General features: G+C 64.1%; 57 protein-coding genes (1 of these 57 cut by a window edge). 31 read left to right on the top strand and 26 right to left on the bottom strand.

The window, feature by feature from the left end; all coding sequences use genetic code 11:
* From ACVINW_RS23935 to ACVINW_RS23925, 3 genes are all read left to right on the top strand, one after another.
* A protein-coding gene (locus tag ACVINW_RS23935; protein WP_456753567.1) for a LexA family transcriptional regulator crosses the window boundary here: on the top strand, nucleotides 1–541 show its 3' portion. The gene continues 95 nt to the left of window position 1, outside the view; the window shows 541 of its 636 coding nt (coding positions 96–636); its start codon lies beyond the left edge, outside the window; its stop codon occupies nucleotides 539–541.
* 159 nt (nucleotides 542–700) lie between these two features.
* Complete coding sequence (locus ACVINW_RS23930; RefSeq protein ID WP_456753566.1) at nucleotides 701–1,006, top strand: hypothetical protein; 306 nt, start codon at nucleotides 701–703, stop codon at nucleotides 1,004–1,006.
* A 134-nt stretch (nucleotides 1,007–1,140) separates the two neighbouring features.
* Entirely contained in the window at nucleotides 1,141–2,295 is a 1,155-nt protein-coding gene (locus ACVINW_RS23925) for an OpgC domain-containing protein (protein ID WP_456753565.1), read from the top strand.
* A 10-nt stretch (nucleotides 2,296–2,305) separates the two neighbouring features.
* Here ACVINW_RS23925 and ACVINW_RS23920 read toward each other — a convergent pair whose 3' ends face one another.
* A complete protein-coding gene (locus ACVINW_RS23920) occupies nucleotides 2,306–3,952 on the bottom strand; it encodes a glycoside hydrolase family 3 N-terminal domain-containing protein (RefSeq protein ID WP_456753564.1) in 1,647 nt (548 codons plus the stop codon).
* On the opposite strand from ACVINW_RS23920, the gene ACVINW_RS23915 reads away from it, so the two are divergent.
* A complete protein-coding gene (locus ACVINW_RS23915; protein WP_456753563.1) occupies nucleotides 3,939–4,643 on the top strand; it encodes a response regulator transcription factor in 705 nt (234 codons plus the stop codon). The genes ACVINW_RS23920 and ACVINW_RS23915 overlap by 14 nt on opposite strands.
* Complete coding sequence (locus ACVINW_RS23910; protein WP_456753562.1) at nucleotides 4,640–6,232, top strand: ATP-binding protein; 1,593 nt, start codon at nucleotides 4,640–4,642, stop codon at nucleotides 6,230–6,232. The genes ACVINW_RS23915 and ACVINW_RS23910 overlap by 4 nt, the downstream gene beginning before the upstream one ends.
* A gap of 39 nt (nucleotides 6,233–6,271) precedes the next feature.
* Here the strand turns inward: ACVINW_RS23910 and ACVINW_RS23905 are convergent, their stop codons facing one another.
* From ACVINW_RS23905 to ACVINW_RS23865, 9 genes are all read right to left on the bottom strand, one after another.
* A complete protein-coding gene (locus ACVINW_RS23905) occupies nucleotides 6,272–7,126 on the bottom strand; it encodes an HpcH/HpaI aldolase/citrate lyase family protein (RefSeq protein ID WP_456753561.1) in 855 nt (284 codons plus the stop codon).
* A 3-nt stretch (nucleotides 7,127–7,129) separates the two neighbouring features.
* Nucleotides 7,130–7,585 (bottom strand): MaoC family dehydratase, encoded by a 456-nt coding sequence (locus ACVINW_RS23900; RefSeq protein ID WP_456753560.1) that lies wholly within the window; start codon nucleotides 7,583–7,585, stop codon nucleotides 7,130–7,132.
* Complete coding sequence (locus tag ACVINW_RS23895; protein ID WP_456753559.1) at nucleotides 7,586–8,362, bottom strand: enoyl-CoA hydratase/isomerase family protein; 777 nt, start codon at nucleotides 8,360–8,362, stop codon at nucleotides 7,586–7,588.
* A 13-nt stretch (nucleotides 8,363–8,375) separates the two neighbouring features.
* Nucleotides 8,376–9,581 (bottom strand): CaiB/BaiF CoA transferase family protein, encoded by a 1,206-nt coding sequence (locus ACVINW_RS23890; RefSeq protein ID WP_456753558.1) that lies wholly within the window; start codon nucleotides 9,579–9,581, stop codon nucleotides 8,376–8,378.
* A gap of 27 nt (nucleotides 9,582–9,608) precedes the next feature.
* Nucleotides 9,609–10,325: an ABC transporter ATP-binding protein gene (locus tag ACVINW_RS23885; RefSeq protein ID WP_456753557.1), complete on the bottom strand. Its 717-nt coding sequence runs from the start codon at nucleotides 10,323–10,325 to the stop codon at nucleotides 9,609–9,611.
* Nucleotides 10,322–11,080 (bottom strand): ABC transporter ATP-binding protein, encoded by a 759-nt coding sequence (locus ACVINW_RS23880; RefSeq protein ID WP_456753556.1) that lies wholly within the window; start codon nucleotides 11,078–11,080, stop codon nucleotides 10,322–10,324. Before ACVINW_RS23880 ends, ACVINW_RS23885 begins: the two co-directional genes overlap by 4 nt.
* Nucleotides 11,081–11,082: 2 nt before the next feature.
* Nucleotides 11,083–12,102 carry a branched-chain amino acid ABC transporter permease gene (locus ACVINW_RS23875; protein WP_456753555.1) on the bottom strand — a complete coding sequence of 340 codons (1,020 nt, stop codon included), beginning with the start codon at nucleotides 12,100–12,102 and terminating at the stop codon, nucleotides 11,083–11,085.
* Nucleotides 12,099–13,001, bottom strand: coding sequence for a branched-chain amino acid ABC transporter permease (locus ACVINW_RS23870; RefSeq protein ID WP_456753554.1), 903 nt, complete (start codon nucleotides 12,999–13,001; stop codon nucleotides 12,099–12,101). The genes ACVINW_RS23875 and ACVINW_RS23870 overlap by 4 nt, the downstream gene beginning before the upstream one ends.
* Before the next feature lie 94 nt (nucleotides 13,002–13,095).
* Complete coding sequence (locus tag ACVINW_RS23865; RefSeq protein WP_456753553.1) at nucleotides 13,096–14,355, bottom strand: ABC transporter substrate-binding protein; 1,260 nt, start codon at nucleotides 14,353–14,355, stop codon at nucleotides 13,096–13,098.
* Between the two features lie 171 nt (nucleotides 14,356–14,526).
* Here ACVINW_RS23865 and ACVINW_RS23860 point away from each other — a divergent pair, with 171 nt between their 5' ends.
* The 6 genes from ACVINW_RS23860 to ACVINW_RS23835 all read left to right on the top strand — a co-directional run bounded on the left by ACVINW_RS23860 (nucleotide 14,527) and on the right by ACVINW_RS23835 (nucleotide 21,726).
* Nucleotides 14,527–16,023: an AMP-binding protein gene (locus ACVINW_RS23860; RefSeq protein WP_456753552.1), complete on the top strand. Its 1,497-nt coding sequence runs from the start codon at nucleotides 14,527–14,529 to the stop codon at nucleotides 16,021–16,023.
* Nucleotides 16,020–16,664, top strand: coding sequence for a TetR/AcrR family transcriptional regulator (locus ACVINW_RS23855; RefSeq protein WP_456753551.1), 645 nt, complete (start codon nucleotides 16,020–16,022; stop codon nucleotides 16,662–16,664). The genes ACVINW_RS23860 and ACVINW_RS23855 overlap by 4 nt, the downstream gene beginning before the upstream one ends.
* On the top strand, nucleotides 16,661–17,434 hold the full coding sequence (locus ACVINW_RS23850; RefSeq protein ID WP_456753550.1) for an SDR family NAD(P)-dependent oxidoreductase: 774 nt from the start codon (nucleotides 16,661–16,663) through the stop codon (nucleotides 17,432–17,434). Before ACVINW_RS23855 ends, ACVINW_RS23850 begins: the two co-directional genes overlap by 4 nt.
* A gap of 9 nt (nucleotides 17,435–17,443) precedes the next feature.
* The gene (locus tag ACVINW_RS23845) at nucleotides 17,444–19,366 is read left to right on the top strand and encodes a flavin-containing monooxygenase (RefSeq protein WP_456753549.1); all 1,923 of its coding nucleotides are present in this window, start codon (nucleotides 17,444–17,446) and stop codon (nucleotides 19,364–19,366) included.
* A gap of 506 nt (nucleotides 19,367–19,872) precedes the next feature.
* A complete protein-coding gene (locus ACVINW_RS23840) occupies nucleotides 19,873–20,502 on the top strand; it encodes a DsbA family protein (RefSeq protein ID WP_456753548.1) in 630 nt (209 codons plus the stop codon).
* A gap of 285 nt (nucleotides 20,503–20,787) precedes the next feature.
* Nucleotides 20,788–21,726 carry a GAF domain-containing protein gene (locus tag ACVINW_RS23835; protein ID WP_456753547.1) on the top strand — a complete coding sequence of 313 codons (939 nt, stop codon included), beginning with the start codon at nucleotides 20,788–20,790 and terminating at the stop codon, nucleotides 21,724–21,726.
* A 979-nt stretch (nucleotides 21,727–22,705) separates the two neighbouring features.
* Here the strand turns inward: ACVINW_RS23835 and ACVINW_RS23830 are convergent.
* Nucleotides 22,706–23,800: a hypothetical protein gene (locus ACVINW_RS23830; protein ID WP_456753546.1), complete on the bottom strand. Its 1,095-nt coding sequence runs from the start codon at nucleotides 23,798–23,800 to the stop codon at nucleotides 22,706–22,708.
* Between the two features lie 110 nt (nucleotides 23,801–23,910).
* Nucleotides 23,911–24,486 (bottom strand): invasion associated locus B family protein, encoded by a 576-nt coding sequence (locus tag ACVINW_RS23825; protein ID WP_456753545.1) that lies wholly within the window; start codon nucleotides 24,484–24,486, stop codon nucleotides 23,911–23,913.
* A 161-nt stretch (nucleotides 24,487–24,647) separates the two neighbouring features.
* On the opposite strand from ACVINW_RS23825, the gene ACVINW_RS23820 reads away from it, so the two are divergent.
* Nucleotides 24,648–24,776, top strand: a complete 129-nt coding sequence (locus tag ACVINW_RS23820; protein WP_456753544.1) for a hypothetical protein — start codon at nucleotides 24,648–24,650, stop codon at nucleotides 24,774–24,776.
* A gap of 64 nt (nucleotides 24,777–24,840) precedes the next feature.
* Complete coding sequence (locus ACVINW_RS23815) at nucleotides 24,841–25,305, top strand: GNAT family N-acetyltransferase (protein ID WP_456753543.1); 465 nt, start codon at nucleotides 24,841–24,843, stop codon at nucleotides 25,303–25,305.
* A 235-nt stretch (nucleotides 25,306–25,540) separates the two neighbouring features.
* Here ACVINW_RS23815 and ACVINW_RS23810 read toward each other — a convergent pair whose 3' ends face one another.
* The 6 genes from ACVINW_RS23810 to xoxF5 all read right to left on the bottom strand — a co-directional run bounded on the left by ACVINW_RS23810 (nucleotide 25,541) and on the right by xoxF5 (nucleotide 32,056).
* Nucleotides 25,541–26,683 carry an epoxide hydrolase family protein gene (locus ACVINW_RS23810; protein WP_456753542.1) on the bottom strand — a complete coding sequence of 381 codons (1,143 nt, stop codon included), beginning with the start codon at nucleotides 26,681–26,683 and terminating at the stop codon, nucleotides 25,541–25,543.
* Between the two features lie 74 nt (nucleotides 26,684–26,757).
* Complete coding sequence (locus ACVINW_RS23805; protein WP_456753541.1) at nucleotides 26,758–27,711, bottom strand: hypothetical protein; 954 nt, start codon at nucleotides 27,709–27,711, stop codon at nucleotides 26,758–26,760.
* 183 nt (nucleotides 27,712–27,894) lie between these two features.
* Nucleotides 27,895–28,458, bottom strand: a complete 564-nt coding sequence (gfa, locus tag ACVINW_RS23800; protein ID WP_456753540.1) for an S-(hydroxymethyl)glutathione synthase — start codon at nucleotides 28,456–28,458, stop codon at nucleotides 27,895–27,897.
* A 33-nt stretch (nucleotides 28,459–28,491) separates the two neighbouring features.
* Nucleotides 28,492–29,601 (bottom strand): S-(hydroxymethyl)glutathione dehydrogenase/class III alcohol dehydrogenase, encoded by a 1,110-nt coding sequence (locus ACVINW_RS23795; RefSeq protein WP_456753539.1) that lies wholly within the window; start codon nucleotides 29,599–29,601, stop codon nucleotides 28,492–28,494.
* 49 nt (nucleotides 29,602–29,650) lie between these two features.
* The gene (locus ACVINW_RS23790) at nucleotides 29,651–30,127 is read right to left on the bottom strand and encodes a c-type cytochrome, methanol metabolism-related (RefSeq protein ID WP_456756482.1); all 477 of its coding nucleotides are present in this window, start codon (nucleotides 30,125–30,127) and stop codon (nucleotides 29,651–29,653) included.
* Between the two features lie 123 nt (nucleotides 30,128–30,250).
* Entirely contained in the window at nucleotides 30,251–32,056 is a 1,806-nt protein-coding gene (xoxF5, locus tag ACVINW_RS23785; RefSeq protein ID WP_456753538.1) for a lanthanide-dependent methanol dehydrogenase XoxF5, read from the bottom strand.
* Nucleotides 32,057–32,477: 421 nt separating this feature from the next.
* Between xoxF5 and ACVINW_RS23780 the strand changes: the two genes are divergently transcribed.
* Complete coding sequence (locus ACVINW_RS23780) at nucleotides 32,478–33,452, top strand: helix-turn-helix domain-containing protein (RefSeq protein ID WP_456753537.1); 975 nt, start codon at nucleotides 32,478–32,480, stop codon at nucleotides 33,450–33,452.
* A gap of 25 nt (nucleotides 33,453–33,477) precedes the next feature.
* Nucleotides 33,478–33,897: a YkvA family protein gene (locus tag ACVINW_RS23775; RefSeq protein ID WP_456753536.1), complete on the top strand. Its 420-nt coding sequence runs from the start codon at nucleotides 33,478–33,480 to the stop codon at nucleotides 33,895–33,897.
* Here ACVINW_RS23775 and ACVINW_RS23770 read toward each other — a convergent pair.
* A complete protein-coding gene (locus ACVINW_RS23770; RefSeq protein WP_456753535.1) occupies nucleotides 33,894–35,258 on the bottom strand; it encodes a histidine kinase in 1,365 nt (454 codons plus the stop codon). The two genes, ACVINW_RS23775 and ACVINW_RS23770, sit on opposite strands and share 4 nt — an antisense overlap.
* A gap of 181 nt (nucleotides 35,259–35,439) precedes the next feature.
* On the opposite strand from ACVINW_RS23770, the gene ACVINW_RS23765 reads away from it, so the two are divergent.
* Entirely contained in the window at nucleotides 35,440–36,060 is a 621-nt protein-coding gene (locus ACVINW_RS23765; protein ID WP_456753534.1) for a response regulator, read from the top strand.
* A 24-nt stretch (nucleotides 36,061–36,084) separates the two neighbouring features.
* On the top strand, nucleotides 36,085–36,930 hold the full coding sequence (gene fghA / locus ACVINW_RS23760) for an S-formylglutathione hydrolase (protein WP_456753533.1): 846 nt from the start codon (nucleotides 36,085–36,087) through the stop codon (nucleotides 36,928–36,930).
* A 182-nt stretch (nucleotides 36,931–37,112) separates the two neighbouring features.
* Here the strand turns inward: fghA and ACVINW_RS23755 are convergent, their stop codons facing one another.
* Complete coding sequence (locus tag ACVINW_RS23755) at nucleotides 37,113–37,625, bottom strand: DUF3280 domain-containing protein (protein ID WP_456753532.1); 513 nt, start codon at nucleotides 37,623–37,625, stop codon at nucleotides 37,113–37,115.
* Nucleotides 37,626–37,812: 187 nt separating this feature from the next.
* On the opposite strand from ACVINW_RS23755, the gene ACVINW_RS23750 reads away from it, so the two are divergent.
* The 6 genes from ACVINW_RS23750 (at nucleotide 37,813) to ACVINW_RS23725 (ending at nucleotide 42,665) form a co-directional block, all read left to right on the top strand.
* A complete protein-coding gene (locus tag ACVINW_RS23750; RefSeq protein WP_456753531.1) occupies nucleotides 37,813–38,994 on the top strand; it encodes an ABC transporter substrate-binding protein in 1,182 nt (393 codons plus the stop codon).
* A 5-nt stretch (nucleotides 38,995–38,999) separates the two neighbouring features.
* Nucleotides 39,000–39,977: a YVTN family beta-propeller repeat protein gene (locus ACVINW_RS23745; RefSeq protein ID WP_456753530.1), complete on the top strand. Its 978-nt coding sequence runs from the start codon at nucleotides 39,000–39,002 to the stop codon at nucleotides 39,975–39,977.
* The gene (locus tag ACVINW_RS23740) at nucleotides 39,974–40,789 is read left to right on the top strand and encodes an ABC transporter ATP-binding protein (RefSeq protein WP_456753529.1); all 816 of its coding nucleotides are present in this window, start codon (nucleotides 39,974–39,976) and stop codon (nucleotides 40,787–40,789) included. Before ACVINW_RS23745 ends, ACVINW_RS23740 begins: the two co-directional genes overlap by 4 nt.
* Nucleotides 40,786–41,634, top strand: a complete 849-nt coding sequence (locus ACVINW_RS23735; RefSeq protein WP_456753528.1) for an ABC transporter permease — start codon at nucleotides 40,786–40,788, stop codon at nucleotides 41,632–41,634. Before ACVINW_RS23740 ends, ACVINW_RS23735 begins: the two co-directional genes overlap by 4 nt.
* A complete protein-coding gene (locus ACVINW_RS23730) occupies nucleotides 41,631–42,248 on the top strand; it encodes a hypothetical protein (protein WP_456753527.1) in 618 nt (205 codons plus the stop codon). The genes ACVINW_RS23735 and ACVINW_RS23730 overlap by 4 nt, the downstream gene beginning before the upstream one ends.
* A 141-nt stretch (nucleotides 42,249–42,389) precedes the next feature.
* Nucleotides 42,390–42,665, top strand: a complete 276-nt coding sequence (locus ACVINW_RS23725; protein ID WP_456753526.1) for a copper-binding protein — start codon at nucleotides 42,390–42,392, stop codon at nucleotides 42,663–42,665.
* A gap of 24 nt (nucleotides 42,666–42,689) precedes the next feature.
* Here ACVINW_RS23725 and ACVINW_RS23720 read toward each other — a convergent pair whose 3' ends face one another.
* The gene (locus ACVINW_RS23720; RefSeq protein ID WP_456753525.1) at nucleotides 42,690–43,244 is read right to left on the bottom strand and encodes a PQQ-dependent catabolism-associated CXXCW motif protein; all 555 of its coding nucleotides are present in this window, start codon (nucleotides 43,242–43,244) and stop codon (nucleotides 42,690–42,692) included.
* Complete coding sequence (locus tag ACVINW_RS23715; RefSeq protein WP_456753524.1) at nucleotides 43,241–44,122, bottom strand: substrate-binding domain-containing protein; 882 nt, start codon at nucleotides 44,120–44,122, stop codon at nucleotides 43,241–43,243. The genes ACVINW_RS23720 and ACVINW_RS23715 overlap by 4 nt, the downstream gene beginning before the upstream one ends.
* Nucleotides 44,123–44,289: 167 nt before the next feature.
* Between ACVINW_RS23715 and ACVINW_RS23710 the strand changes: the two genes are divergently transcribed.
* The gene (locus tag ACVINW_RS23710; protein WP_456753523.1) at nucleotides 44,290–45,216 is read left to right on the top strand and encodes a quinoprotein relay system zinc metallohydrolase 2; all 927 of its coding nucleotides are present in this window, start codon (nucleotides 44,290–44,292) and stop codon (nucleotides 45,214–45,216) included.
* A gap of 44 nt (nucleotides 45,217–45,260) precedes the next feature.
* Nucleotides 45,261–46,085 carry a quinoprotein dehydrogenase-associated SoxYZ-like carrier gene (locus ACVINW_RS23705; RefSeq protein ID WP_456753522.1) on the top strand — a complete coding sequence of 275 codons (825 nt, stop codon included), beginning with the start codon at nucleotides 45,261–45,263 and terminating at the stop codon, nucleotides 46,083–46,085.
* A 41-nt stretch (nucleotides 46,086–46,126) separates the two neighbouring features.
* On the opposite strand, the gene ACVINW_RS23700 is transcribed toward ACVINW_RS23705, so the two are convergent.
* Nucleotides 46,127–46,468 carry a hypothetical protein gene (locus ACVINW_RS23700; RefSeq protein ID WP_456753521.1) on the bottom strand — a complete coding sequence of 114 codons (342 nt, stop codon included), beginning with the start codon at nucleotides 46,466–46,468 and terminating at the stop codon, nucleotides 46,127–46,129.
* Between the two features lie 149 nt (nucleotides 46,469–46,617).
* Between ACVINW_RS23700 and ACVINW_RS23695 the strand changes: the two genes are divergently transcribed.
* From ACVINW_RS23695 to ACVINW_RS23680, 4 genes are read left to right on the top strand one after another with little or no spacing between them, the layout of a single operon-like run.
* Nucleotides 46,618–47,550 carry an ABC transporter substrate-binding protein gene (locus ACVINW_RS23695; RefSeq protein WP_456756481.1) on the top strand — a complete coding sequence of 311 codons (933 nt, stop codon included), beginning with the start codon at nucleotides 46,618–46,620 and terminating at the stop codon, nucleotides 47,548–47,550.
* Nucleotides 47,551–47,552: 2 nt separating this feature from the next.
* Nucleotides 47,553–48,290 carry an ABC transporter permease gene (locus ACVINW_RS23690; RefSeq protein ID WP_456753520.1) on the top strand — a complete coding sequence of 246 codons (738 nt, stop codon included), beginning with the start codon at nucleotides 47,553–47,555 and terminating at the stop codon, nucleotides 48,288–48,290.
* Entirely contained in the window at nucleotides 48,280–48,990 is a 711-nt protein-coding gene (locus ACVINW_RS23685; RefSeq protein ID WP_456753519.1) for an ABC transporter ATP-binding protein, read from the top strand. The genes ACVINW_RS23690 and ACVINW_RS23685 overlap by 11 nt, the downstream gene beginning before the upstream one ends.
* A 41-nt stretch (nucleotides 48,991–49,031) precedes the next feature.
* Nucleotides 49,032–49,385 carry a hypothetical protein gene (locus ACVINW_RS23680; RefSeq protein ID WP_456753518.1) on the top strand — a complete coding sequence of 118 codons (354 nt, stop codon included), beginning with the start codon at nucleotides 49,032–49,034 and terminating at the stop codon, nucleotides 49,383–49,385.
* 4 nt (nucleotides 49,386–49,389) lie between these two features.
* Here ACVINW_RS23680 and ACVINW_RS23675 read toward each other — a convergent pair whose 3' ends face one another.
* On the bottom strand, nucleotides 49,390–49,626 hold the full coding sequence (locus ACVINW_RS23675) for a hypothetical protein (RefSeq protein WP_456753517.1): 237 nt from the start codon (nucleotides 49,624–49,626) through the stop codon (nucleotides 49,390–49,392).
* 211 nt (nucleotides 49,627–49,837) lie between these two features.
* On the opposite strand from ACVINW_RS23675, the gene ACVINW_RS23670 reads away from it, so the two are divergent.
* Together ACVINW_RS23670 and ACVINW_RS23665 are read left to right on the top strand one after the other, a co-directional pair.
* The gene (locus ACVINW_RS23670) at nucleotides 49,838–50,905 is read left to right on the top strand and encodes an efflux RND transporter periplasmic adaptor subunit (RefSeq protein WP_456753516.1); all 1,068 of its coding nucleotides are present in this window, start codon (nucleotides 49,838–49,840) and stop codon (nucleotides 50,903–50,905) included.
* On the top strand, nucleotides 50,898–54,026 hold the full coding sequence (locus ACVINW_RS23665) for an efflux RND transporter permease subunit (protein ID WP_456753515.1): 3,129 nt from the start codon (nucleotides 50,898–50,900) through the stop codon (nucleotides 54,024–54,026). The genes ACVINW_RS23670 and ACVINW_RS23665 overlap by 8 nt, the downstream gene beginning before the upstream one ends.
* A gap of 258 nt (nucleotides 54,027–54,284) precedes the next feature.
* Here ACVINW_RS23665 and pqqA read toward each other — a convergent pair whose 3' ends face one another.
* Nucleotides 54,285–54,365: a pyrroloquinoline quinone precursor peptide PqqA gene (gene pqqA / locus ACVINW_RS23660; protein WP_009031067.1), complete on the bottom strand. Its 81-nt coding sequence runs from the start codon at nucleotides 54,363–54,365 to the stop codon at nucleotides 54,285–54,287.
* A 342-nt stretch (nucleotides 54,366–54,707) separates the two neighbouring features.
* On the bottom strand, nucleotides 54,708–55,106 hold the full coding sequence (locus ACVINW_RS23655; RefSeq protein ID WP_456756480.1) for a calcium-binding protein: 399 nt from the start codon (nucleotides 55,104–55,106) through the stop codon (nucleotides 54,708–54,710).
* Nucleotides 55,107–55,140 lie beyond the last annotated feature (34 nt).

Below are 55,140 nucleotides of genomic sequence, written 5' to 3'. Positions count from 1 at the left end.
GTCCGAAATCCTGTCGGGAATACGCCTGATCAAGGCATCGGAGATCGCTCCGATCATGGAATATCTGGAGCTGAACTCGGTGCCGATCGTGGGCCGGGTCGGCGCCGGCGCCTCGATCCAGCCGGAGCTCGAGCAGGTCCCGCCGGAGGGGCTCGGCGAGATCGAGCTTCCATTCCCGATGACCGAGGAGACCGTCGCTTTCGAGGTTTCGGGCGATTCGATGCTGCCCAAATACGAGAACGGCGACGTGATCGTGGTATACCGCGAACAGCGCTATCCGCTGTCGAGCTTCTACGGAGAGGAAGCTGCGGTCCGGCTGAAGAGCGGCGAGCGCTATCTGAAGACGATCGAACGCGGCAGCTCGTCCGGCACCGTCAACCTCAAGAGCTTCAACGCCAAGCCGATCAACGGCGTAAAGCTCGAATGGATCGGCGAAATCTGCGTCACCCTGCCCCGTGGCCAAATCGAGCGGCTGCGCGGCAAGACGGCGGCCAAGGGCCGCAAATCGGCCTCCAAGGGTGGCCGATCGTCCGAGAAATAGGCGCCGTTTTGGGACCGGGCTGATCGATTCGGGCGCCTCGCCGCCGAATCGGTCAGCGCCCCGCCACCTGAATTCCGATTATCGGCATTTTTCCTTGACAATATTCCGATTATCGGAAATAATGGTCGGTGCAAGTGAACGCATCGAACTTCCAGGCAAATGCAGTATTTTGTCGTGATGATCGACTATGGCCGCCGTGGCCGCGAAGCGATCGTCGATCCCGAACTGACGCGGCGAGAGATCGTTTCCCGGGTCGCGTCGCGGGAATACACAAACATTAGCTTCATCCACGAGATTGCCGAGCGCTCGGTCGAGGACGTCACGGACGACATCCTTGCGGAGGCCGCCCTGCCGAGCATCCCCCCGACCGGCGCGGACCTGCAAGCCAATGCGTTGGATCACGCGCGCGACCGGCGCAAGCACGAGCCGTGTGAGACCGCTCAGTTGGTGATTGCGAAAACGTGATCTTTCTTGAACCGACCACTTGGCCGGAACCCGAAACGGATTAGATAGGGTTCACGCAGAGTCTACTCGGACCGGGCACGGGTTCCCTTTAGATTGCCGCTTCGTTTTCTCGCGCCAGCAGATTTCAGCTTCAGATGACCTCGACATTAAATCCCGAGATCGCGCGAGCCGATGGCGATCTCAGGATCGCGCTGCTGCTTGGCATTGCGAACTGGTTTCTGTTCCTCGACCATGTTCCGCACAACGTCGTCAGCACACTGACCATGCGCAATTTCGGCTTCAGCGGTGCGACCGACCTGTTTGTCTTCGTCGGCGGCTACGCCGTGACGCTCTTCTATGCCAGGATGGCGCACGAGCGCGGCTTCCTGGTGGCCGCAACCCGCATCTTCAAGCGCGTATGGCAGCTCTATGCGGCCTATGTCGTGCTGTTCGTGATCTATGTCGAGTTGATCAGTTACGTCGCCGCACGAACCGCAGCGCCCGAGATCATCAGCGAATTCAACATCACCGGCTTTATCGATCACCCGATCCGGACTCTGATCTACGGCTTGTTCCTGCAGGCCAAGCCGCTCAATCTCGACGTGCTGCAACTGACCATTGCCCTGATGGCCTTTCAGCCGGTCGTCGTGTTCGGGCTGCTGTACGTCCCCAACGCGACGCTTCTCGGATCCGTTGCCCTCTACGCAACCGCCCGTGTCCTCGACTGGAACCTGACATCATCGACGTATGGAGCCTGGTATCTCAATCCGTTCTGCTGGCAATTGTTGTTCGTGATGGGCGGCTGGCTCGCGCTCATCGGTACGCGCCACGCGCCGACGATCCGCGCGATGCAGGCCATTCCGGCGCTGCGCGCCACGGCGTTGCTGTATCTGCTGTTTGCGCTGACGATCGTCTCCAGCAGCGAGATCCCGGCGCTCGCGCAGATGATGCCGAGCGGGCTGAGCGACGTGCTCCTGCAGAACGATCGGGAGGAAGTCGCGCCGCACCGCATCCTGCATTTCCTGGCCCTGACCTTCCTGTTCACCTGGATGGTGCCGCGCGACTGTGAATACCTGCGATCCTATGCCCTGCAGCCGGTGATCAAATGCGGCGAGGAATGGTTGGCCGTGTTCTGCGCAGGCGTGTTCCTCTCCTTTGCTGCACACCTGATCCTGATCACCGGCCCCTACTCGCTGACGAGGCAGGTCGCGGTCAGCATCGCCGGTATCGCAGCGATGACCGCCGTCGCCTACTATGTCTCCTGGTCGAAGCAGCAGGACAACAAATCGGCCGTCGGCGCGCATTCCTGACATCCGTCTCCTAGTCGATCAGCATCGCGCGCCTGAGCCGCGTCTCGCTGTCGCGCAACATCGCGGCATCGAGGCCGCCGCGTGCAGCGGCATCGGTGGCGCAGGCGAACAGCCGGTAAAATTGCAGCCCATCATAGGCGACCAGCAGCAGATCGACGCCGGCGTTCAACGCCTCCACGACCGCGGTGCAGACATCGTGCTGATAGATCGCGCCCATCACCAGATCATCCGTCATGACGATCCCCTGATAGTTCCAGGTCTTTCGGATCAGCCCATCGACGACGGCCTTCGAATGCGACGCAGGCCGTCCGGGATCGAGCGCAGTCACCGCCACGTGCCCGACCATCAGGCGCGCGCCGGTCGTTGCCAACACGTCACGGAACGGACGCCAGTCGGTCGTCTCGAGCTCGCCGAGCGGCGTATCGAGATCGGCCGTGAAATGATGCGTGTCCGCGCGCACCCGGCCTAATCCGGGAAAGTGCTTCACGGTGGCGTTCACACCCGCGGACTCGAGGCCATCAATGTACGCCCTTGCGATCGCGCTCACCTTGGCCGGATCGTCGGAGATCGCCCGCTGATCGATCAGCGTATTGAAATCGAACCGGTTGTGCTTGGCCTCCGGACGCAGGTCGAGCACCGGCGCAAAGTTCAGGTTGATGCCGAGCGACGCCAGGTCGCGGCCATGGATGCGGCCGAACTCCTCGGCTTTTGCTTTTTGTTGATCCGGCGGCAGGTCGGCGAGCGAGGCCAGCGCGGGCAGCCTCGTCAATGGCGGCGCGAGGTGCGAAACGATGCCACCCTCCTGATCGGTCGCGACCGTCAACGGCGGCAGTCCCGCCGCACGCCGCTTGGCCTGCAGGGTAGCGATCTCCGCCTTCAAGGCGTTAGCCGTCCTGCCCACAATGTTGCGCCGCGTTACATAGATCCCCGCAACGAACCCGTTCTCGGCCAGCGGCGCGACTTCGTCAAACGATCGGTAACCAACGATGAAGTGCCGCCCAAGCGACCGCGCGAGCACCGGTTCGGTCTGGAGAACGCACAGCTTGCGCAGCTCGAACACACCGTACGCGGCCAGCATCGCGAGCGGTGGCAGGCACCATAGCATCACCAGAAGCCGGCCCATCCACGCCCGCCAGCGCCAAGCGCCGCAGCGAACCAGCAGGAGCACGACGGCACCGCTGATGGCCACGAGGAGGAGATTGCCTGCCCCACGCAGCGGGACCAGATACGGGTCGTTGGTGTTGACGCCCGCGAAGACGAGAACGAGGCCTGCGATCCAGAGCAGGGTAATGCCGACGCATTTGCTGATTTGCATGGGGACCACGATGGACTGAAGAGCTCGATCGGGTTCGTCCGTATCAGACGAGATTCGCCGACGCGAGCCGGCAACCCCCACCCTGCACGCAATCTGCATAAAAATCCTGAACTCCTGCTGATCGCGCTCTCGCCCGCTGCACACACACAGCTCACCTTCGCCAGGCTGCGGGCCGGATATCATCTGCTCGCGACCAATGAACCCGCGCGGACCTTCACCCGACCACCATGACGCCGATCCGTTCTTGTCTCTCGCGGCAGTTGCCTTGTAGAACAATTGCATCAAGCGAGGGTAAGGCGTGGCCAGAACGCCGCATTCGGAGATCCCATTGACCCACCGCATTCTCGTTGTCGACGATGACCCACATATCCGCGAGGTGATCCGTGTCGCCCTCAGGAAAGCCGGCATGAGCGTAACCGAAGCGCGCGACGGCAAGGACGCGTTGGCCCGGTTTGCCGGCGAGCGGCCGGACCTGATCGTGCTTGACATCGGTATGCCGGAGTTCGACGGCCTCGACGTCTGCCGCGAGATCCGCAAATCGTCCGACGTGCCGATCCTGTTCCTCTCCGCCCGCGACGAGGAGATCGACCGTGTACTCGGCCTCGAGATCGGCGGCGACGACTATGTGACCAAGCCGTTCAGCCCGCGCGAGCTGGTCGCGCGGATCAACGTGATCCTGCGGCGGCTGACGCCGCGCGCGGGGAGCGTGACGTCGGAGGCGACCGTGCTCTCCCGGGGACGGCTTTCGATCGATCCCGAGCAGCACGTCGCGACGTTCGCCGGCACCGCGCTTCATCTCACCGCGATCGAATTCGGGATCCTGCGCGCCTTCCTGACGCGGCCAGTGGCGGTGTTCAACCGCGACCAGATCATGAGCGCTGCATACCAGCTCAATATCCAGGTCTCCGACCGCACGATCGACAGCCATATCCGCAACATCAGGGCGAAACTCGCCGCCGCGAAGTGCGACAATGTCATCGAAACCGTGCACGGCGTCGGCTTCAGGCTCGGGCGCTGCGAGCCGCAGGCATGACATCCTTCCGCGCCGACCGGAAATGGCGACCGTCGCTCAGCTTCGTGATCTTCACCGTGCTCGCGCTGGTCGCCGTGCTGCCGCTGATGGGGCTGTTCTTCTTTCGCCTCTACGACAACCAGCTGATTCACCAAACCCAGGCCGAGCTGATTGCCCAGAGCCGCGTGCTGGCTGCGATCTATGCGCGGGACGTGCAGGCCCGGCTCGACAAGGGCATACCGCTCGGCGCTGCGGTGCCGCCGGAAGCACTGCCGGATCCCGGCGACCAGGTCACCCCGATCCGGCCGGCGCTCGACCTCGCCGGCAACGATCTGCTGCGGCGACGGCCCGATGCGCAGCCGGCGGCAAAACCCGCGGATCCGGCCTACGTCGAGATCGGTGCCCGGTTGATGCCCATCATCCTCGAGACCCAGAAGGTGACGCTGGCGGGTTTCCGGATCCTCGATCCGCAAGGCGTGGTGATCGCCGGCCGCCAGGAGGTCGGACAGTCGCTTGCCCACATCGAGGAGGTGACCGCCGCGCTGGGCGGCCAGTACAGCGCCGCTTTGCGCATCCGCATGCCCGACAAGCCTCCGCCGCCGATCTATTCGATCAGCCGCGGCGTCGGCGTTCACGTCTTCTCCGCGATGCCGGTGATCGTCAACGACCACGTTGCCGGCGTGATCTACACCTCGCGGACGCCGAGCAACATCTTCGAGCATCTCTATCAGGAGCGCGGCAAGTTTCTGCTCGCCACGCTGGCCGTGCTGCTGGCCACGGTTGCGATCGGGCTGATGTTCTCACGCACTGTGACGCGTCCGATGCGCGAGCTCGTCGATCGCGCCGTGCGGATCGGCCGCGGCGACCGCAACGCCTTCCAGCCGTTACAGCACTATGGCACCCGTGAGCTCGCTCAGCTCTCCGACAGCTTTCTCGACATGGCCCAGCAGCTGTCGCGCCGCTCCGACTACATCGCCACCTTCTCGACTCACCTGACGCACGAATTGAAATCGCCGCTGACGTCGATCCGGGGCGCAGCCGAACTGCTGCAGGATTCGCTGCAAGGCAAGTCGGATACGCTGACACGATCCGAGCAACAAAGCTTCATCTCGAACATCCTTGGCGACGTCGAGCGGCTCGATGCGATGAGCCAGCGGCTGCGCGAGCTGGCGCGTGCGGAGAGCGTACCGCAGAACGAGCAGGCCCTGCTCTCCACCGTCATCGAAACCTTGAGGCGCCGCTTTCCCGGCCGCACCATCGCGGCCAGCGGTTGCCTCGAGCGCTCGATCGGGATGTCCGGCGAGAAGGCCCTGATCGTGCTGGCGCATCTGGCCGACAACGCATTCCGCCACCATGCGACAGCCGTCCAGATCGAAGCCAGCGGCGACGCTTCCCGTATCCGGATGACGGTGCGCAATGACGGCACCCCGATCTCCGACGCCAACCGCGACAAGATCTTCGAGGCGTTCTTCACCACTCGTCGCGACAGCGGCGGCACCGGCATGGGGCTCGCGATCGCGCAAGCCGTGATGGAGACCCATGGCGGCTCGATCCGTCTCTTGCCCTTAAGCCACGGCGTCGCCTTCGAGCTGGAGTTTCCCGCGGTCTGACCGGCTCGCCGTCGCCTTGCGAGGGTGCCTGACCGCGGACTATGTCCGCCGCGACGCCAGGATCTTCTGGGCGGCGCGCAGATGCGGCTTGTCCAGCATCTTGCCGTCCATCTTGGCGACCCCGGTTGGATTGTCGGCGAATGCGGCAATCACCCGCTCCGACCAGGCGATCTCCTCGTCGGTCGGCATGAAGGCCGCGTTGACGACATCGACATGCTTGGGATGGATCACGGCCTTGGCGAGGAAGCCGTCCTGCCGCGCTGCGATCGCCTCCGCCTTCAGCGCGTCGAGATCATTGATGTCGGTGGCGATGGTGTCGATCGCGACCACGCCGGCAGCGGCCGCGCCGATCAAACAGAGATCGCGAGCCAGGATGAAGGGTGAGTGATAGCGGCCGCCGGTGCGGTTGCGGGTTGCGCCGAGCGACGCCGCAAGATCTTCCGCGCCCCACATCATGCCCCACAGTCGCGGGCTCATGTTCTCGAAGTCGAGGATCTTCAGGACCGCGCGCGCCGTCTCGGTTGCGACCGTGACGATCCGCGTGGTGCCCTGCGCGATCCCGGAGGCGGCCTCGAACGCGTCGAGATAGAGCGCCAGCTTGTTGACGTCGGCGGCACCTGCGCATTTCGGCAGCACGATTCCGTCAGGCTTCCCTGGCATCACGGCGGCCAGATCCCCCAGTGTCAGATCCGTGTCAAACGCATTGACGCGGACATACATCGTCTGGCCCGGATTGCGCGCATCGAGCATCTCGCGCGTGATCGCGCGCGCGGCCACCTTCTGGTCCGGCGCGATGGAGTCCTCGAGGTCGAGGATCAGCGCGTCGGCCGCGGTCTTCTTGGCGCTCTCATATTTCCGGGTGCTGTCGCCGGGAACGAACAGGAACGATCGCATCGTCTATGCCTTTGGCTTGCAGTGCATCAGCCCGGTACGGCGGCAGCTCGCCACCACCTCGCCGCGCTGATTGGTCATGGTGTGCTCGAACTCGACGATGCCCTGGGTGGGCCGCGACTTGCTGGCGCGCTTGCCGATGATCTTCGTGTGCGCCTTCAAAGTATCGCCGTGGAACACCGGCCTTGGAAACTTGACGTCGGTCATGCCGAGATTGCCGACCGTGGTTCCCAACGTCGTGTCGTAGACGCTCATGCCGATCATGATGCCGAGCGTATAGAGGCTGTTGAACAGCCGCTGGCCGAACTCGGTCTTCTCGGCGAAATGCGCATCGAGGTGCAGCGGCTGCGGGTTCATGGTCAGCAAACTGAACATGGTGTTGTCCATTTCCGTCACGGTCCGGCTGAACGCGTGATGGAATTCCTGCCCGATCTCGAACTCCTCGAAATACAATCCAGCCATTTACCGTCCCTTGTAGTTGGGCGTCCGCTTCTCGACGAACGCATTCAGCCCTTCCTGGCAGTCCTCCGTCGAGGCGACCACCACGAAGCTTTCCGCCGTGTTCTCGACCGAACGACGGAAATCGGCATCGACCGCGCGCATGAAGGCGTCGCGGCCGATCTTCATCACGATTGGTGACTTGGCTGCGAGCTTGCGCGCGATCTCGCGGGCGCGCGCGAGCGCGGTGCCTTTCGGAACAACTTCGCTGAGCAAGCCCATGCGAAAAGCGGTTGCCGCATCGAAGGGCTCGCCGAGGAACAACGGGCCGAACGCCTGGTGCTTGCCGACCAGCCGCGGCAGCTGCACGAAATGGATCGCGGGGATCAGGCCGACGTCGATCTCGGGATAGCCGAAGGTCGAGCTGTCGCCCGCGATGATCATGTCGCAAGAGATTGCGATCGTCATGCCGCCGGCCCGCACCGCACCGTCGATCGCGGCAAGCGTCGGCTTGCCGATGCGGTACTGCGTATCGTTCAGCGCGAAATAGAGCCGCTCCAGGAATTTTTTGGTCTCGATCGCGGGCTTGCCCCTGACGATGTCGAGGTCGAGGCCGGCGCAAAACACCTTGTGGGCGCTGCTGATGATGACAGCGCGCACGGCATCATCATCGCGCGCCTTCGCCAAAGCCGCCAGCAATACGTCGATCAGAGGGATACTGAGCGCATTGACCGGCGCGCGATCCAGCACGATCTCCGCGATCTGGCCGGTGACCGAGTAACGGACGAGTTCCTTGCTCATGATCTGCCTCCCGTCAGCTCCTGGCTTGCCGCACAGCGCCGGACAGCAGCAGGACATCGATCTCGGCCGGGCCAAATCCGGCCTCGATCAGCACGGCTCGGCTATCCTGCCCGATGTCTGGCGCCGGACAAAGATGATCCTCGGACAGGCTCGCGATCCCCGGCGTGCGCGGCGAGTACACCGCGCCGATGCCCGGCGTATCCTGGCGCACCGACGCCCTGGTCGCCTCGACATGGGCGTTGCGCAGCCATTCGCCAGGATTAAGAATCCGCTCCGCGATGATATCGGCGGCGTGCAGCCGGGTCAGCCACGTCTCCGTCGCCTCGGTCAGGAACACCTCGCGTAATAGCGGGATCAGCGTGTCGGCGGCATCGGCACGCCGGGCGAAATCGGCGAAGCGCGGATCACTGGCGAGATCCTCGCGGCCGACCGCACCGCACAGCCGCTTGTACTGCGGCTCGTTCACCAGCGTCACCATCATCCAGCCGTCCTTCGTCTGGTAGGTGCCGGCCGGCACATTGAGCGCCCTCGGCGCACCGCCTTCAAGAATAAACTCCGCGACCTTGTGGCCGAGCAGCGCGGACGTCGACTGGCAGAGATTGACATCGATCCAGCGGCCGGTGCCGACCGTCGCTCGCGCGAACAGCGTCGTGGCGATGGCCTGGAATGCATAGACGCCGGTGACGACGTCGGAGATCGTGGTGCCGACCCGATGCGGCACCCCGTCGGTACCGACATTGATCGAGACCAGCCCCGAAAACGCCTGCGCCACCGAATCCGAGCCGGGCCGCTTTGAATAAGGTCCGCTCTGCCCGAAGCCGCTGACCGAGAGATAGACAAGGCCCGGATTGTCGCGAGACAGGCGCTCATAGCCGAGCCCCAGCCGCTCCGCGACCCCAGGCCGAAATCCTTCGATCAGCACGTCCGCCTCGCGCGCCAGCTTCTGCGCGATCGCAATGCCGTCCTTGTGCTTCATGTCGAGACACAGGCTGCGTTTGCCGCGATTGTAGACCGCCGATAGCGTGGTGTGATTACCGTAGGTCGTGCCGAGATAACGCGACCAGTCGCCCTCCGGCGGCTCGACCTTGATGACGTCGGCGCCATACACCCCGAGCAGCATCGCACAATAGGGCGAGGCGATGCCCTGCCCGAAATCGAGCACCTTCAGCCCGCGATAGGGCGCCTCATGCGTCGGCGCCTGCTTGCGTTCGCTCGCCATTTGTCCTCCCGTTAGCTTCGAAGGCCCCTACAGCGCGAGATAGCGCTGCCGGATGTTGTCGTTGGCCTTCAGCTCTTCGATGGAGGATGTGTAGACGATCTGTCCCTTGTCGATAACCGTCGCGTGGCTCGCAAGGCCAAGGCAAAAATGCATGTTCTGCTCGGCGATCAAGACTGTGGCGCCGGTGCCGCGAAGCTGCCGCAGCAGCTCGCCAATACGCTGCACGATGATCGGCGCCAGTCCCTCGCTCGGCTCGTCCAGCAGCAGCAGCACCGGATTGCCCATCAGCGTGCGGGCGATCGCCAGCATCTGCTGCTCGCCGCCGGACAGTCGTCCGGCGATCCGGGACCGCAACGGCTCCAGCAGCGGAAACACGTCATAGACCCGGCGGATCGACCACTCGTCCTCGCCATCAGGCCCCTTCTTCTGGCCGATCACGAGGTTGTCCTCGACGGTATGCTCGGGGAAGATCTGGCGGTCTTCCGGCACGAAACCGAGACCGGCCCGTGCGATGTGATGCGGGCGCATCCCGGATACCACTAGGCCGCGCAAGGTGACTTTGCCGCGGCGTGCCGGCGCCAGCCCCATGATCGCTTTCATGGTGGTCGACTTGCCGGCGCCGTTGCGGCCGAGCAGCGCCATGGTCTCGCCTTTCCGCACGGAGAGGCCGACGCCGAACAGAATCTGGCTGGTGCCATAGTAAACATCGAGGTCTTCGACCTGCACCACGGGCTGCGCGCTCATGCCACCGCTCCCGCGTGATCGTCGCTGCCGAGATAGGCTTCGATGACGGCCTCGTTCCTGCGGATCGCGTCCGGCGTTCCGGTGGCCAGGATCCGGCCGTAGCAGAGCACGACGATCCGCGGCGCGATTTTGAACACGATATCCATGTCGTGCTCGATGAATACGACGGTGATCTTCTGCGTCTCCCAGAGCTCGCGCACCTTGTCGATCATGCGCCAGCGCTCTTCGGTCCCCATGCCCGCGGTCGGCTCGTCGAGCAGCAGCACCTTGGGATCGAGCACCAGTGCGAGCGCGATATCGAGCAGCTTCTGGTCGCCATGCGACAGCGTCGCTGCGGTCCTGTTGCGCTTGCCGGCGAGGCCGAGCAGCTCCATGGCATGTTCGGCGCGGTCGCGCGTCTCGGCCAACGGGAAGCGGCGATGCATCACGCCGGCGCGGCGCTGATCGGCACAGACCGCAGCCAGCATCGTCTCCTCGACCGTCAGCGACGGGAAGATGCTCGCCACCTGGAAGGCGCGGCCGATGCCGTGGCGCACGATCTCCGGCGGGGACTTGCCCGCCAAGTCGACACCGTCGAGCAGGATCTGGCCGGCATCGGGCCGCAGCGCGCCGGTGATCAGGTTGAAGAAGGTGCTCTTGCCGGCTCCGTTGGGGCCGATCACGGCGGTAAGCGAACCATCGGCAAAGTCGAGCGAGACGTTGTCGGTCGCCTTGACGCCGCCAAAGGATTTCGAAATCCCGCGAATTTCCAGCATGGCTAACCGCGCTCCTCGCCGCGTCGCTGCGCGAACCATTCGACGACGAAGTCCATCAGTCCTTTGCGCAAGCCGATGGCAAAGAACAGGATCACGATGCCGAGCACGATGCCGTGGTACTCGGTCAGGCGGGTAACCGTGTCATTGAGGATCAAGAACAGCATGGTGCCGACCATCGGCCCGAGGAAGGTGGTCACGCCGCCGAGCATGTTGATGAAGATGCCCTCGCCCGACATCGTCCAATAGGCGAATTCGGGATAGGCGCCCGAGACGAACAGCGCCATGATCATGCCGCCGGTCGCAGCAAACAGCGCCGCCAGCACGAAGATGGTCAGCTTCGCCCGCCAGACATCGATGCCGACGAAGCTCGCCCGCGTGGCATTGTCGCGGATCATGCGCAGTGTGTAGCCGAATGGCGACTGCGCAATCTGGCGCATCAGAAACAGCCCGATCACCAGCAGCGCACAGCTCGCGATGTAGAGATGCAGATGGTTCGAGAGATCGATACCGAGGAACGGCGGCCGCGGAATGCCGCCGCGCAACCCCTGGTCACCGCCGGTCAGTGACTGCCACGACAGGATGGTGGAATGGATCAGCATCTGGAACGCCAGCGTGACGAAGGCGAAGTAGATTTCCTTCAGCCGCACGCAGATCGCACCGATCACGACGGCGACGACAAAGGTCATTGCCAGCGTGGCAGCGAAAGCGACCGGGATCGCGACGCCGGTCTTCTGCATCATGAGGCCAAAGCCATAAGCACCGAGGCCGAAGAACATGCCGTGACCGAATGAGATCAGTCCGGTGTAGCCGACCAAGAGGTTGAGCGAGGTCGCGAACAAGCCGTACGCGGCGCAGCGGATCACGAAATCCAGCAATTGCTTGCTGCCGAACAGCACCGGCAGCAGCGCGAGCAGGACGAACGCCGCGAGCGCGATCAGAAGATCGCGATAGCGCTGCGGCCTGGCGTCGATCCGGGGCACCTCGAGCGGTTGCGCCTGCTGCCCGGCCTGCAACTCGGTCATGCGACCTCCTTGCCGAACAGGCCGGTTGGACGCGACACCAGCACGATCACCATGAAGAGATACATCAGCCCTTCGGTGAACAGCGGGAAGCCGAGGGATCCGAACGAGCGGATCAGGCCGATCAGCAGCGCGCCGATCAACGCGCCGAGGATCGAGCCCATGCCGCCGATCACGGTCACGATGAAGGACTCGATCAGGACAGAGAAGCCCATGCCCGGCGTCAGCGAGCGCACCGGCGCCGCCAGCGCGCCTGCCAATCCGGCCAGCATGCCGCCGAGCGCGAACACGCCGCCATAGATCAGCCCGGTGTTGATGCCGAGCGCCGACACCATCCCGGGATTGTGGGCGGCCGCGCGGATCACCTTGCCGATTCGGGAACGCGCCAACCCCAGCCCGAGAACCACCGCAGCGGCGAGTGCCACGCCGATCAGCAGCAGATAATATGGCGGCACCACGCCGCCGGCGATGAACAGCGGCGGGACCTGGAATGCGGCCGGCATGCCCATCGACTTGAACTCTGGCCCCCAGATCATGCGGACGACATCGTCGAAGATCAGCACGAAAGCGTAGCACACCAAAAGCTGCATCAGCACATCGCGGCCGTAGACGCGGCTCATGAACACGCGCTCGAAGATCAGGCCGAGGATCGCCGTGCCCACAGCGCCGCTCAGGATCGCCAGCGCAAAGCTGCCGGTGAGCTGGTAGGCCGTCATCGCGAAATAAGCGCCGAACATATAGAAGGCGCCGTGGCTGAAATTGACCACCTTGAGCACGCCGAAGATCAGCGTCAGCCCGACGGCGACGAGGAACAGCAGCATGCCGATGATCAGGCCGCTGGTGGTCTGTGTCACCAGGCAGGCAGGGCTGGCGAAGCAACTGGCGAGCGCGTCGAGGTCCACGAGAATCTTCCATTACGGCGGGCCGCAACGCCGGCGCGCGATCAACATCAGATCGAAGGCGGAGGCAGCCGAGTGCCTCCGCCTCGCAGGCGGATCAGGTGTAGCCCTTGCTCTTCTTCCACTCGGCTTCGAGCTCGAAGATGGTCTTCCAGTCACCGGCCTTGACGTCGGGAACGTAGGGCTCCTGCGGGATCGTGGTGCCCCAGCCGATCGCATAGCCGACCAGCGTGTGATCATCGGCGCGCATGGTGACGGTGCCGTCGGCGCCGAACGGGCACTTGATGGTGAGCCCGGTGAGAGCCTCCGCGACCTTCTTGCCATCGGTCGAATTCGCCTTCTTGACGGCCTCGTTGAGGAACATCACCGCGGTTGCGTTCTGCCACGACCAGTTGGTCGGGTACTCGCCGTACTTCGCCTTGTAGGCGTCGCCCCAGGCCGCATTCTCCGGCGTCGCCGGAAAGGTCTTGATGTAGCGGTCGCCGGAGTGGATGCCCTTGGGCAGATTCTTCACCACGGTGAGCGCGGTGTAGTCGGCCATGTTGACCGCGAACACTTCCATCTGGGTGAACAACGCGTAGATGTTGGCCTGATCGATGTAGGAGGTGAGATCGCCGCCCCACAGGCAGGAATACATCGCCTGCGGCTTGGCCTGCAGGATCTTGGTCACCACCTCGGTGTAATCGGGCTGGAACAGTTTTGGCCAGGACTCGCTGATGATCTCGACATCGGGCGCGAACTTCTTCAGGTATAGCACGAATTCGCCGGTGGTGTCGCGGCCATAGGCATAGTCGGGCGAACAGGTCGCCCATTTCTTCAGGCCCTTGGCCTTGGCGATCCCTGCCGCGTAGCCGGCACCGACGATCGAATCATGAATGCCCTGCCGCACGCAGCGGAACGCGTTCGGGATGTGCTGCTTGGGATCGGCCGTCAGCGACGAGGCTTCCGAGCAGGTGTGGATGCAGAGCACGCCGAGATCGCGCGCCACCTCGTGAACCGCGAACGATCCCGACGATGCCTCGCCGTCGAGCAGCATCTCGCAGCCGTCGGTGTTGACGAGCTCGCGCGCGATCCGCGCGGCTTCCTGCGGCTGTCCCTTGGAGTCGCGGATCACCATCTCGATCTGCCGCCCGGCCAGGCCGCCGGCGGCATTGACCTTCTCGACTTCGAGCATCACCGCGTTGCGCGAGGACGTTCCGAGCTGCGCGACGCGGCCCGACAGAATGGTCGGCATGCCGATCTTGATCGTCTTGGCTTGCGCACGCGCCACCCATGGCGCGGCAAAAGTCATTGCACCGGCGCCCATCAGCGCAAGCGTCGAACGCCGGCTGATGCCCGGTTTCCGGGTCCTCGTCATCGTTCCCCTCCCTGTCGGGTTCGCGTTCCCAAAAGCCCTGTCGGAGATCGTTTCGTCTCCATGGCCGAGATGTTTTCAGAGCAAGGGGGGTGACGTCAAGCCAGATATGAATTACGACTCATAATTCACCTAGGGCGAAAACGGCGCCGGAATCGGCCCGACGAGCGGCAAATGATCAATCTTTCCAGCTTCATCGCATTTCATGCCAGGCGGACTCCGGACCGTTGTGCGCTGAAATATCGCGGCGAGGACGTCTCCTACGCCGAATTTGATCTGCGCATCCGCCAGGTCGGAGGCTGGCTCGCCGCACGCGGGATTGCGCCGGGCGACGTGGTCGCCGTCCTGATGAAGAACAGCACCGCCTTTCTCGAACTGGTGTTCGCGACCAGCCATATCGGCGCGATATTCCTGCCGATCAACTATCGCCTGTCAGCCAATGAGGTCGGCTACATCGTCGGCAATGCCGGCGCGCGCCTGCTGGGCGCCGACGAGGAGCTGGCGGCAATCGCGGCCGGCGATGCGCCCGTCGTACTTCTCGATGAAGTCGCGCAGTCCAGCATCACCAACCTCGAGCCCGATATCGCGCCGGCGCCGATACATGTGCGGCAGCCGCGCGACCTGATGCGGCTGATGTACACCTCGGGCACGACCGATCGTCCCAAGGGGGTGATGCTCAGCTACGAGAACATCTATTGGAAATCCGCCGACCAGACGCTGGTGCTGGGATTGAACGCCGGGACGCGGCTGCTTGTCGTCGGACCGCTCTATCATGTCGGAGCGCTCGACCTGCCCGGCATCGCCGTGCTCTGGCATGGCGGCATGCTGTGCATCCACCGCACCTTCGAAGCCGAACCGGCGCTCGCCGCGATCGAACGCGAGAAGCTCAACGCGGCGTGGTTCGCGCCGGTCATGACCACGGCTCTCCTCACCTGCCCGAACCGCGACCGCTACGACGTCTCCAGCCTGCGATGGGCGATCGGCGGCGGTGAGAAGACGCCGGAAGCCCGCATCCGTGCCTTCTCGGATTATTTTTTGAATGCGCGCTACATCGATGCCTACGGCCTCACCGAAAGCTGCGGCGGCGACACCTTCATGGAAGCAGGACGCGAGATCGAGAAGATCGGTTCGACCGGTCGCGCCATCGCCCATGTCGAGATCGAGATCCGCGACAATGCCGGCAAACGCCTGCCCGCCGGCCAGAATGGCGAGATCTGCCTGCGCGGCCCGAAGGTCACGCAGGGCTACTGGAAGGATCCGGAGAAGACCGCGGCCGCCTTCTTCGGCGACTGGTTCCGCACCGGCGATATCGGCTACCTCGACGACGACGGCTTCCTCTATCTGACCGACCGCAAGAAGGACATGATCATCTCCGGCGGCGAGAACATCGCCTCCTCCGAGGTCGAGCGCGTCATCCACGAGATGCCCGGGGTGCGCGAGGTCGCGGTGATCGGCTTGGCGGATGCGCGCTGGGGCGAAAAGCCCGTCGCCATCGTGGTGCTGGCCGATGACGCCAAGCTCGATCTGCCCGATCTCACCGATTTCTGCCGGACAAGGCTAGCTAGCTTCAAGGTGCCGCGGCAGTTGATCCTCCGCGACAGCCTGCCGCGCAATCCATCCGGCAAGGTGCTCAAACGCGTGCTCCGCGCCGAACTCGAGGCTAACGCATGACACAAGCGACATCCGCCAAAGTGACAAAGCTCAACCGGGTCGAGCGCAACGCCTGGACCAAGCAGAAGATCTTCGACGCCGCGACCAAAATCGTCGGCAAATACGGCTATGCCGAAGCCTCGGTGGCGCGCATCACCGAGGCCGCCGGCGTCGCGCAGGGCACCTTCTACAATCATTTCGAGAACCGCCAGGAACTGCTCGACCAGTTGCTGCCGAAGATCGGCCTCGACATGGTCCGCTTCATCCATGCCCGCACCGGCACCGCCAGCGAAGCCCGGCAGGAGGTGGAGCGCTTCAGCGCCTTCTTCGATTTCATCCGCAAGGTGCCGGAGTTTCTCCGTATCCTGAACGAAGCCGAGTTCTTCGCGCCGATCGGCTATCAGAAGCACTTCGACAATATCTCGAACGCCTATGTCCGGATCCTGCAGCGCGCGCGGACCGCGGGAGCCACCAACAATTTCAGCGACGAGGAATTCGAGGCCATCGTCCAGGTGCTGATGGGTGCGCGCGGTTATCTCAGCCGGCGCTATTCCTATTCCGAGCAAGGCGTTACCGCCGTGCCCGACTACGTGATCACGGCTTACCAAAAGCTGGTCACCCGCGGCCTGTTCACCACCAGCGACAAGGGAAAGAAGTCATGAGCGCTGACGGCACCATCCTCGTCACCGGCGGCAGCCGCGGCATCGGCGCGGCGACCGCGACGCTGCTCGCCGATCAGGGACACCGCGTCGTCATCGTCGATATCGCGCCCGAACCGCTGGTCGGCACGACCGCCATCCTCTGGCCGGCGCCGTTCGACGTCGCGAGCGAGAGCGCCGTGGTCACGGGCGTCGCCGACATCGAGAAGGCGCACGGGCCGATCACGGGCCTGGTCAACGCGGCCGGCGTGTTCGGCAAGATGCACACGATCGAGCGGGTGCGGATGGAGCAGTGGGACCGCGAGGTCAATATCGACTTGCGTGGCACCTTTCTGGTCGCACGCAGCGTCGGAATCGGCATGGCGAAGCGGCGGCATGGTGCGATCGTCAACGTCGCCTCGGTGGCCGGCATGACGTCGGGTCCGATCCACGCCTATACCGCAGCGAAGGCCGGCGTCATCCAGATCACGCAGACGCTCGCCGCCGAATGGGGCCGCGCGGGCGTGCGGGTCAACGTGGTGTCGCCGGGCTTCACACGCACGGCCGCGCTCGAGGCCGGCATCGCATCGGGCGCGCTGAACAAGGATCAGCTGGCGCGCCCGACCGCGATGAACCGGCTGGTCGAGCCGGTCGAGGTGGCGCAGGCGATCGCCTGGCTGCTCTCGCCGCAGAGCAGCGGCATCACCGGCATCAACCTGCCGGTCGACGCCGGCTACATCGCGGGCACCACCTGGGCCGCCTATGGCGGTCTGCCCGACGCACCAGCGAGCTAAGGACGAGGCATGAATATCGAGCTTCCGCGCAAACACCTCGATCTGTCCTCCGCCATCGCCGAGGGCGACATCCGTGTGTTGCTGATGGTGCTGGTGCACATGACCGGCGACGAGAAGTGGCTCGAGCCGCCCTACAAGCCGAAGCGCGACGTGCGCCTGATCCCCGATCCGGACGCCGGCGTGCCGAAGGAGATCCAGGACGAAATCCGCGCCGCCGTGCTGAACCTGTTCGCCAACGGCACGCCGAAGCCAGCCATCACCGATCCCGGCGATGAGCTGATGCTGAGGATGATGCGCGCGACGCTCGGCGAGAACGTCACCCCGGAGTATGCGCCGCTGATGCGGGAGGAGATGGGCTTCGTCCCGCGCGATGCGCGCTGGCGCACGCCTCCGTCCGACGCAAAGCTGGCGCAGCAGCATGTGCTGATCGTCGGCGCCGGGGTATGCGCGATCGCGCTCGGCGTCGCGCTCGGACGGCTCGGCATCCCCTACACCATCGTCGAGAAGCAGGACGAGATCGGCGGCACCTGGTACGTCAACCGCTATCCCGGCTGCGGCGTCGATACGCCGAACCATTCCTATTCGTTCTCGTTCGGCGCCCGCAATCCGTGGACGCGCTATTTCGCACAGCGTCAGGAGCTGCTCGACTATTTGCTGAAGGTCGTCCGCGAATACGACATCCGCGAGCATGTCCGCCTCTCGACCGAGCTCGTCGCCTCGCGCTGGGACGAACGCAGGCAGCGCTGGATCTCGACGCTGAGGACCGCCAGCGGCGAAGAGAGCTTCGAGTCCACCGCGCTGGTCAGCGCGATCGGCCAACTCAACGATCCCCTGCCCGCCCGCTTTGCGGGAGACGAGAAATTCACCGGCCTCAAGGTTCATTCGGCGCTGTGGTCCGACGACATCAAGCTCGACGGCAGGCATGTCGCGGTGATCGGCACCGGCGCGACCGCGATGCAGCTGGTGCCATCGATCGCCGACCGCGTCGCCTCGGTCACCGTCTACCAGCGCACCGCGCAATGGGCGCGCCCGGTGAAGGGCTATTCCGATCCGATCACCGAGGGCGCGCAGTGGCTGCTGGCCCATGTGCCGTTCTATGTGCAGTGGTATCGCTTCAACATGTTCTGGCGCTACGGCGACGGGCTGCTGCCTTTCCTGCGCAAGGACCCGGCCTGGCCGCATCCCGAGCGCGCCGTCAACAAGGGCAACGACCGGCATCGCCAGGAACTGGCCGACTTCATCCGCTCCGAGCTGAAGGATCGCCCCGATTTGATCGAGAAGTGCATGCCGACCTATCCGCCCTACGGCAAGCGCATCCTGCTCGACAACAACTGGTTCAAGACGCTGACCAAGCCGAATGTCGAGCTGGTCACCGACAAGATCGATCATTTCGCGGCAGACGGCATCGTCACGGCCGACGGCACATCGCGGCGGCACGACGTCATCGTGATCTCGACCGGCTTCAAGGTCTCGGAAATGGCGGCGCGTCTCAACATCACCGGGCGCGAGGGCAAGAACCTCAAGCAGGTCTGGGGCCACGACAATCCGACCGCGTATCTCGGCCTCACCGTGCCTGACTTCCCCAATCTGTTTCTGATGCTCGGACCCAACTCGGGGCCGGCGCATGGCGGCAGCGTGATCTTCCAGTCGGAATGCCAGAGCCGTTACATCTCCGCCTGCCTCGTCGAGATGATCGAGAACGACATCGCCGCGATCGACGTGCATCCCGACGCGCATGATGCGTACATCCGCAACGTCGATGCCGAGCATGAACAATTGATCTGGACGCATCCGGGCATGACGACCTACTACCGCAACAGCAGCGGCCGGGTGTTCTCGGCGATGCCGTGGCGGTTCGTCGACTACTGGAAAATGACGCACGATCCGGACCTCACCGCGTATCGACAGACCAGGTCGCGACAGGGATCCTGACCTGAATTCCCTGGCTCGTTAACTTGACAGGCGGCCATAACTGCCGCAGCATTTCGCCGACTGCACCTGTTGGGGTGCTGGAGCGCCTGCTCCTCGCGTCGCAGGAATTGACGGACGATTATGGGATCGGCCGCCAGGCAGCAGAAGCGGACAGACGTCCGTCGGCCCACTCTTGGAGAGGAGCATGACGCCACCGGCGCAAGCCAGTGACCTTGCTCAGCGGCAAGGTCTCGGTGCACGTTGAGGCTGATAGCAGCTGCTAGCCGCGTGTACCGCCGACAATCTGAACATATCCGCAGGACGAGAGCGCAAAGGCCAAGCGCTTTTAGGTCCCGAAACACCACTGGTCCAAACCAGAGATCCTTCGCTAAAACGAAGTAGCAGGGCCCCGCGATGCTTGACTGCACCGGGGCCCACTCGTTTGCGCATCGTCCCTCTGTCGCCCCGCCGCATTGCGCCATCGTGCGGGATCGGGAACAATTGCTCTGACGCGACGAGGAACGTTGATGGAAAAGCCGAAGGTCCGAATCTACACCGACTACAAATCTCCTTATGCCTATGTCGCCAACAAGCGGCTGTTCGAGCTCGAAGAGGCCTGCGGCGTCGAACTGGAATGGCTGCCCTACACGCTGCGCATTCCCGAATTCATGGGCACGGTGGAGGCGCGCACGCCGCACTTCTGGCGCAAGGTGCGCTACTCCTACATGGACGCGCGGCGGTTCGCCAACGCACAGGGGCTGACCATGAAGGGCCCGCGCCGCATCTACGACGCGTTCTACGCCAGCGCCGGGATGCTGTTCGCGCAGCGTCACGGGCTGTTCCGGCCGTATCACGACACGGTGTTCCACAGGTTCTGGAATCACGAGCTCGAGATCGACGACCTCGCGGCGATCTCCGGCGTGATCGCCGCGATCGGCGGCTCCGCCAAAGCATTCAAGGCCTATGTGCACGGCCCTGCCCGCGCCGAGCACGATCGCATCATCGACGAGGCCGAGGCACTCGGCGTGTTCGGCGTGCCCAGCATGGTATTCAACGGCGAACTGTTCTGGGGCGGCGACCGCATCGATATGCTGGTTGAGCGGATCAGAAATCCGGAGTCGATCGCGTCTGCGCTCGGCAGCAGGTACCGGCCGTAAGGCATCAACCGTCTCGAATTCGACTACGACCCTTCTATCCGCCGCTGTGCATCCTCGAGGACACCTATGAGCGGATGCTGCCGAAGCCCGGGCGTGCCGCGCGCAACGGCGAACTCGCCTGGCCGGCGCTGCTGCGCAAGCTCGACCGGGCCGATCCGTCGTATCGGAACTGAGACGAAATCGGGCCTTCGCATCAACTTTGGGCGGCGCTTGCCCGCAATTTGAGCGCACGTTTTGCCGTGACTTCACCGATGCTAGTCGACAGCGAGGCGGCAGGTGCGTGCGATGAAGACCTTCATTCGCGTTGTTGAACTGTGGGTGCCCGATCGAACGCGGACGCGGCTCGAATTCGGCGGCAGCCTCTCCAGTAGCGAGTTCGCGGAGTTCAACGCCGTCAGCGAGAACGCGTTGTTCGCCTATGACGAGGGCCTTCCCGGCAAGGCCTGGGCCAGCCGCCATCCGGTCATCCTGACCGAATTCGCCAACTCCTGTTTCAAGCGAGCCGACGAGGCGATCGAAGCCGGCCTGACCTGCGGTGTCGCGCTTCCGGTGTTCGCCGGCGAATTTCTGATGGCGGTGATGGTCCTGCTTTGCGGCGACGACAGGAAGCATGTCGGCGCGATCGAGCTCTGGCACAACGACCCCGACAGATCCCACGAGATGGCGCTGGTCGACGGCTACTACGGCACCGCCGACATGTTCGAGTTCAACTCGCGTCACACCAAATTCCCGCGCGGCTTCGGTCTGCCCGGCCGGACCTGGAAGGCGGGCATGCCGCTGATCATCAAGGACCTGCACAATTCCAGGAGTTTCCTGCGCTGGGAGGACGCATCCGAGATCGGCATCAATTGCGGCGTCGGCATTCCCTACACCATCGGCGATCAGACCTGGGTGGTGACATTCCTGTCGGCCCAGGCGACACCGATCGCCCGCCGGTTCGAGATCTGGGTGCCGAACGAGCAGCGCTCGGCGCTGCTGTTCCGCGCCGGCGATTGCAGCGAGCAATCCGATCTCGCCAAACTCTATGCAACGACGACGATCCGACGAGGCGAAGGCAGCATCGGCGGCGCATGGGCGACCGGCATGCCCGCGCTCACCGAACATCTGAAGCAGGATGAATCGATTGCGGCAACATCGGCGCGCGCCTCCGGCCTCGACCAGATGGTCGCACTGCCGGTGATCGAGAACGCCCGGCTCAAGGCGGTACTGGCGTGGTATTTGTAGTTGTCGCGTTTGCAAATGTCGCCTCCGCAACATTGGTTGTCTCGGCAAAAGCCGGGACGACAGGTGTTTCTCGCCACAAGATTCCCAACAACGTGGTGTCATCACCCGGCTTGACCGGGTGATCCAGTATTCCAGAGACAGCGGTGCTTGAGTCGAGAAGCCGCGGCGTACTGGATCGCCCGGTCCCGTCTACGCCAAGGCTTCGACGAGGCAAGCAGTCCGTGGCGCGCCGAAGCTTTAGCGGAGGCGGCGAGCCGGGCGATGACAGTTGTGGATGAGGACGCAGTTTTGCATTCTCGCGACATGATTTGTCCGAGTCTTGCTTCTCGTTCCGCCCTCTCCGTTGGTGAGGGCGCAGGGAAAGCCGGGTGCCGATCGCACCCATGGGCCCCGTGCAATGGGTAGAAAGCACGGGGGGTAGGACCACAGGTGTAACCGGAGCAATCCGGCTTTCCCTGCGCGATGGCTTACGGCTTATACGTGCTCTCCCCGGCGAGACTTGGCTTTGTTGTCACCGTCTTCGCAACGCGCATTGCGCAATCGGAAAAGACACCTGCCACTAGGGCGTCAGGCCTGCACGATTTCGCCGTCCGCCTCATGCGCACTCGTCAGTTGCGCAATCGGCGTCCACCGCATCTCGACCCACGTTCGTGACGACCGCGAAGCGCCCCTCGTGTCGGGTGAGACGGACGGAATTGGATCACTGATTTGCCCGACGACGGAAGCACTGATTTGCCCGTCGGGGTGATTTGTCGCAGGTGCCTCCATCAGCCCCGATATTGAGCCTTGCACGCGATCGGTCGATCTGCGCGCGCGGCAATTGCGGGATCACCTCTTCGCCGAACAGCGCGAAGGTTTCACGGCGGCCAGCCGATACGCCTCTGCCGGATGAAATTCGCTAACAGCCCGTACCAGGTTGGCTCGGAATCTTCGCACGATGCAAGTGTGGTGACCACGCCACCGTGTCATGCCGCACAGTCTACTTCAGCAACTGCGCGTCGAGAGCCACCTTGCCGCTCTCGGACATCGCACCGCAGCGCCACAGCGCGCTCGACAGCGGCGGTGAGCCGGGCGTGCCGGTCCAGGCGAAATAGACAAGCCCGGCGAGGCTGCCGCGTTGTGCATAAGGCGCGAAGTCGCCCATCATCTCGCGGGTCACGCGGGCGCGGCTCGCGTCATCGAGCGGGCAATTCGCGGCGTTGTTGTTGAGCCCCCATTCGGTGATCCAGCATGGCTTGCCCGCTAGGCCGCCCGGCGGCCGGCATTCGGCGAGATCGTATTTGGCAAGCTTGGCCTTGCGCGCCGCGCTGATCGCCGTCCCTTCATGATTGTCCGGATAGACATGGATGCCATACGCATCCACCAGCGTATCGAGACCGTGCGCACGCATGAAGCGCAGCGTGGTGTTGATGCCAACGACATCCCCCTTGGCCCAGTTCGGCAGCGGGCCATCGTCCTGGTCGTAGGTCCCGAGGCCTGCGGTGGTGATCGGCGTGTGCCGGTTCAGCGTGGAGTGGTCCCGCACATCCTTCAGCACCGCCATCACCTTGAGATATTGCAGGAAGCCCTTGGCGATCTGCTTGCCCTCCGGGTCATGATCGAGGTCGTCCAGGCTGAGCTGCCGCGCATTGCCGTGCCGGGCCACGAACTCCGGATTGGTGCCGGAGAGGTTGATCTCGTTGCCGAGCTCGAACGCGGCAAGGGTGATGCCCTTGGCTTCGATCGCCGCGAGGATTGGCGCGAAGGTCTCGCGGAACTGCTGCGGGTCCGCGGCAGACAACGGCTTTTTGCCGAACGGATCGTAGCCGCCGAAATGATAGATCAGCCACTCCACGCTGAGACCGTGTTGTGCCGCCCGCTCGGCGAAATCGACGCCCTTGGCGTCGAGCGTCAGGCTGGCACGGATCACCCGCACGCCGGCGGTGTGGATGTGGGCCAGCATCGCGTCCTGATCGGCAACGCTGAGCACATAGGGATTGATGACATTGACACCGACAGAGGCGCCTTGCGCGCGCGCATCCGCCGACCAGAGCGCCGCCAACAGTGCTCCGGCGGCAAGCAATCGAGCGATCACGCTAATCTCCTCTGTCCAGCCGCAAGTGGGTTCAGAGATTCGGATCGCGGCAACGCGACAATATGCCGGCCGGGTGAACCGGGGCTGAACGCAGACCTGGCGCCAGGCGGTCAGCTGCCAAGCTGGATGGTGCGCTCCAGCGCTGCAGCAAAACCGTTGAGGGGAACATTAAAGACGACAGCCTGCCCATTGCTGATGTTCTGCGCAGCGACGGTGAGCGTCTTCGCCTTGCTGATGGTATCGGTCACGGCAGTCGGAAACGAGACCGGAAGCAGGCAGCCTTGCGCCGTACACGTCGAGAAACGTGTCTGTTCCAGATCCTTGCCGTCGAGCTTGAGGACGGCGCCGGCGTCGAACTTCAGCCCGAACGGCATCAAGATGTTGCCTTCGGCTTTTCCCTCCCTGGCGATCAGCTCGATGGCGAAGATCTGCTGATTGGTCTCCTTGGAAAGCTGTGTCTGCCCGAGCGTGCACAGCTTGGCACCGCCGTCGAGCTGGCATTTGACGATCCAGTCTCCGTAAGTCTCGCTGATCGCGGAAGCGCCCTTGGGGAGCGGGACTGCCCGCACCGCACCATCCATCGCGGAGGTCTGGTGCCGCGAGTCGACTGGAATCGAGACGGTGTCGCCGGCGTCGGATTTATCGGAGGTGCGAGCCGCTTGCGCCGAACCGACGGCTGCAAGCACCACGAGAGCTGCGATGGCCCGAAGACGCCTGTCCGCTGTAACCCTCACCATGCACTCGCTCCGCCTCGTTAACGTCCCGAAACCGATTTCCGCTTTACGCGAACAATTCGTGGGTATAATTCCCACGTAACCGAGATAGGTCTACTTGGAGAACCGCGGACATGCAAGAGCTTATCGCCGCCAGCGTGATTGTTGCGATCGTTGCATTCTGCGGCGGGTATTTTTGGGCAATTGCACGCGAGGCCAAGGCATCGAACAGGGGTTCGAACAAGCAGCAGCGGAAGTGGTAGTCCTGCGCCTCCATTGCTCTTGCGAGATTTGCCCACCGGGCGCGTTTTCAACTAAGCTTGCCGGATGGACATGCTCGTCAAGCTCTACGCCCTGCCCGATTCCCGGCCCGCCTATGATCGATTGCAGCAGGGTGGAATCGTCATGCGCCGGGCGCTCGCGCCCGAAAAGCACAAGGTCACAGCCTGGGTGCGCGAGACATTCAGCGAGGCATGGGCGAGCGAGACCGATGTCGCGTTCAGCCGCCAGCCGGTATCGTGCTTCATCGCGACCCAGCACAAGACAATCGTGGGATTCGCCTGCTACGACGCGGCCTGCCGCAACTTCTTCGGTCCGACCGGCGTCGCGCCGAAAGCGCAACAGGTTGGAATCGGCAAGGCACTGCTGTTCGCCTGTCTCGAGGACATGAAGCACCAGGGCTTCGGCTACGCCATCATCGGCGGCGTCGGGCCGGCCGAATTCTATGAGAAGGCGGTCGGCGCGGTGGCCATCGACGGCTCCGCGCCGGGGATTTATCGGGGACTGCTGTAGTTCATGGCCTGTAGGATGGGTGGAGCGACTTGTCCGCCGTAGCTCGAAGAGCGAAGGCGGAAGCGATACCCATCAACTCAGATTCGAGGCGAGAACGATGGGTATCGCTTCGCTCCACCCATCCTACGCAGCTAAACCCATCGACCTCGCCCACGGGACAGATGATGGGTATCGCTTCCGCCTTCCTCTTCGAGCTACGGCGGACAAGTCGCTCTACCCTCCGCAGCTTCTGTCTTCAGCGCAGCGTGCCGAAAAACTTCCGCACCTCGCCGACGAACAGCTCGGGCTGTTCGAACGCCGAGAAATGTCCGCCCTTCGGCATCTCGCTCCAGTGCTGGATGTTGGTGAAGTTGGTCTCCATCCATTTGCGGACCGGCGTGACGATCTCCTTGGGGAATACGGCAACGCCGGTCGGCACGGCGACCTTGTGCGGGGTTCGCTTGCCCGGCCCAAAGCTTTCCCAGTAGAGCCGCGCCGACGACGCAGCCGTCGCGGTGACCCAGTACAGCATGACATTGTCGAGCAGTTCGTCGCGGCTCAGGATGTTTTCCGGATGCCCGTCGCAATCGGTCCAGGCCCAGAATTTCTCCAGGATCCAGGCCGCCTGCCCGCTCGGCGAATCCGTCAGGCCGTAGCCGAGCGTTTGCGGCCGGGTGGACTGCTGCTTCGAATAGCCGGAATCCCAGTCGGCGTAATATTTGATGCCGTCGAGCGCGCGGGTCTCTTCCGGCGTCGGCTGGCCCTCGACATTGGGCCGCGTCGACATCGCAAGCGTGATATGGATGCCGCCGCAATGTGCCGCGTCCTGCCCGCCGATCGCGGTCGTGACCGCCGAGCCCCAGTCGCCGCCTTGCGCGAAATAGCTGGCGTAGCCGAGCCGCTGCATCAGGACGGCCCAGGCTTTTGCGATCCGGTCGACGCCCCAGCCCGTCGCCGAGGGCTTGGCCGAGAAGCCGAAGCCAGGCAATGACGGGCACACCACATGGAAGGCGTCGGTCGCGCTGCCGCCATGCGCCGTCGGATCGGTCAGTGGTTCGATCACCTTGTGGAATTCGACCACCGATCCCGGCCAGCCATGGGTGATGATCAATGGCCGCGCCTCCGGATGCTTGGAGCGGACATGGATGAAGTGGATGTCGAGCCCGTCGATCTCGGTGGTGAACTGGCTGAAGCGGTTGAGCCGCGCCTCGCGCTGCCGCCAATCATAGCTCTCGGCCCAATAGTGGCAGACGTCCTTGATCCATGTGAGCGGCGCGCCCTGGCTCCAGTCGGAGACCAGCTCGGCCTCCGGCCAGCGGGTCCGGCGCAGCCTGAAGCGGAGATCCTCGAGGACATCGTCGCTGACGTCGATGCGAAACGGGCTGATGGCGGTCGTCATGGCGTCTCCCCGGGATGCAGGACTTTCCAGGGAAGATAGGGTCGGACGGTCAGCCGATCAAATCACCGCCTGCACTACCTTCCGATCGCCGCATCAAGCAGCGCCTGGGCCTGCTTCGTGGCCTCAGTGAAAGCCGGCTGCTGTGGCGCCTGCTGAACGAAGCAGCGCTTGAAGGCGTCGTCGCCCTGCTGGCGCAGGTCGCCGAGCTTGTCATATTCCTTCCTAGTGATCTGCTTGCGCGCGAGCTTGTCGGCCGCATCGTCGGCTTTCTTGTTGTAGTCGGCATGGATCGCCGTACACGCCGGGACTTTCACCGTCGGCTCGATCTCGCCATAGGCGATATAGAACTTGCCGTTGGCGAGAACAGCGACAAACACCTCGTCGGCGGCCTCGGGCGTCGAATCCTGGGTGCGGCCGGCCAGGAAGCCGTAAGTCAGACTGGCCGACGCCGGCTTGGTGACCGTCAGCGCGTTGAAATTGATCACCGCGGCATCGGTCGAGATCGCCTGGGTGTAGAGGCCTTCGAACTTCAGCGCCGCTTCGACCTGTTGCGGCACGTTCTTGCTGGCCTTGTCCCACCAGGTCTTGTGCTCATGCAGCCAGCGGGTGAACAGGGCCTCGGTGGTGACGACGATATGGGCCTTGGGCTCGACGAAACTGCCGTCGGCGCGCTTTTCGCCGATCCTGGTGCCGTCGCGGCCGGTGTCGGCATCGAAGCGCAGGCCGTCCAGCATGCCGAACCCCATGTCGCCCTTATATAGAGTATCGAGATTGAGCTGGGCGGGTGCAAAGCCGGGTCGCGACGGCTCGGCCAGAATGGCCGCCAGCTGGGCCTTCAGCCCGTCGCGCGCGGCCGCCTCGGCCTTGTCGGCAGCCTCGTCGATCTTGTTGTCGTTCGACAGCTTGGCGAATTTGGCGATCGCGGCGTCGCGCGCGGCGATGTAGCGGTCCTCCGGCGATGCCGCGCGGGCGTGCGAGAGGACCAGGATCGGGGAAAGGACGAGGGCAAGGCGGAAAATAAAACGCATGCCCTGTGGTCGCCCGCAGGGCATGCAAGGTTCAAGGTCACGGGTACTACCAGCATATCCCTCGCCGGCAGGCCCGCTGCCGGCGCAGGATCTCTTCAGGGCCCGGCCATCAGGCCGCGGCTGTCGGCTGCCTCTTCCTTAGGCCGCCCTCTTCTTTACGCCGCCTTGTTTAGGCAGCCTTGTTTAGGCCGCCTTGGACTTCGCCACGTGGGTGGCGATCGCGTCCATCAGCGGCGGCGACAGGCAGTCGTAAGGCTCGAGCCCAAGCTCCTTCAGCCGCGACCTGATCCCGGCCATATCGGCCGGCTTGACGCCGGATTCGATCACCGACGACACGAAGGCGGCAAATCCCGGAGCCGCCGAGCCGGACTCCTGGAACAGCTCGGGGTGGATGAAGTCGAGGCCGTAGAACGGATGGCCCTTGTTCTCGATCCGGCCGTACATGTGGGTGCCGCAGCCGGTGCAGGCGTGGCGCTGGATCACCGCCGCGCTGTCTACGATCTTCAGCTTGTCGCCGTTCTCCAGCACGGTGACGTTCTCGCGCGGCACCACCGCGACCACCGAGAAGGTGGCGCCCGACGGCTTCCAGCACTTGGTGCAGCCGCAGGCGTGGTTGTGGGCGACGTCGCCCTTGACCCCGACCTTGACCTTCTTGTCCGCGCATTTGCAGACCAGCGTGCCGCCGGCAAAACTGCCGGAGCCTTGCTTGACGCCATTGTCGACCGACGGGTGGATATGAACAGTCATTGACCTATCCTCCTAGTGCTTGGTGTTTTGATTTCAGAATACGACGACCGAACGGATCGATTTTCCCTCGTGCATCAGGTCGAAGCCCTTGTTGATCTCCTCGAGCTTCAGCACATGGGTGATCATCGGATCGATCTGGATCTTTCCGCCCATGTACCAGTCGACGATCTTCGGCACGTCGGTGCGGCCGCGCGCGCCGCCGAACGCGGTGCCCTTCCAGACCCGCCCGGTGACGAGCTGGAACGGACGCGTTGCGATCTCCTTGCCGGATTCCGCGACGCCGATCACCACCGAGACGCCCCAACCGCGGTGACAGGCTTCCAGCGCCTGGCGCATCACGGTGGTGTTGCCGGTGCAGTCGAAGGTGTAGTCGGCGCCGCCGTCGGTCAGGCCGACCAGATGCTGGACGATGTCGCCCTGCAGCTTGGTCGGGTTGACGAAATGCGTCATGCCGAACTGCTTGCCCCAGGCTTCCTTGGAGTCGTTGATGTCGACGCCAACGATCTTGTCGGCACCGACCATCTTGGCACCCTGGATCACGTTGAGGCCGATGCCGCCGAGGCCGAACACGACGACGTTGGAGCCCGGCGTCACCTTGGCGGTGTTGACGACCGCACCGACGCCGGTGGTGACGCCGCAACCGATATAGCAGCTCTTGTCGAACGGCGCGTCCTCGCGAATCTTGGCCACCGCGATCTCGGGCAGCACGGTGAAGTTCGAGAAGGTCGAGCAGCCCATGTAGTGGAACACCGGCTTGCCCTTGTAGCTGAAGCGCGAGGTGCCGTCCGGCATCACGCCCTTGCCCTGCGTCGCGCGGATCGCGGTGCAGAGGTTGGTCTTCTGGCTCAGGCAGCTTTTGCACTGCCGGCATTCCGGCGTGTAGAGCGGGATCACGTGATCGCCCGGCTTCACCGACGTCACGCCGGCGCCGACCTCGCGAACGATGCCGGCGCCTTCGTGGCCGAGCACCGAGGGGAAGATGCCTTCGCTGTCGAAGCCGTCCAGCGTGTAGGCATCGGTGTGGCAGATGCCGGTCGCCTTGATCTCGACGAGGACCTCGCCGGCCTTGGGGCCTTCCAGGTCGAGCTCGACGATCTCGAGCGGCTTCTTTGCTTCAAATGCGACTGCGGCGCGGGTCTTCATCTTGGTCTCCACTAAACGTCAAACAGGTTGCCATTCGCGCCGGTCACGCTCACTTCTTGTTGCCCATGCAGGCGTCTTCGGCCTTGCCGTAGGCTTCCGACTTGTCTTCGTGCTTGGCCGGTCGAACGCGCCCAACCGCATCGTTGGCGCGGGCGCGCAGGTACACATAGAGGTCGTCCATGTAGCAGGCAACGTTCGGGTTATCGCCGAACGCCGGCATCACATTCTCCTGCGCCGTGGACACGTTCTTGCGTCCGCTCGCAACGATGCCCATGAAGTCGGGATAGCTCATGGTCTTCAGCGAATCCTTCAATGCCGGCGCATAAGTCGAGCCCATGCCATCGGGTCCATGGCAGACGTGGCACTCCGAATGATAGCGGCGGTAGCCCGAGTAGGTGTACCAGTCCACCGTGCCGTCGGCCGTAACCTTGAACGTCGGGTTTCCATCCTTGTCGAGCCATTTGCCGTCTTCGTTCTTGACGGCGGTCGGATCACCCACATCCTCGGCGGAGGCAACTCCGCCCATTGCCACGACCAAGATCGCAGCAGTCACAAACCAGATCTTACGCAAAAGCATATCCTCGCGTGCAGATTGAAGACGGACCGGCGCATGGAGTTCGCTCCATGCGCCGGAACGAGGTCGCTCAGCTCACTGCTGCGGCAGCGAGAACACGGTGAGCGTTCCACCGAGCGCGGTGTAGTTGCTCAGCGCGGCATAGCCGCCGACTGCACCGAGGCCGGCCGTCGGATCGGTCAGACCAGCCGCGAGGCCGATGCCTGCCCAACCGCCAACACCCGACAGAACTGCGACATACTGCTTGCCGTTGTTCTCGTAGGTGGTGACGTTGCCGATGATGCCGGACGGGGTCTTGAACTTGTAGAGCTCCTTGCCCGTCTTGGCGTCGACAGCCTTCAGGTAGCCTTCCAGCGTGCCGTAGAACACCACGCCGCCGGCGGTCGCGAGTGCACCCGACCAGACCGAGAACTGCTCCTTGTTCGACCAGACGATCTTGCCGGTCTTGCCGTCCCAGGCAATGAAGTTGCCCATGTTGGTCTCACCGGGAGGCGGATACATCGACAGCGTCGCGCCGACATAGGGCTGACCTGCGGTGTAGCTCACCTTGAACGGTTCGTAGTCCATGCAGACGTGGTTGGTCGGCACGTAGAACAGCTGCGTGTCGGGCGAGTAAGCCGCCGGCTGCTCGTCCTTCGAGCCGAGCGCTGCCGGGCAGATGCCCTTGACGTTGACGTCCTCGCCGGCCTTGTCGGTCGACGCTGCGTCAAGAACCTTCGGACGACCATAGGTCGGCGAGTCCTTCTTCATGTCGACGCCGGAGGTCCAGTTCACCTTCGGATCGTACTTCTCGGCGACCAGCAGTTCGCCGGTGGCGCGATCGAGGGTGTAGCCGAGGCCGTTACGATCGAAGTGGGTCAGGAGCTTACGCGGCTTGCCATCGATCGACTGATCCGAAAGGATCATCTCGTTGATGCCGTCATAGTCCCATTCGTCATGGGGCGTCATCTGGTAGACCCACTTGGCGACGCCGGTGTCCGGGTTACGCGCCCAGATCGTCATCGACCACTTGTTGTCGCCGGGCCGCTGCTTCGGATTCCAGGTCGAGGGGTTGCCCGATCCGTAGTACACGAGGTTCAGTTCGGGATCGTAGGAGATCCAGCCCCAGGTCGCGCCGCCGCCGATCTTCCACTGATCGCCTTGCCACGTCTTCAGGCTCGAGTCCTTGCCGACCGGCTTGCCGAGCTCGGTGGTCTTGTCGTCGACCAGGATCTGATCATCCGGACCTTCCGAGAAGCCGCGCCAGACCAGCTTGCCGGTCTTGATGTCGTAGGCGCTCATATGCGCCTGCACGCCGAACTCGCCGCCGGAGATACCGATCAGGACCTTGTCCTTGATCACCATCGGTGCGGAGGTGCCGGTCGAGCCCTTGCTCGGATCGCCGTTCTTGACGCTCCACTCCACCTTGCCGGTCTTGGCATCGAGCGCGACCAGCGTGGTGTCGGCCTGGTGCAGGAAGATCTTGCCGTCACCGTAGGCGACGCCGCGATTGACGGTATCGCAGCACATCACCGGAATGACGTTCGGATCCTGCTTCGGCTCGTACTTCCAGACGATCTGGTTGTCCTTCGAAAGGTCAATAGCGTAGACCTTGTTCGGGAACGGCGTATGGACGTACATCATGTTGCCGATGATCAGCGGACCGCCCTCGTGGCCGCGCAGCACGCCGGTCGAAAACGTCCAGGCGACCTGCAACTTTCCGACGTTCTGGGCGTTGATCTGATTCAGCTTCGAGTAACGCTGATTGGAGTAATCGCCGGTCGGCATCACCCAGTCTTTCGGGTTCTGCGCCATCTTGTGGAGTTCGTCATTGGCAGTGGCAGCTCCGGCGGCGAACACCGCCATTGCCCCAAGGCTGGTCGCGTATAGCAGCTTGCGCATCGTGGATTTCCTCCCAGGTTCAAGAGCTCAAGGGTTTCCGCCGAAACGGCCCCACTTCTTCCATTTTGGTACCCCAGTCGTAGTCCGATCGAATCCGGCTGACTTGCCCAAAAGAGAAGAGCCGTTTGCTCAGAAGCGAACCTTCATGAGATTTTTCCAGCCCCGGTCGGAATTGGCAGCAAGGGTTGCTTCATGTTGCAGGGCATCAATCGCGGCTGACGCCGTTCGAGCGCCAGTTTGACGCGTGCTAAGGTTGCGCTTGACGAGCCCAGAACTAAGTCGGAGGATCACCCGACATTCACCGGGAAGATGTCCCGTCGCCTCCCTAAGCAGTTCAGAATCAGGGAGAAGGCGCATCATCCCGGACCAGACCTAAGCTCTGTTGGCAGTCACGTTGGGGATCGAATCGGTGGCTGGAAAGATGTCCGATACAGTCCATTCACTCAGCACGAACGGATTGACGCCCAAGCGTCAGATCCAGCGCTGGTCGGATGCGCTCACTGACCTCTGCGGTCAGTTCGACGTCGATGCGCTGGAAGGATCCTCGCTTGAAGGCCGGATCAACTACACCACCGTGTCGCGGCTGAAGTTGTGCCAGATCGAGGCAAGCCAGCATCGCATCGCCCATGCGCTCTCGCGCATTAAGCTGAGCGAGCATCCCTACATCAAGATCGTCTTCCAGACCCATGGCGTCTCGCATTTCGAGCAGGACGGTCTGCACTTCGACATCATGCCGGGCGACTGCTTCGCCTATGACGTGTCGTGTCCGCACACGATCATCAGCCCGTCCCTGACGCGTCATGAGGTTGTCATCGTTCCAAAGGACCTGCTCAAGGAGCGCGGCTTCCAGCTCTCCAAGATGGCGCCGTGCAAGCTGTCGGCGCGCAACGGCACCGGCCGCATCGCCTATGATTTCGTCCATGCTGCGTTCGGCGAGGCGCCGACGCTGACCCCGGTCAACGCGGTCGGCGTCGCCGATGCGCTGATCGACCTGCTGCTGCTGCCGCTGCGCGAGACCGGCGCGATGTTCGATCGCGGCAGCGCCGAGGCGACCTATGTGCGGGCCCAGGGCTTCATCCGCGAGCACCTGCGCGATCCCGATCTTTGCATCGACCGCATTTCCGCGGCGCTGGGCTGCTCCAAGCGCTATCTGCATATGCTGTTCAGCGATCGCGGCATGACTGTCAGCGACTACATCTGGAAGGCACGGCTGCAGAATTGCCGGCAGGAGCTGGAATCCCAGAACGGCAAGACCATCACCGATGTCGCGTTCTCATGGGGCTTCTCGAGCTCCTCGCATTTCAGCCGCGTCTTCCGGAAGTATTTCGGCATCGCGCCCTCCTCCGTCCACAAGGGTCTGCACGGCGGCATACCGGTGGATGTGGTGCTGGAGTAGCGCTTCCGTCTGGCGTGCAGGCGCCATGCTGTCGGCCTTCAAACTCTCCTCACTCAAGCTGTCTTCGATCAGGCTTTGGGCGCGCAACCTCAAGCGTGACAGCGTTGCGCTCTACCTAGCATCGCGCGATCCACGCGTACCGTGGTACGCAAAGGCCCTTGCAATCGCCATTGCGGCCTATGCGCTCTCGCCGATCGACCTGATACCGGATTTCATCCCGGTGCTCGGCTATCTCGACGACCTGATCCTGCTGCCGCTCGGCATCTGGCTTGCGCTTTCGCTGATTCCGGACGAGGTCATGGCGGAATCCCGCACTAAGGCCGCAGCCATCTTGCAGCGCCCGATCAGCCGGGCCGGCATGATCGCGATCGTCACGCTCTGGATCGCCGGCGCACTGGCGCTGGCCTGGGCCGCCTTCACCTATTGGCCGCGGTCACCGGGCTAAGCGCGCACGGCCTTCGGCACCAGCGCCTCGACCGTCACACCATCATCGGCGGAATCGATCTTGAGCGTGCCGCCGAGCGCGAGGATTCGCTCCTGCATGCCGGTCAAACCGCGGCCAAGCCGGTGATCGGCGAGCAAGCCGCGGCCATTGTCGCGGACCCGCACCAGCGCGCAGCCGCGGCTGCCGCGCGCGCCCGCCTGCCGCTCCGCAGGTTCGATCGTGATATCGACCGAAGTCGCGCCGGCGTGGCGGAACACGTTGGTGAGCGCTTCCTGGACGATGCGATAGATCGTCAGATCGGCCATCTCGCCGGTATCGCCGAGCTCGGGCGATACGTTGCTGTCGATCTCCACCTCCGGGTGGGTTTCGCTCCACATCCGCACCAGCGCGCCGAGCGCCTCCGCAAGTCCGAGCTCGGCCAATCCGACCGGCCGCAATCGCTCCAGGATGCGGCGGGTGAACTGCTGCAGCGCATTGACCTGCTCGAGGATGGCGTTGCCGTGCTTGCGCAGCGCCGCCGGATCGGGCTGTTCGACCTCCGCCAGCCGGGTCAGCGCGCCGGCATGCGCACGCAGGGCGAACAGATAGGGCCCGAACTCATCGTGCAGTTCGCGCGCGATTTCCTTGCGCTCGGAATCCTGCAGCGACACCGCGCGTTCGGCCAGCAGCCGCTTGCTATCCACGGCTTCGCCCAGTGTCGCCGCCAGATGGTTCAGTTTGGCACAGATCGCGGCCAGTTCCGGCGACCCGCCAGGCTCGACGCGCGCGTCGTAATCGCCGGCCTCGATGCCGGTCATGGCCTGCGACAGCGCCTCCAGCGGCGCCAGCGCGCGGCCGACCACCAGCATGGTGACCAGCAGCAGCGCCACCGCGATCGCGGAGCCCACCTCGAGCTGGGTGACGATGCCATCCCAGATCTCGGCGATTTCGTCGTCTGGATGCGAAGTGATGACAAGCGATTGCGGCTTGCCGTGAACCGAGATCGGCACCCGCACCGAGGTCTGCTCGGGATGGACCAGCGCGACGAACCATTCCGGCGCGGCGCGCAAACCATCGGCGTCCTCGGGCCGTTCGGTGGACTTGGCGGTCGCGCCATCCTGTCGCGTGATGCTGACGTGACGCAGCCGGCTCAGGTCCTGGACGATCTGGTCGAGCCGCGCATCGGGGTCCGGTGCCTCGTCGAGACCGGCCACGATCGTCGCGACGAACTCGCGCGCCAGCCGGATCACGCTCTGGTCCTCGGCCTGGACGCGCGGACCTGCTTCGAGCACGAGCCGCGCAATATTGATGCCCAGCCCAAGCGCCAAGATCAGCGCCAGCAGCAGGTTGATCCGTGCGCGCAAGGATAGCTTTTGCCACATGACGTTGCCCCCGACCGCGATCCCTCCTCCGAGAGGATCGTTGACAGCCAAATTTGCCCGGCTATCTAATCGCACCCTATCGCAATCCCATGCGAGGTGCACAACCGGCCGGAACCGAGGTGTTCTTCGTGCAAGCCGATGAGACGATGAGTGAACAGAAGCAGGTCGCCGGAACAATGCCATGCGCATTCTGATCGTTGATGATCATCCCATCGTTGCCTCCGGTTGCCGCACCGTGTTCGCCGACGATCCCGGGATCACCCTGCTCGAAGCCGCGGATGCCGAAAGCGGCGAGCGCGCGTTTGTCGCAGACAAACCCGATCTCTGCGTGATCGACATCAACCTGCCGACCGTCTCCGGCTTCGAGCTGGCGCGCCGCATCCTGACGCGCGATGCATCCGCACGCCTCATCATGTTCAGCATGAACGACGACCCGGTGTTCGCCGCCCGCGCCATCGACATCGGCGCCAAGGGCTACGTTTCGAAGACCGGCGATCCCAACGATCTGGTCGAGGCGGTGCGCGAAGTCGGCAATGGCGGCGTCTATCTGCCGCCGGCGATCGCACGCAACGTCGCGTTTGCGCGGCCGGGCTTTGCGCAAAACCCGCTGTCCAAGCTGACCTCGCGCGAGATGGAGATCCTGCGCCTGCTCAGTTCCGGCAAGAGCCTGTCGGAGATCGCCTGGCTGGTGCATTCGTCATACAAGACGGTCGCGAACACGTCATCGATCATGCGCCAGAAGCTTGGCGTGCGCACGTCGGCCGAGCTGGTGCGCCTAGCGATCGAGAGTGGCGTCGCCTGACGCTGCACTCCAACCGAGAGGAATATGGCAATGCAGACGGTTTCCCAGAACAAGTCGCATGGCGGTACGCAAGGTGTTTACCGCCATCCGAGCCGCGAGACCAAGACCGACATGACCTTCTCGGTGTTCGTCCCGGAACACGCGGCCGGCGCCAAATTGCCTGTGGTCACCTATCTCTCAGGCCTGACCTGCACCCACACCAACGTCACCGAAAAGGGTGAATTCCGCCAGGCCTGCGCCGAGCTCGGCCTGATCTTCGTTGCGCCCGACACCAGCCCGCGCGGCGAAGGCGTTCCCGGCGATCCCGCCAATGCATATGATTTCGGCCTCGGCGCAGGCTTCTATGTCGATGCGACCGAACCGCCGTTCGCGACCAATTACCGGATGTGGAGCTACGTCACCGAGGAATTGCCCAAGCTGATCGCCGAGCATTTCCCGGTCGACACGACGCGGCAATCGATCCTCGGTCACTCCATGGGCGGCCATGGCGCGCTGACGGTCGCGTTGACCTATCCCGATCGCTATCGCGCGGCCAGCGCGTTTGCGCCGATCGTGGCGCCGTCGCAGGTGCCGTGGGGCAACAAGGCGCTCGGCGGCTATCTCGGCAACAACAAACAGGCATGGCGCAAGCACGACGCGGTCGCGCTGATCGAGGACGGCGCCCGCTTCTCGGACCTGCTGGTCGATTACGGCGATGCCGACGGCTTCCTTGCCGAGCAGCTGCGGCCCGAGCTGTTGAAAGCCGCCTGCGAGAAGGCCGGCATCCCGCTCACTTTGCGGCGTCAGCCGGGCTACGACCACAGCTACTACTTCATCTCGACCTTCATGGCCGATCACCTGCGCTGGCACGCCGCACGGCTGAAGGCTTGAGCGTTCCCCGCGCGAAGTGTGAGTATCCGTCATCCTGAGGAGCCGCGCAGCGGCGTCTCGAAGGATGCACGGCCCGGCTGGTGGCCGTCGACCCTTCGAGACGCGCGCAAGGGCGCGCTCCTCAGGGTCACGGGGCTAAACTGGTGTCGCTCCATCAACGCTATTGCGAGCGAAGGGCTGATCTATCGGGCCTGCGGCAGGCCGTAGTTCGGCGCGAGCAGGCGGTTGCGCACGAGGTAATCGGTGGCCCGCGACCAGGATTCGTCGGTGTTGCCGCGCATGTCGGCGCTCGCGGCCGCCACCAATTGCCCGGTGTGCACGTCGCGCAGATAGAGATTGATGTTGAGGATCAGGTTGGAGACCTTCTGCACCACGCCGGTCATCGCAAGGTCAGCGCCGAGCTGGCCGGCCAGCTTCACGTCGCAGCCGCCGCAGGCCTGAAGATTGCTGCCGTGCGCCGCAACATTGACGGGCGCGATATCGAGCACCCGGAACTTGCCGGAGTCCGCAAGCTCCTTGCGGACCTGATCGCCGGCCCGCAGCAGCCGTGCCTGCTCGTCGGTCCGCGGCCCGTTCACTTCCCCTTGCAGGCTTGTATCGATCATCTCGAAGTCGAACACCGCAAGCTTGGGCGGCTCGGCGCGGACCGCCGCAGACATCACCAGCAAAGATACGACGACGAACGCTGATCTCATGCAAATCCTGATCTCATGCAAAGCCTGATCTCATGATTGTGAACCAATCGAATATGTAACCTTGCAACGACAAAAAGCGGGGTTGCAAGCCAGGCCAATTCCGGCATCTTGCACATCAACGCTTGGCCAGAAAAGCGGAAGCTTTCGATAGTGCCATGCCGAGTGAGGAAAGACTGCGGGAGGAGTTATGTTCCGATGGCTGATCGGCACGATCGCGCTCAGCATGATGGCGACCGGAGCGCTGGCGGCTGGTCCCGTCGAGATCCATATCGGCTATCTCGGCCATGCCGGCGTCAAATCGACGCTCTCGCTGGTCGAGCAACCGGCCGACAACGACGGCATCGCCGGCGCGCGGCTTGCGATCGAGGACAACAATACGACCGGCAAGTTCCTCAACCAGCGCTTCACGCTCGACGAGGTCAAGGTCAAGGACAGCGACGATGTCGCCAAGGCCGCGGCCGATCTCGCCGGCCGCAACGACTACATCATCACCGATCTGCCCGCCGATGCCCTGCTCAAGGTCGCCGACGCATTGCGCGATCGCGGCACCGTGCTGCTGAACGCGGGTGCGATCGACGACCGGCTGCGCGAGCAGGACTGCCGCGCCAACGTCATCCATGTCGCGCCGACCCGCTCGATGCTGGCGGACGCGCTCGGCCAGTACCTGGTGTGGAAGCAGTGGAAGCGTTGGCTGCTGGTGACGGGCTCGCATGATCAGGACAAGCTCTACGCCGATGCGCTGCGTCGCGCTGCCACGCGGTTTGGCGCCAAGATCGTCCAGGAACGGACCTTCGAGGACACCGGCGGCGCCCGCCGCACCGACTCCGGCGTGACGCTGATCCAGCGCCAGATGCCGGTGTTCACCCAGCAGGCGCCGGCCTACGACGTACTGGTCGCCGCCGACGAGAGCGAGGTGTTCGCGAACTATCTCCCTTACCGGACCTGGGACCCGCGGCCCGTCGCGGGCTCGGCGGGCCTGGTGCCGACCAGCTGGGACGCGGCGCATGACCAATGGGGCGCGGTCCAGATTCAGAACCGCTTCGTCAAGCTGAACATGCGCCGCATGACCGCGCTCGACATGCAGGCCTGGACCGCCGCGCGCATGATCGGCGAAGCCACTTCCCGCACCAATTCGGGCGATCCCAAGAAGGTCATCGCCTTCCTCAAAGGCAAGGATTTCTCGATCGCCGCCTTCAAGGGCACGCGGTTGACCCTGCGCGACTGGAATTGGCAGCTCCGTCAGCCGATCCTGCTGGCCGATGGTCGTATGGTCGTTTCGGTCTCGCCGCAGGAAGGTTTCCTGCACCAGGTCTCCGAGCTCGACACGCTCGGAGTTGACCGGCCCGAAACGAAATGCAAGCTGCAGTGAGGGAGATGAAACGTATGTGGCGCCGCTGTCTGTTGACCGGGATGCTCGTTTGGCTTGCCGCGACACCGGCGTCCGCCTTCGTTGCCTATGTCTCCAACGAAAAGGGCAACACCGTCACGGTGATCGACACCACCAGCTGGACGGTGACAAAGACCATCAAGGTCGGCCAGCGGCCGCGCGGCATCGAGTTCTCGCGCGACGGCAAGTTCGTCATGGTCGCGGTCGGCGACGACGACACCATCCAGGTGATCGACACCAAGACCCAGGAGATCGTCGACACCCTGCCCTCCGGCCCCGACCCGGAACTGTTCACCCAGGATGCGGCCGGCAAGACCATGTATGTCGCCAACGAGAACGACAACACGGTCACCGTGATCGATCTCGAGAAGCGCGCCCGGATCGGCGACATCCAGGTCGGCGTCGAGCCTGAGGGCATGACGATCAGCCCGGACGGCAAGATCCTGATCAACACGTCCGAGACCACCAACATGGCGCATTTCATCGATACGTCGACGCGCCAGATCGTCGCCAATGTGCTGGTCGATTCGCGGCCCCGTTTCGCCCAGTTCAAGCGCGACGGCTCCGAATTGTGGGTATCCTCCGAGATCGGCGGCACGGTGTCGATCATCGATCCAGTCAAGCACGAGGTCACCGGCAAGATCACCTTCGAGATCCCAGGCCTGCGCAACGAGGCGATCCAGCCGGTCGGCATCGGCATGACCAAGGACGGCAAGACCGCGTTCGTCGCGCTCGGACCCGCCAACCGCGTCGCGGTCGTCGACGGCGCGACCCACAAGGTGCTCAAATATCTCCTGGTCGGCCAGCGGGTCTGGCACATGGATTTCACGCCGGACGAGAAATATCTGATGGTCACCAACGGCGTCTCCAACGACGTCTCGGTGATCGATGTCGCATCCCAGAAGGTGATCAAGACCATTCAGGTCGGCGAACTGCCCTGGGGGATCACGATCGCGCAGCCATGACCGCAACCGACGCCCATATCGCGAGCCAGCCGTCGCCGGATACAGGCCCTGTAGCGGCGGTGCAGCCGGCATTGTCGATCGGCAATGTCAGCCACAGCTACGGTCCGCGACGCGCCCTGATCGACGTCAATTTCACGGTTCAGCCGGCAAGCTTCACCGCGCTGCTCGGCCTCAATGGCGCCGGCAAGAGCACGTTGTTCTCGCTGGTGACGCGGCTGTTCGGCATCCAGAACGGCCAGATCAAGATCTTCGGCCACGACATCAGCCGGACACCGGGTGAAGCGCTGCGGCTGATGGGTGTCGTGTTCCAGCCGCGCACGCTCGATCTCGATCTCTCGCTGACGCAAAACCTGCTCTATCACGCCGCGCTGCACGGCATCTCGCGGCGCGAGGCGCGGCTGCGCAGCGCCGAGGTGCTCACCCGCATCGGGCTTGCCGACCGCGCCGGCAGCAAGGTGCGCGATCTCTCGGGGGGGCAGATGCGGCGGCTCGAGATCGCCCGCGCGCTGCTGCATCGGCCTCGGCTGCTGCTGCTCGACGAAGCCACCGTCGGGCTCGACGTCAAGGCGCGCGCCGACATCCTCGACCATGTCCGCCAGCTCGTCACCGAACAAGGCATCGGCGTGCTGTGGGCGACGCATCTGTTCGACGAGATCATGCCGGGCGACGACCTCGTGGTGCTGCATCAGGGCCGGATGCTGGCGCACGGGGCGATGGCGCGCGTGATCGCCGATGCCGGCGCCCAGGACGTCAACACCGCGTTCATGCGCCTGACCGGAACGGCCACCCTTACCGGAAAGCCGCCCACATGAGCAGCACGACGGTCACGCCCGAGCGCAGCGGCTTCTCGCCGTCGGAATACATCGTCTGCCTGAACGGCATCGTGTGGCGCGAGGCGCTGCGTTTCCTGCATCAGCGCGAGCGCTTCGTCTCGGCGCTGGTCAGGCCGCTGGTCTGGCTGTTCATCTTCGCCGCCGGCTTCCGCCAGGTGCTCGGCATCTCGATCATCCCGCCCTATGAGACCTACATCCTCTACGAGGTCTATATCGCGCCCGGCCTGATGGCGATGATCCAGCTGTTCAACGGCATGCAATCCTCGCTGTCGATGGTCTACGACCGCGAGATGGGCAACATGCGGACGTTGCTGGTCAGCCCGCTGCCGCGCGGCTATCTCTTGTTCTGCAAGCTGCTCGCCGGCACGGCCGTCTCGCTGCTCCAGGTCTACGCCTTCCTGCTGATCGCCTGGTTCTGGGACATCACGCCGCCGACCGTCGGCTATCTCACGGTGCTGCCGGCGCTGGTGCTGTCGGGCCTGATGCTCGGCGCCTTGGGCATGCTGATCTCGGCCAGCATCAAGCAGCTCGAAAACTTCGCCGGTGTGATGAACTTTGTCATCTTCCCGATGTTCTTCGCATCGTCGGCCCTCTACCCGCTCTGGCGGGTGCAGGAAGGCAGCCCGATGCTGTATTATGTCTGCCAGTGCAATCCGTTCACCCATGCGGTGGAGCTGATCCGGTTTGCGCTGTACGGCAAGATGAACTGGGTCTCCCTCGCGGTGGTCGGCGGCTGCACGGTGGTGTTCATGATCGGCGCGATCCTGGCTTACGATCCATCGCGCGGCCTGGTGCGCCGCGGTCCCGGCGGAGGCGAGGCATGACGATCTGGCGCATGGCACTGGGCGCGCTGCTCGCGATGGTTCTGTCGAACCAGGACGCATCGGCTGCCGACCCGCGTTATCCGGACTGGCCCTGCCAACAGGCCAAGGTGCCGGAAATCTCGCTCGCCGCGGTGTGGGCCGGCCCGCCGCTCGGCGATGCCGAGACCAAATGGCGGGACGATCCGAAGGTCAGCGCGCTCGCGACCAAGCTTGCCGCGCGCCGCGTTCCGCTGGAGGACGCGCAGAAGGAGATCACCGAGTTCCTGCAAGCCTCCGCGGCCGACAAGGCCAATGCCGGAAAGCTGCTGTTCGCAGGCCTGTTCGATACGCTCAACGGCCAGCGCGCCTCGGTCATGAACGGGCTCGAGCGCGTGATGCGCAAGCAGCGCGAGGCCGCGGAAAAGATCCGCGACGATACGCTCGCGCTGCAAAAGCTGCAGGACGCCACCCCGCCGGACCAGGCCAAGGTCGACGAGCTCGGCAATCAGCTGGTCTGGGAAACGCGGATCTTCGAAGACCGCGGGCGCGTGGTGAAGTTCGTCTGCGAGGTGCCGACCGCGATCGATCAGCGGCTGTTTGCGCTCAGTCGCACCATCCAGCAGGAGCTGGACTAAGGCTTGCCCCCGGTGATGACAGATACGCATCCCGACGCGCTCTTTTGGGCCGCGCTGTTGCGGAACCAACTGCGCTCTCCGCTCGTTGACTCCAACTATATCTGAAGTTGGGAGACCTCGATGAGAGCAGCCAAGATCGTCATGACCAGCCTCGCGGCCGCGAGCCTGATCACCTCAGCGGCTTTGGCCCAGCAACCGATGACCGGAATCGTCACCAAGATTGACCGATTGAGCGGAACCATCTCGCTCCAGCAGACGCAAAGCGGAACGGTGGGCGCGGCCGGCGGCGCGATGCAGGAATACAAGGTACCCAAGGGATTGTCGCTGGAGGACTTCCACGCCGGCGACAAGGTGACGTTCACCACCTCAGACAACGATGGCGGCAAGACCATCAACAAGCTCGACAAGCAAAAATAACCGGGATGACGTGTGAGGACGGGCTCAATGCTCGCCCTCGCGCGGCTCGGGTTCCGATTCCGCCAGCGGCAATTTGGCGCGCCCCCAGCCGTCGGTCCCCTCCGGATACCACGCCACGTTGCGGTAGCCGTAGGACAGCACGCGCTTGGCCGCGTTCCACGACATCCAGCAACTTTCCTGGCAGTAGATCACGAGCAATTTTGCCGTGTCGCCGCCGGAGGCGCGGACCAGACCGCGTCGCAGATAATCTTCGGTCGATGCGGCGAGCTTGCCGTAGCCGGTGTCGGGCAGCCAGATGCTGCCGGGGATGTTGCGATGCGGCCGCTCGCGCCACACCGTGCCGGCGGGAAGATTCGGCTTCGGTGCGCGCGGCAGCACGTCGACGAAAGCGCCTGATTTGTCGCGCCAGATCGCTTCCGCCTCCGCAGTCGTGAGCACGCGTGCGCCGGCAAGCGATGTCGGCACTGGCGCACGGTAATCCTCGGTGCGATAACCTTCCGGCTCTGGAGGCGGGTCCTGCGCGCGGACAGGCGAAGCGGCGACCAACATCACCGCAAACATCGCCGCGAGGCGGATCATGGCGACTTGGTCGCGCTCTCCGGACCGATCGGACGGTCGTTCTCGTCGAGCAGCGGCACGCCGTAATCAAGCAGGATCTTGTTGATCGCCGGCTGGTTCTCCTGGATCAGGCGGTTGAGCTGCCGCTTCCAGTTCTGATCGGACCCGCGCACGCCCATGCCGATGCGATAGACCAGCTTCGGTCCGGTCGTCTCCTTCACCAGCGGCGTAATGTGCAGCGGCGGGTTCGCCTTCTTGGCATAGAAGCCCGCCATCGGTCCCCACAGGATGCCGGCATCGATCTCGCCCTTGGCAAGATCGTCCATCATGGCCTGGGCCGACGAATCGTAGCGGGTGTCGATCATCAGCGGATAGGGCTTCGCATTGCCCATCAGGCCGGCGGCGGCCATGTTGGTGGCGGGCGGCGTTCCCGCAACGATGCCGATATGCTTGCCCTTCAGCCGCTCGTCCTCGAGCGTCGTGACCTGATCGAGCTCGCCGCCCGCCTTGGTCACCAGCGCATAGGCCGTGCGGTAATACGGATTGGTGCCTTGGGCGAGGTCATCGCCCTGCGGAAAGCCCATGATCACGTCGCAGCGATGCGCCGCGAGCGTCATCCGCACGAAGCCGGTCGCCTGCGGAAAGAACATGTAGTCGAGCTTCTTCTGCAGCTTCTCGGCAAACAGCTCGCCGATCTTGTTCTCAAACCCCTCGCCCTTCTCGTTCGAGAACGGCAGGTTGCGCGGATCGGCGCAAATGCGCAGCACCTTGGCGTCGACCAGCTCGATCGAGAGTTCGCCCTGATCATTGATCTGCGCGCGCGAGATATCGCCGCCGGCGAGGCTTGCGATCAGGCCGGCAACCGCGAGCAGAACAGGACGGCATCCGACAATTCTCATTACGTCGTCTCCTCGTGATCGGATCGATCGCCGCGATCCACCAATTGCCCGGCGCACCATGACGTGCAACAGGAATAATCATCGCGATTGCGCCGCGTTGCTTGCTGCAGCGCACACTGGCGCGCGGCGACATCGATCGCGCGCTCCGGAGAAACTGAGGCGGAAACATGGTTCATGGCGGATCGGTGCTTGCGCTGCTCCTGGTGCTTTGGACGCCGACCATAGCGTGGGCGCAAGAGGCGGAATTGCCTGTGAGCGAAGTCGCGCCCGGAATCTTCGTTCACAGCGGGGTCACCTCCTTGATGACGCGCGAGAATGAAGGTGCCATCGCCAATATCGGATTCGTGATCGGCGACAGCGCGGTTGCGGTCGTCGATACCGGCGGCAGCGTTCGCGAAGGCCGGCAATTGCTCGCCGCGGTCCGCAGTCACACCGACAAGCCGATCCGCTACGTGATCAATACCCACGCGCATCCGGACCACAGCTTCGGCAACGCGGCGTTCGTCGGTGACGGGACCCGTTTCGTCGGCCACAAGATGCTGCCCCGCGCGCTGGCGGCACGCGGGCAATTCTATCTCGACGGCTTTCGCCGGACGATGGGCGACGCCTTGATCGACGAGGTGAAGATCATTCCGCCGACCGTGCTGGTCGAGGACACGCTTCAGCTCGACCTCGGCGGACGAAGCCTGACCTTGAAGGCCTGGCCGCCTGCCCATAGCGACAACGACCTCACCGTCTTCGACGCGCAGACCAGCACCCTGTTCGCGGGCGACATGGTGTTCCTGGTCCACATTCCCGTGGTCGACGGCAGCCTCAAGGGCTGGCTGCGTGCGCTCGACGACCTCGCGGCCATTCCCGCCGAGCGCGTGGTTCCCGGTCACGGACCCGTGAGCGCCTGGCCTGCGGGGCTCGCCGACGAGCGGCGTTATCTTGAGACGCTGGCCGCGGACGTTCGCGCCCTGGTCAAGAGCGGCAAGCCGATCACGGCCGCGGCCGAGCATGCAGCGGAGGCCGAGCGGCCGCGCTGGCAGTTGTTCGACGATTACAACGCCCGCAACGCAACTGCAGCATTTTCGGAAATTGAATGGGAGTAGCCGTTGGTCCTATAATGACGCGGCTCGCACAGGATTTCGCGAACATGACCGGACATCGCGCCCGCCTGCTCTGCATCGCCAGCCTCTTCACGATCGCGCTGGGCACACCGGCTGCGTCCGCGGCAGAGACCTATGATCCCTGGCCGGGCCTGGTCCAGGACATCTTCAGCAACCGCCCGATGAATGACGGCAACGACGTCATCGGCATCGAGATGCCGTCGCGGGCGGAAGATGCCGCGATCGTGCCGGTGACGCTGCGCAGCAAGCTTCAGCCCAGCGACAGTCGCCGCGTCGTCGCGATCACGCTCGTGATCGACGAGAACCCGGCGCCGATGGCCGCCAGGTTCACGCTTGGACCGGACGCCAACGTCACCGAGATCTCGACCCGCGTCCGGGTCAACAACTACACCAACGTTCACGCCGTCGCGGAGCTCAGCGACGGAAAGCTCTATGTCAGCAAGGTCTATGTCAAAGCCTCCGGCGGCTGCTCGGCACCGGCCGGCAAGAATGTCGAGGAAGCAAACAACCGGCTTGGCCAGATGCGCTACCGGCAATTCACCAGATCCGAACAGGGGCCGGCGAGCAGCACGCGGGACGCCCAGATCATGATCGGGCATCCGAACAATTCAGGCCTGCAGATGGACCAGGTCACGCAGCTCTATATCCCGGCCTTCTTCGTCAACGAGCTGCACATCTGGCAGGACGACAGCCCGGTGCTGGCGATGGAGGGCGGCATCTCGATTTCCGAGGATCCCAATATCCGCTTCACCTACGTCTCGAATGGCGCCAAGCGTTTCCGCGCCGAAGCCAAGGACACCGAAGGGCACGTCTTCGAGCACGAATGGAAGGTCGAGAATCCCGGGACCTGACCTGCCCGCTATCTGCCGATAGACTTTAGAAGCACCTGACTTCAGAAGCACCTGACTTCAGCCTCGGCCTGCGCGCGCCTGAGGTCGTTGAGCGCATTGGCGGCCTGCTCCGAGGAGCGGAACTGACCGCCCAGATTGCCGCGCACCTGCGCCATGCTCAGCACGGTCTCGGCGGTGACGTAGCGGTCATAGGGGATGATCGAGGCGACCACATCGATCGAGCAGGAACATTGCTCGATCGACTGCCGGGATTCGCCATTGGCCTTCATGCAGCCGAACACATATTCCGCCCGCGCCGAGGTCGGATAGTCATTGATCTCCTGGGCCCGCACGCCGATGGCGGTACCGGCGAGCGCCAGGACGGCGACAATCGGTCGTAGCATGCCAGCTCCTGCCATGGTCCTGCTTCCTCTTCTCTTTCCGCAAGCTATGCTATGGAGATTGATCAGAAAAGAAAACATTCGGGGAAGTGGCGCAAGAAACGATGATCATCTCTGTACGCACGGTGTTGGCTGCGGCAGTTCTGGCGGTCATGCAGTTCGGCACCTCGTGCAATGCGGAGACCGTCCGCGTTGCAGCGCAGAAGACCGGAACGCTGGCCTGGGAACTGGCCGTCATTCGCTCCCACGGTCTCGACAAGAAGGCCAATCTGTCGATCGACGTCGTCGAGCTCGCCAGCCCCGAGGCCGGCAAGATCGCGCTGCGCTCCGGCACGGCCGACGTGATGGTGTCGGACTGGCCCTGGGTGTCGCGCGAGCGCTCGCTCGGCGCCAGGCTGCAATTCTATCCCTATTCGAGCGCGCTGGGCGCCGTGATGGTCCCGGCCGCCTCGCCGCTCAAGACGCTCGCCGACCTCAAGGGGCGGAAGCTTGCGGTTGCCGGCGGCGCGATCGACAAGAACTGGCTGCTGCTGCAGGCCGCATTGAAGCAGGACGGCGTCGACCTGAAGTCGCAGGCGAGCATCGTCTACGGCGCGCCGCCGCTGCTCGCCGCCAAGACCCTCGACGGTGAGATGGACGCGACGCTCAACTACTGGAATTTCTGCGCCGCGCTTGAAGCCAGGGGTTTTCGCCGTCTTGCCGGCATGGAAGACGTGCTGAAAAAGCTGGGCAGCAAGGGCCGCATCGCGATGATCGGCTATGTCTTCGACGAAACCTGGGCCAACGCCAACAAGGACCTGGTGGCCCGCTTCATCGCCGTGACGCGTGCCGCGAAAGAGATTCTGGCGACCTCGGATGCCGAATGGGACACCATCGCGCCACTGACCGGCGCGCAGGATCCGGCGACGCTGCACGCCTACCGAGACCGCTACCGCGAGGGGATCCCGCGGCGTCCGATCGCGGACGAAGAAGCCGATGCACGCGTGCTGTACCGGGTGCTGGCGCAACTCGGCGGGCGTGATCTGGTCGGCACCGCGACCGAACTCGATCCCGGCACGTTCTACCAAGCGATCCCGGGAGACTAGCGGTGCTGCGTCTATTGTCCTTCGCACTGTTCATCGCGACCTGGTGGATTGCCTCGCTCGTGATCGGCGATGCCAAGCTGCCGGCCCCACCGGCGGTGCTGTCGGTGCTCGCAGCCGAGGCACGATCGGGGGCGTTGTTCGTCAATCTCGGCGCAACGCTCGCCCGTGTCGCGCTGGCCTTCACGCTTGCAATGGCACTCGGCTCGGCGATCGGCTATCTGATGGGCCGCGTCTCGCTCGCCAATCGCCTCGGCGATCCCTGGCTGATCCTTCTGCTCAATTTGCCGGCGCTCGTCGTCATCGTGCTGGCCTATATCTGGGCCGGCTTGACCGAGGTCGCGGCGATCGCGGCGATCGCCATCAACAAGCTGCCGACCGCCGTCGTCACGCTCCGCGAGGGCGCCCGCGCGCTCGATCCCGCGCTCGACGAGATGGCGACCGCCTTCGCCATTCCGCGCGGCCGCGCCTTCCGGCATGTGGTCCTGCCGCAGCTTGCACCCTATATCGCGGCGGCGGCGCGCTCCGGGCTCTCGCTGGTCTGGAAGATCGTGCTGGTCGCCGAATATCTCGGCCGCCCCAACGGCGTCGGCTTCGAGATCGGTGTCGCCTTCCAGCTGTTCGACATTCCCCTGCTGCTCGCCTATTCGCTGAGCTTTGCCGGCGTCGTGCTCATCATCGAGACCCTGATGGTGCAGCCGTTTGAAACCAGGCTAACCCGGTGGCGGCTCCGTGCAGCTTGAGGTCAATATTTCAGGCAAGAGTTTTGCGAGCGCAGCCGGCAAGCGGCACGACGTGCTCGACACCATCACCTTCACCTTGAACGCCGGCGAGGTTGGCGTGCTGTTCGGCCCATCCGGCTGCGGCAAGAGCACCCTGCTCCGGATTTTCGCCGGACTCGATGGCAACTACCAGGGCCACGTCACGCGCTCGCCCGGCATGCGCCTTGGCATGGTGTTCCAGGAGCCGAGGCTATTGCCCTGGCGCACCGTCGAGGAGAACGTGCGGCTCGCTGCACCTGATGTCGATGCCGACACGCTATCCGCGCTGTTCGAAGTGCTCGAACTGGGCGCGCACAGCAACCACTTTCCCGGCGAGTTGTCGCTCGGCCTCGCGCGCCGCGTCGCGCTGGCGCGCGCCTTCGCCATCGAACCGGATTTCCTGATCCTCGACGAGCCGCTGGCCTCGCTCGACAATGCGCTGGCGGGGCGGCTGCGCGACCAGATCGCCACGCTGGTGGCCAGCCGGAAGATGATGACGCTGCTGGTCACCCACGATCTCGACGATGCCGTCCGCCTCGGCGACCGCCTGTTCTTCCTATCGCCGCGGCCGGCGCGGATCCTTCACGTCGAAACCATCGCCGCGCCGCGCGCTGTGCGCGGCGAGGCCGAGATCGGCGAAATCAAGCGGCAGCTCTCACAGTTGGACCTTGCAAATATGTGAGACGCCGTCATCCTTGGACGAAAGCGGTAGGGAGAGATCGGATGTCGCGCGCGTTGATCGCTGTTGGTGTTGCGTTGCTGGTGCTGCCGGCAACCGTGCTCGCCCAAAGCAAGGGCAAGGGCATTCGGTTGTGGAATCTGACCAGCGCGACGATCTCGAGCTTCGAGCTGTCGCCGGCCGGCAAGAATGAGTGGGGCCCCAACCAGACGCTGAACGACAAGGACAAGGAAGTCGACCACGACGAGCGCCTGCGCATTACCGGCGTGGAGCCTGGCCGCTACGATGCCAGGGTCGGCTACAGCGGCGGCAAGCAGTGCGTCGCCCGCGACATCGAGATCAAGGCGGACGCCGTGTTTTCGGTCTCCGACAAGGATCTCAGGGATTGCAACAAATAAGGAGCTAACCGGCCGGCGGTTCGCCGCCCGTGCTCGCACGATCATTGGTGTGCGGATATTCGCAGCGCCATCGCACCGCAGTCCATTTCGGATGTTCGCCGACCCATTGCGCGATGTACGGCGGCGCGGCCATGGCGCATTGCTGCAGCGAGCCGCTCCAGTTGAACACCAGATGCTGCTCCTCGCAGGTGGCGGGCGACAGCACGGCACATACAGTGACAATCAGATCAATCGGGTTCATGCATGAAACCTCGCGGGCGTCGTCAAAAGATAACATAAGCGCTACGCCCGCAGCAGCCGGAAGTTTCAACGCCGTGCGAGATCGAGCGGAACCAGGCGGTCACGGCCCCGCTAGAACGTCGACCTGGTCCGAGCCGGCAGCCGTAAGACCGGCGCCTTGCCGCCAGTTCATTTCGTCAATAAGCTGGTTCCTCACAACTGCTAACAGGCTGATGGCTCTTACGGAAACCTTCTGGCGTGGCGCCGCGATCGCTGTGTGCTTGCTGGCGCTCGCCGCAGGCGCTTGGCCTCTCACGGGTCAAGTCCGGCGTGCTGCTGCGGAGCCCCAACCGGATAAATCGGATTCGGGCCGTACCGAGCCCTCCCGCACCGCAAACAGCGACCAGGCCGTGGTCAAGCTGACGCCCAGCCAGCAGGGACAGATCGGACTCGAAACCGCGGTTCTGGAAGCCGCTCCGCATCCCGAGCAATTCCACGCATACGGCGCCGTGCTGGACATCTCCCGCATCACCGAGCTCACCAACAGCTACGCCAACGCACAGGCGCAGCTCCAGACCGCGCAGGCCAAGCTCGAAGTCGCGAAGAGCGCGTTCGACCGGACCAAGAACCTGGTCGACTCCGCCGCGCTGCCGAGAAAGGAAGCCGAAACTGCGGAGGGAACGTTGCGGACCGACAAGGCCGCGCTTGCCGCCGCGGAATCGCAGCTCCGGACGCTGGCGGCGACGGCGCAGCAGGAATGGGGGCCGGTGATCGGCCGCGGCATCGTCGAGCGCTCGCCCGCCGTTGTCAGGCTGATCGAACGCGATCAGTTTCTGGTCCAGGTGACGCTGCCGCCCGGCGTGAGCGTCACCGGGACTCCTGGAACGGCTCTGGCGCAGGCGCCGACACGAAATGCGAATATCGATCTTCAGTACGTCTCGCCGGCAACACGCACCGACCCCCGCGTTCAGGGACTGAGTTATTTCTTCTCGGCGCCGGGCGACAGCGGCCTGTTGCCCGGCATGAACACGACAGTCTATGTGCCATCCGGCAACACGTATGAGGGCGTGTTCATCGAAGATACCGCGATCGTGCGATGGCAGGGCCGATCCTGGGTTTACCTGCGCGTGAGCTCCGACAGCTTCCGGCGGCTTCCGATCAGCACCGATCAGCCGGTCTCGGATGATGACTACGTCGTCCGGGACATCCCGTCGGGATCCGAAATCGTGATGCGGGGCGCGCAGGTCTTGCTGTCCGAGGAGGCCAAGAGCCAGCTTCGGGGCGGCGATGACAATGACTGACGGCATCGGCGCCAGCAGGTCAGGCCCGCAAGCCGCTCTTGTCGCGTTCGCCATCCGCTTCCGCGGCATCGTGCTCGCGTTGTCGTTGGCGCTGCTGGGCTATGGCCTGTTCGCGCTCGGCGAAGCCAAATACGGCGTCTTCCCCGAATTCGCTCCGCCTCAGGTTACGATCCAGACCGAAGCCCCCGGCCTCAGCCCGGAGCATGTCGAGCTTCTGGTCACCCAACCGATCGAAACGTCGATCAACGGCCTGGCCGGCGTCGAAAGCCTGCGCTCGTCGTCGATCCAGGGCCTCTCGGTGGTGACGGTCGTCTTCCAGCCGGGTAGCGATATCTACCGGGCGCGGCAATTGGTGACGGAGCGCCTTGCCGTGGTGGCCGCGCGGCTCCCGCAGGGCGTGCAGCCGCCGTCGATGACGCCCTTGACCCCGCTGGCCGGCACGGTGCTGGTCATCGGCCTGACGTCCGACAAGCGCTCGCTGATGGATCTGCGCACCATTGCGGACTGGACCGTATCAAGACGGCTTCTGGCCGTACCGGGCGTCGCCCAGGTCGCCACCTACGGCAAGGATGTCAGGTCTCTGCAAGTGCAGGTCCGCCCCGACGACCTGATCCGGTTCAAGGTCGGCCTGAATGATGTACTGGCCGCTGCGCGCAAGGCCACCGGCGTGCGGGGCGCCGGCTTCATCGATACCGCCAATCAGCGCATCACGCTGCAAACCCAGGGCCAGTCTCTGACGCCCGAGCAGCTGGCCCGCACCGTGCTTCTGCACGAAGGCGGTGCTAGCGTGGTTCTCGGCGACGTTGCGACCGTCGTGACCGCGCCCGAGCCGCCGATCGGGGCCGCCCTGATCGACGGCGTGCCGGGCATCATGCTCATGGTGAGCCAGCAATACGGCGCCAATACACGAGAGGTCACCACGCGCACCGAAGCCGCGCTGCAAGAGCTGCGACCGGGCCTTGAAGCCGACGGAGTTCGACTCCAGGCGGACATCTTCCGCCCTGCCAATTTCATCGACGCGGCGACCGAGAACGTGCTCAACGCCCTGTTGATCGGCGGCGTGCTCGTGGTCGTCGTTCTCTTTCTATTTCTGTTCGACTGGCGCACCTCGATCATCAGCTGCACGGCCATCCCCCTGTCGTTGATCGCGGCCGTGCTCGCGCTGCAATGGATGGGTGAAACGCTCAACACCATGACGCTGGGCGGCCTTGCAATCGCGATCGGCGAAGTCGTCGATGACGCCGTGATCGGCGTCGAGAATGTCGTGCGCCGCTTGCGTGAAAACCGCCGGGCAACGGTGCCGAGATCCGAGGTTCGCGTCGTGCTCGACGCCTTCCTCGAAGTGCGTACCGCCGTTGCCTATGCGACATTTGCGGTGCTGCTGGTCTTCCTCCCGATCCTGACGCTCCCCGGCATTGCCGGCCGCCTGTTCGGCCCGCTGGGCATCGCCTACATCTTCGCCGTGCTCGCCTCGCTCGCGGTCGCGCTTACGGTGACGCCGGCGCTCTCCATGCTGCTCCTCGTCGGGAAGACCGGCGAACGGCGCCTGCATGAACCGCCTGCGGTGCGGTGGTCTCGTCGCTACTACCAGGCCTTGCTGCGCCGTATCGGCCGTTACCCGAAGCTGGTGATGACGTCAGCCGCCGCTTTGACGATCGCCGGCGCGGCGATGCTGCCTTTCTTCGGCGGGACGTTCCTGCCGGATCTGCGGGAAGGCCATCTGATCCTGCACGTCTCCGCGATTCCCGGCACCTCGCTCGACGAATCGCTTCGCATCGGCAAGCTGATGACGGATACGCTGCTGAAAATCCCGGGTGTACGCCGGGTGGCGCAGCATGCCGGCCGGGCCGAAGCCGGCATCGACACGGTCGGTCCGCATTCCAGCGAGTTCGAGGTCGACCTGGAGCCGGGGCTCTCGGGCAAGGCACAATCCGCGGCAGAAGCGCGCATCAGAACCGCGCTTGCCGACTTCCCCGGGGTTTCCTTCTCGAGCAAGACCTACCTGACGGAACGCGTCGAGGAGACCGTCTCCGGCTTCAGCGCGGCGGTGGTGGTCAACATCTACGGACCCGATCTCGATGCGCTCGAGCGCGCGGCACGCGACGCCGCGCGAGAACTGGATGAAGTCGGCGGTGCCGCCGACGTCCAGCAACGAACCCCATCGGGTATGCCGCAGGTCAATGTGACGCTGCGCCCGACCGACCTGCAACGCTGGGGGCTCGATGCGGTCGAAGTGCTCGAACTGATTCGGACCGCCTATCAGGGCGACGTCGTCGGCCAGGGCTACGAAGGCAATGCCGTCTTCAATGTCATCGTGATCCTCGACGCGTACGACCGCGCCCGGCTCACCCAGATCGGTGACCTGCCGGTGCGCACGCCGAGCGGCGCCTACATTCAGCTGAAGCAGATCGCCGACGTCTACGAGACGTCGGGCCGCTATCAGATCCAGCATCTCAATGCGCAGCGCGTTCAGACCGTGACGGCCAACGTCAGCGGACGCGATCTCGAATCCTTCGTGGCCGCCGCCAAACGCAAGCTGGCTCGCGAGGTCACGCTGCCGCCCGGCGCCCGTGTGGAATTTGCCGGGGCGGCCGAGGCTCAGGCCCGGTCGCGGCACGATCTCATCGTCAACTCCTTGCTGGCCGGGACAGGCATCGTCGTTCTGCTCGCGATGGTGACCGGCCATTGGCGAAATTTGTTGCTGGTCCTGATCAACCTGCCGTTCGCCTTTGTCGGCGGCGTGTTCGCATTGGCGCTGACCGGCGGCCTGCTTTCACTGGGATCGATGGTCGGCTTCGTCACGCTGTTCGGAATCACGCTGCGCAACTCGATCCTCATGATCTCGCACTATGAGCACCTCGTGCTGGTCGACGGTCGTGTGTGGGGACTGGATACCGTGATCGAGGGCGCAGCCGATCGGCTCGTCCCGATCCTGATGACGTCGCTCGTGACCGGCCTCGGATTGCTGCCGCTGGCGATCGGCGCGGGAGAACCGGGACGCGAGATCGAGGGCCCGATGGCGATCGTGATCCTGGGGGGCCTGATGACCTCGATGGCGCTTAGTCTGCTGGTGCTGCCGACCCTCGCGCTTCGATATGCGCGCTTCAAGAGCCGCGCCTGAACACGTGCAAGGCGCGTGACGAGCTGGACCCGGTTTCGCTACACAAGCAGCGAACCGCGCGGACCAGGCATTGGCAGCGCGATCGGGCAATGACGGTTGAGCGATTTCTTGTTGGCGGGATCGCCGAAGCCGGTTCAGACCAGCTTTGCGCGCCGGCGCGGTCTGTTCGACAGGCGCCCGGGGATCGAAAGACCCGCCGACACTGCCACGGCCTCGACGGCGTATGCCATCGAAGCCGCGGCAGGTCGTCAGGTGATGTTACTTGCGCGCTGCGCAGGCGTACATGTTGATTTCCATGCCCACCGGCACTTCGACGATCTTCGGTGTTTTCCAGGCCATTTCCTTCTCCCAAGGTAAAGTTGGCGCAAGCCTCGCGCCGCGCGGCAAACTAAGACTGGCTTTTCCAGGGCGCAAGCTGGGCTGGTCGGAACCCGACTTCGCTGCTGGACATGCCGACACGGACGACGGCTCGCTGACGCCTGCCCGGCCTTGAGACGGCCGGGAAATCCCGACACTGATCTGTCAGGCATTTTCCGGCTGCCGGGCAGCGGCGCATCGATAAGCAAACCCGATTGCGCCGCGCCGGTCTTGCCCAAGAGCGAAATCGCAACTTTTTTTGTTATGCGCGGAATCCAGCATCGATATCCGGGATCCGCCCAGCCGGACTCGCCGGCAACGCGGCTATTTAAGCAGACGCAGCAGGGCCCGGCCGGCCCGCGACTTCAGCTCTTTCGCGTCCAGCGTTCCGTCACTGTCGGGATCGGCGGCCTTGAAGCGCTGCTCGACCACCGCGAGGTATTCGTCGAGCGTCAAGGTGCCGTCGTGATCCGGATCAGCCATCTTGAGTTCTTTCGCGGTGAGCCGTCCGTGCAACTCGCGCACGTCGAGCGTGCCGTCATGATCGGGATCGAGCTTCGCGAACAAATCGGCGGCAGCCTTCTTCGCTTCGGCAAGATCGACCGTGCCGTCATTGTCGGGGTCGAGCATCTTCAGCGCGTTGCGACTGCCGGATGCCGCCAAAGCGGGACCCGCGAGGGCGGCCATGGCCAAACTCAAAGCAAGCGATCGGCGCGAAATCATCATAGGTCTCCTTTGAGAGCCGCTCCTGCCGAAA

Source organism: Bradyrhizobium sp. USDA 4461, assembly GCF_054055655.1.
This window is presented reverse-complemented; position numbering and strand designations above follow the sequence as displayed.

Bases quoted from the DNA above. Each gene is read 5' to 3' on its own strand.
- ACVINW_RS23900 (WP_456753560.1), bottom strand. From the start codon at position 7,585: ATGGCTGGATTGTATTTCGAGGAGTTCGAGATCGGGCAGGAATTCCAT.
- ACVINW_RS23705 (WP_456753522.1), top strand. From the start codon at position 45,261: ATGACCGGACATCGCGCCCGCCTGCTCTGCATCGCCAGCCTCTTCACG.
- ACVINW_RS23795 (WP_456753539.1), bottom strand. From the start codon at position 29,601: ATGAAGACCCGCGCCGCAGTCGCATTTGAAGCAAAGAAGCCGCTCGAG.
- ACVINW_RS23805 (WP_456753541.1), bottom strand. From the start codon at position 27,711: ATGCGTTTTATTTTCCGCCTTGCCCTCGTCCTTTCCCCGATCCTGGTC.
- ACVINW_RS23745 (WP_456753530.1), top strand. From the start codon at position 39,000: ATGAAACGTATGTGGCGCCGCTGTCTGTTGACCGGGATGCTCGTTTGG.
- ACVINW_RS23845 (WP_456753549.1), top strand. From the start codon at position 17,444: ATGAATATCGAGCTTCCGCGCAAACACCTCGATCTGTCCTCCGCCATC.
- ACVINW_RS23675 (WP_456753517.1), bottom strand. From the start codon at position 49,626: ATGAACCCGATTGATCTGATTGTCACTGTATGTGCCGTGCTGTCGCCC.
- ACVINW_RS23765 (WP_456753534.1), top strand. From the start codon at position 35,440: ATGCGCATTCTGATCGTTGATGATCATCCCATCGTTGCCTCCGGTTGC.
- ACVINW_RS23775 (WP_456753536.1), top strand. From the start codon at position 33,478: ATGCTGTCGGCCTTCAAACTCTCCTCACTCAAGCTGTCTTCGATCAGG.
- ACVINW_RS23820 (WP_456753544.1), top strand. From the start codon at position 24,648: ATGCAAGAGCTTATCGCCGCCAGCGTGATTGTTGCGATCGTTGCATTC.
- ACVINW_RS23905 (WP_456753561.1), bottom strand. From the start codon at position 7,126: ATGCGATCGTTCCTGTTCGTTCCCGGCGACAGCACCCGGAAATATGAG.
- ACVINW_RS23815 (WP_456753543.1), top strand. From the start codon at position 24,841: ATGGACATGCTCGTCAAGCTCTACGCCCTGCCCGATTCCCGGCCCGCC.
- ACVINW_RS23875 (WP_456753555.1), bottom strand. From the start codon at position 12,102: ATGACCGAGTTGCAGGCCGGGCAGCAGGCGCAACCGCTCGAGGTGCCC.
- ACVINW_RS23670 (WP_456753516.1), top strand. From the start codon at position 49,838: ATGGCTCTTACGGAAACCTTCTGGCGTGGCGCCGCGATCGCTGTGTGC.
- ACVINW_RS23695 (WP_456756481.1), top strand. From the start codon at position 46,618: ATGCAGTTCGGCACCTCGTGCAATGCGGAGACCGTCCGCGTTGCAGCG.
- ACVINW_RS23850 (WP_456753550.1), top strand. From the start codon at position 16,661: ATGAGCGCTGACGGCACCATCCTCGTCACCGGCGGCAGCCGCGGCATC.
- ACVINW_RS23855 (WP_456753551.1), top strand. From the start codon at position 16,020: ATGACACAAGCGACATCCGCCAAAGTGACAAAGCTCAACCGGGTCGAG.
- ACVINW_RS23925 (WP_456753565.1), top strand. From the start codon at position 1,141: ATGACCTCGACATTAAATCCCGAGATCGCGCGAGCCGATGGCGATCTC.
- ACVINW_RS23930 (WP_456753566.1), top strand. From the start codon at position 701: ATGCAGTATTTTGTCGTGATGATCGACTATGGCCGCCGTGGCCGCGAA.
- ACVINW_RS23890 (WP_456753558.1), bottom strand. From the start codon at position 9,581: ATGGCGAGCGAACGCAAGCAGGCGCCGACGCATGAGGCGCCCTATCGC.
- fghA (WP_456753533.1), top strand. From the start codon at position 36,085: ATGGCAATGCAGACGGTTTCCCAGAACAAGTCGCATGGCGGTACGCAA.
- ACVINW_RS23910 (WP_456753562.1), top strand. From the start codon at position 4,640: ATGACATCCTTCCGCGCCGACCGGAAATGGCGACCGTCGCTCAGCTTC.
- ACVINW_RS23880 (WP_456753556.1), bottom strand. From the start codon at position 11,080: ATGCTGGAAATTCGCGGGATTTCGAAATCCTTTGGCGGCGTCAAGGCG.
- ACVINW_RS23885 (WP_456753557.1), bottom strand. From the start codon at position 10,325: ATGAGCGCGCAGCCCGTGGTGCAGGTCGAAGACCTCGATGTTTACTAT.
- ACVINW_RS23735 (WP_456753528.1), top strand. From the start codon at position 40,786: ATGAGCAGCACGACGGTCACGCCCGAGCGCAGCGGCTTCTCGCCGTCG.
- ACVINW_RS23700 (WP_456753521.1), bottom strand. From the start codon at position 46,468: ATGCTACGACCGATTGTCGCCGTCCTGGCGCTCGCCGGTACCGCCATC.
- pqqA (WP_009031067.1), bottom strand. From the start codon at position 54,365: ATGGCCTGGAAAACACCGAAGATCGTCGAAGTGCCGGTGGGCATGGAA.
- ACVINW_RS23665 (WP_456753515.1), top strand. From the start codon at position 50,898: ATGACTGACGGCATCGGCGCCAGCAGGTCAGGCCCGCAAGCCGCTCTT.
- ACVINW_RS23715 (WP_456753524.1), bottom strand. From the start codon at position 44,122: ATGAGAATTGTCGGATGCCGTCCTGTTCTGCTCGCGGTTGCCGGCCTG.
- ACVINW_RS23835 (WP_456753547.1), top strand. From the start codon at position 20,788: ATGAAGACCTTCATTCGCGTTGTTGAACTGTGGGTGCCCGATCGAACG.
- ACVINW_RS23790 (WP_456756482.1), bottom strand. From the start codon at position 30,127: ATGGGCGGAGTTGCCTCCGCCGAGGATGTGGGTGATCCGACCGCCGTC.
- ACVINW_RS23860 (WP_456753552.1), top strand. From the start codon at position 14,527: ATGATCAATCTTTCCAGCTTCATCGCATTTCATGCCAGGCGGACTCCG.
- xoxF5 (WP_456753538.1), bottom strand. From the start codon at position 32,056: ATGCGCAAGCTGCTATACGCGACCAGCCTTGGGGCAATGGCGGTGTTC.
- ACVINW_RS23895 (WP_456753559.1), bottom strand. From the start codon at position 8,362: ATGAGCAAGGAACTCGTCCGTTACTCGGTCACCGGCCAGATCGCGGAG.
- ACVINW_RS23780 (WP_456753537.1), top strand. From the start codon at position 32,478: ATGTCCGATACAGTCCATTCACTCAGCACGAACGGATTGACGCCCAAG.
- ACVINW_RS23755 (WP_456753532.1), bottom strand. From the start codon at position 37,625: ATGAGATCAGCGTTCGTCGTCGTATCTTTGCTGGTGATGTCTGCGGCG.
- ACVINW_RS23770 (WP_456753535.1), bottom strand. From the start codon at position 35,258: ATGTGGCAAAAGCTATCCTTGCGCGCACGGATCAACCTGCTGCTGGCG.
- ACVINW_RS23710 (WP_456753523.1), top strand. From the start codon at position 44,290: ATGGTTCATGGCGGATCGGTGCTTGCGCTGCTCCTGGTGCTTTGGACG.
- ACVINW_RS23725 (WP_456753526.1), top strand. From the start codon at position 42,390: ATGACCAGCCTCGCGGCCGCGAGCCTGATCACCTCAGCGGCTTTGGCC.
- ACVINW_RS23720 (WP_456753525.1), bottom strand. From the start codon at position 43,244: ATGATCCGCCTCGCGGCGATGTTTGCGGTGATGTTGGTCGCCGCTTCG.
- ACVINW_RS23810 (WP_456753542.1), bottom strand. From the start codon at position 26,683: ATGACGACCGCCATCAGCCCGTTTCGCATCGACGTCAGCGACGATGTC.
- gfa (WP_456753540.1), bottom strand. From the start codon at position 28,458: ATGACTGTTCATATCCACCCGTCGGTCGACAATGGCGTCAAGCAAGGC.
- ACVINW_RS23680 (WP_456753518.1), top strand. From the start codon at position 49,032: ATGTCGCGCGCGTTGATCGCTGTTGGTGTTGCGTTGCTGGTGCTGCCG.
- ACVINW_RS23730 (WP_456753527.1), top strand. From the start codon at position 41,631: ATGACGATCTGGCGCATGGCACTGGGCGCGCTGCTCGCGATGGTTCTG.
- ACVINW_RS23740 (WP_456753529.1), top strand. From the start codon at position 39,974: ATGACCGCAACCGACGCCCATATCGCGAGCCAGCCGTCGCCGGATACA.
- ACVINW_RS23840 (WP_456753548.1), top strand. From the start codon at position 19,873: ATGGAAAAGCCGAAGGTCCGAATCTACACCGACTACAAATCTCCTTAT.
- ACVINW_RS23655 (WP_456756480.1), bottom strand. From the start codon at position 55,106: ATGATTTCGCGCCGATCGCTTGCTTTGAGTTTGGCCATGGCCGCCCTC.
- ACVINW_RS23920 (WP_456753564.1), bottom strand. From the start codon at position 3,952: ATGCGGTGGGTCAATGGGATCTCCGAATGCGGCGTTCTGGCCACGCCT.
- ACVINW_RS23865 (WP_456753553.1), bottom strand. From the start codon at position 14,355: ATGACGAGGACCCGGAAACCGGGCATCAGCCGGCGTTCGACGCTTGCG.
- ACVINW_RS23750 (WP_456753531.1), top strand. From the start codon at position 37,813: ATGTTCCGATGGCTGATCGGCACGATCGCGCTCAGCATGATGGCGACC.